General features: G+C 63.3%; 43 protein-coding genes, 2 tRNA genes and 2 pseudogenes (1 of these 47 cut by a window edge). 18 read left to right on the top strand and 29 right to left on the bottom strand.

Annotated features, from left to right (window positions below):
- Positions 1-178 precede the first annotated feature (178 nt).
- A pseudogene (locus tag GXP39_11745) lies at positions 179-382 on the bottom strand (hypothetical protein).
- A gap of 1724 nt (positions 383-2106) precedes the next feature.
- Between GXP39_11745 and GXP39_11740 the strand changes: the two are divergent.
- Positions 2107-5334, top strand: a complete 3228-nt coding sequence (locus tag GXP39_11740) for an AAA family ATPase (GenBank protein ID NOZ28707.1) — start codon at positions 2107-2109, stop codon at positions 5332-5334.
- Between the two features lie 379 nt (positions 5335-5713).
- Positions 5714-6487: a sugar phosphate isomerase/epimerase gene (locus GXP39_11735; GenBank protein NOZ28706.1), complete on the top strand. Its 774-nt coding sequence runs from the start codon at positions 5714-5716 to the stop codon at positions 6485-6487.
- Between the two features lie 238 nt (positions 6488-6725).
- Here the strand turns inward: GXP39_11735 and rhaS are convergent, their stop codons facing one another.
- The 4 genes from rhaS to GXP39_11715 form a co-directional block, all read right to left on the bottom strand.
- Positions 6726-7775 carry a rhamnose ABC transporter substrate-binding protein gene (gene rhaS, locus GXP39_11730; GenBank protein NOZ28705.1) on the bottom strand — a complete coding sequence of 350 codons (1050 nt, stop codon included), beginning with the start codon at positions 7773-7775 and terminating at the stop codon, positions 6726-6728.
- A gap of 145 nt (positions 7776-7920) precedes the next feature.
- A complete protein-coding gene (locus tag GXP39_11725; GenBank protein ID NOZ28704.1) occupies positions 7921-8901 on the bottom strand; it encodes an ABC transporter permease in 981 nt (326 codons plus the stop codon).
- A gap of 11 nt (positions 8902-8912) precedes the next feature.
- A complete protein-coding gene (locus tag GXP39_11720; protein ID NOZ28703.1) occupies positions 8913-9923 on the bottom strand; it encodes an ABC transporter permease in 1011 nt (336 codons plus the stop codon).
- Complete coding sequence (locus GXP39_11715) at positions 9920-11443, bottom strand: sugar ABC transporter ATP-binding protein (protein NOZ28702.1); 1524 nt, start codon at positions 11441-11443, stop codon at positions 9920-9922. The genes GXP39_11720 and GXP39_11715 overlap by 4 nt, the downstream gene beginning before the upstream one ends.
- Positions 11444-12140: 697 nt before the next feature.
- Here GXP39_11715 and GXP39_11710 point away from each other — a divergent pair.
- Both GXP39_11710 and GXP39_11705 read left to right on the top strand, forming a co-directional pair.
- Positions 12141-13337: a HAMP domain-containing histidine kinase gene (locus tag GXP39_11710; protein NOZ28701.1), complete on the top strand. Its 1197-nt coding sequence runs from the start codon at positions 12141-12143 to the stop codon at positions 13335-13337.
- A 371-nt stretch (positions 13338-13708) separates the two neighbouring features.
- Complete coding sequence (locus tag GXP39_11705) at positions 13709-14176, top strand: methylglyoxal synthase (protein NOZ28700.1); 468 nt, start codon at positions 13709-13711, stop codon at positions 14174-14176.
- Positions 14177-14197: 21 nt separating this feature from the next.
- On the opposite strand, the gene GXP39_11700 is transcribed toward GXP39_11705, so the two are convergent.
- The 3 genes from GXP39_11700 to GXP39_11690 all read right to left on the bottom strand — a co-directional run bounded on the left by GXP39_11700 (position 14198) and on the right by GXP39_11690 (position 15162).
- Positions 14198-14644: a PEP-CTERM sorting domain-containing protein gene (locus tag GXP39_11700; GenBank protein ID NOZ28699.1), complete on the bottom strand. Its 447-nt coding sequence runs from the start codon at positions 14642-14644 to the stop codon at positions 14198-14200.
- A gap of 260 nt (positions 14645-14904) precedes the next feature.
- Positions 14905-14987, bottom strand: a tRNA-Leu gene (locus GXP39_11695).
- Between the two features lie 100 nt (positions 14988-15087).
- Positions 15088-15162, bottom strand: a tRNA-Cys gene (locus GXP39_11690).
- A 117-nt stretch (positions 15163-15279) separates the two neighbouring features.
- Between GXP39_11690 and GXP39_11685 the strand changes: the two genes are divergently transcribed.
- A complete protein-coding gene (locus tag GXP39_11685) occupies positions 15280-15720 on the top strand; it encodes a cold shock domain-containing protein (GenBank protein NOZ28698.1) in 441 nt (146 codons plus the stop codon).
- Positions 15721-15731: 11 nt separating this feature from the next.
- Here the strand turns inward: GXP39_11685 and GXP39_11680 are convergent, their stop codons facing one another.
- Entirely contained in the window at positions 15732-16868 is a 1137-nt protein-coding gene (locus GXP39_11680) for a DUF3524 domain-containing protein (protein ID NOZ28697.1), read from the bottom strand.
- A gap of 16 nt (positions 16869-16884) precedes the next feature.
- On the bottom strand, positions 16885-18060 hold the full coding sequence (locus GXP39_11675; protein ID NOZ28696.1) for a Gfo/Idh/MocA family oxidoreductase: 1176 nt from the start codon (positions 18058-18060) through the stop codon (positions 16885-16887).
- A gap of 854 nt (positions 18061-18914) precedes the next feature.
- Here GXP39_11675 and GXP39_11670 point away from each other — a divergent pair.
- The 4 genes from GXP39_11670 (at position 18915) to GXP39_11655 (ending at position 23728) form a co-directional block, all read left to right on the top strand.
- On the top strand, positions 18915-20447 hold the full coding sequence (locus tag GXP39_11670) for an extracellular solute-binding protein (protein ID NOZ28695.1): 1533 nt from the start codon (positions 18915-18917) through the stop codon (positions 20445-20447).
- A gap of 286 nt (positions 20448-20733) precedes the next feature.
- A complete protein-coding gene (locus tag GXP39_11665) occupies positions 20734-21615 on the top strand; it encodes a sugar ABC transporter permease (protein ID NOZ28694.1) in 882 nt (293 codons plus the stop codon).
- Between the two features lie 13 nt (positions 21616-21628).
- A complete protein-coding gene (locus tag GXP39_11660; GenBank protein ID NOZ28693.1) occupies positions 21629-22477 on the top strand; it encodes a carbohydrate ABC transporter permease in 849 nt (282 codons plus the stop codon).
- Between the two features lie 294 nt (positions 22478-22771).
- Positions 22772-23728, top strand: coding sequence for a hydroxyacid dehydrogenase (locus GXP39_11655; protein ID NOZ28692.1), 957 nt, complete (start codon positions 22772-22774; stop codon positions 23726-23728).
- Positions 23729-23834: 106 nt separating this feature from the next.
- Here GXP39_11655 and GXP39_11650 read toward each other — a convergent pair whose 3' ends face one another.
- Genes GXP39_11650 through GXP39_11635 form a run of 4 tightly spaced genes read right to left on the bottom strand, consistent with a single transcriptional unit; the run spans position 23835 to position 27286 of the window.
- A complete protein-coding gene (locus GXP39_11650; GenBank protein ID NOZ28691.1) occupies positions 23835-24602 on the bottom strand; it encodes a 1-acyl-sn-glycerol-3-phosphate acyltransferase in 768 nt (255 codons plus the stop codon).
- A complete protein-coding gene (locus tag GXP39_11645) occupies positions 24583-25281 on the bottom strand; it encodes a (d)CMP kinase (GenBank protein NOZ28690.1) in 699 nt (232 codons plus the stop codon). Before GXP39_11645 ends, GXP39_11650 begins: the two co-directional genes overlap by 20 nt.
- Complete coding sequence (locus GXP39_11640) at positions 25278-26129, bottom strand: rRNA pseudouridine synthase (GenBank protein NOZ28689.1); 852 nt, start codon at positions 26127-26129, stop codon at positions 25278-25280. The genes GXP39_11645 and GXP39_11640 overlap by 4 nt, the downstream gene beginning before the upstream one ends.
- A 2-nt stretch (positions 26130-26131) precedes the next feature.
- On the bottom strand, positions 26132-27286 hold the full coding sequence (locus GXP39_11635; GenBank protein ID NOZ28688.1) for a D-alanyl-D-alanine carboxypeptidase: 1155 nt from the start codon (positions 27284-27286) through the stop codon (positions 26132-26134).
- Here GXP39_11635 and GXP39_11630 point away from each other — a divergent pair.
- Positions 27285-27527 carry a zinc ribbon domain-containing protein gene (locus GXP39_11630; protein NOZ28687.1) on the top strand — a complete coding sequence of 81 codons (243 nt, stop codon included), beginning with the start codon at positions 27285-27287 and terminating at the stop codon, positions 27525-27527. The two genes, GXP39_11635 and GXP39_11630, sit on opposite strands and share 2 nt — an antisense overlap.
- 310 nt (positions 27528-27837) lie before the next feature.
- On the opposite strand, the gene GXP39_11625 is transcribed toward GXP39_11630, so the two are convergent.
- The 9 genes from GXP39_11625 to sucC form a co-directional block, all read right to left on the bottom strand.
- Positions 27838-28401 carry a hypothetical protein gene (locus tag GXP39_11625; protein ID NOZ28686.1) on the bottom strand — a complete coding sequence of 188 codons (564 nt, stop codon included), beginning with the start codon at positions 28399-28401 and terminating at the stop codon, positions 27838-27840.
- A 153-nt stretch (positions 28402-28554) separates the two neighbouring features.
- Positions 28555-29508, bottom strand: a complete 954-nt coding sequence (locus GXP39_11620; protein NOZ28685.1) for an alcohol dehydrogenase catalytic domain-containing protein — start codon at positions 29506-29508, stop codon at positions 28555-28557.
- Between the two features lie 75 nt (positions 29509-29583).
- Positions 29584-30525: a protein translocase subunit SecF gene (gene secF, locus GXP39_11615; protein NOZ28684.1), complete on the bottom strand. Its 942-nt coding sequence runs from the start codon at positions 30523-30525 to the stop codon at positions 29584-29586.
- 39 nt (positions 30526-30564) lie between these two features.
- Entirely contained in the window at positions 30565-32028 is a 1464-nt protein-coding gene (secD, locus tag GXP39_11610; GenBank protein NOZ28683.1) for a protein translocase subunit SecD, read from the bottom strand.
- A gap of 88 nt (positions 32029-32116) precedes the next feature.
- Positions 32117-32491: a hypothetical protein gene (locus GXP39_11605; GenBank protein ID NOZ28682.1), complete on the bottom strand. Its 375-nt coding sequence runs from the start codon at positions 32489-32491 to the stop codon at positions 32117-32119.
- Positions 32492-32511: 20 nt separating this feature from the next.
- Positions 32512-33231 (bottom strand): SpoIIE family protein phosphatase, encoded by a 720-nt coding sequence (locus GXP39_11600; GenBank protein ID NOZ28681.1) that lies wholly within the window; start codon positions 33229-33231, stop codon positions 32512-32514.
- Positions 33197-34768 (bottom strand): HD domain-containing protein, encoded by a 1572-nt coding sequence (locus GXP39_11595; protein NOZ28680.1) that lies wholly within the window; start codon positions 34766-34768, stop codon positions 33197-33199. The genes GXP39_11600 and GXP39_11595 overlap by 35 nt, the downstream gene beginning before the upstream one ends.
- 51 nt (positions 34769-34819) lie before the next feature.
- Positions 34820-35686 (bottom strand): succinate--CoA ligase subunit alpha, encoded by an 867-nt coding sequence (sucD, locus tag GXP39_11590; GenBank protein ID NOZ28679.1) that lies wholly within the window; start codon positions 35684-35686, stop codon positions 34820-34822.
- Positions 35683-36831, bottom strand: a complete 1149-nt coding sequence (sucC, locus tag GXP39_11585) for an ADP-forming succinate--CoA ligase subunit beta (GenBank protein NOZ28678.1) — start codon at positions 36829-36831, stop codon at positions 35683-35685. Before sucC ends, sucD begins: the two co-directional genes overlap by 4 nt.
- 310 nt (positions 36832-37141) lie before the next feature.
- Here sucC and GXP39_11580 point away from each other — a divergent pair, with 310 nt between their 5' ends.
- The 8 genes from GXP39_11580 to GXP39_11545 all read left to right on the top strand — a co-directional run bounded on the left by GXP39_11580 (position 37142) and on the right by GXP39_11545 (position 45169).
- The gene (locus GXP39_11580) at positions 37142-38539 is read left to right on the top strand and encodes an MFS transporter (GenBank protein ID NOZ28677.1); all 1398 of its coding nucleotides are present in this window, start codon (positions 37142-37144) and stop codon (positions 38537-38539) included.
- Between the two features lie 75 nt (positions 38540-38614).
- Complete coding sequence (locus tag GXP39_11575; protein ID NOZ28676.1) at positions 38615-39085, top strand: hypothetical protein; 471 nt, start codon at positions 38615-38617, stop codon at positions 39083-39085.
- 8 nt (positions 39086-39093) lie between these two features.
- The gene (locus GXP39_11570; GenBank protein NOZ28675.1) at positions 39094-39708 is read left to right on the top strand and encodes a TetR/AcrR family transcriptional regulator; all 615 of its coding nucleotides are present in this window, start codon (positions 39094-39096) and stop codon (positions 39706-39708) included.
- Between the two features lie 192 nt (positions 39709-39900).
- Complete coding sequence (locus tag GXP39_11565) at positions 39901-40806, top strand: TIGR01777 family protein (GenBank protein NOZ28674.1); 906 nt, start codon at positions 39901-39903, stop codon at positions 40804-40806.
- A gap of 266 nt (positions 40807-41072) precedes the next feature.
- Positions 41073-42722 carry a dihydroxy-acid dehydratase gene (ilvD, locus tag GXP39_11560; protein ID NOZ28673.1) on the top strand — a complete coding sequence of 550 codons (1650 nt, stop codon included), beginning with the start codon at positions 41073-41075 and terminating at the stop codon, positions 42720-42722.
- Between the two features lie 234 nt (positions 42723-42956).
- Positions 42957-44183, top strand: coding sequence for an MFS transporter (locus GXP39_11555; protein NOZ28672.1), 1227 nt, complete (start codon positions 42957-42959; stop codon positions 44181-44183).
- Positions 44184-44669: 486 nt separating this feature from the next.
- Positions 44670-44840 carry a hypothetical protein gene (locus tag GXP39_11550; protein NOZ28671.1) on the top strand — a complete coding sequence of 57 codons (171 nt, stop codon included), beginning with the start codon at positions 44670-44672 and terminating at the stop codon, positions 44838-44840.
- 62 nt (positions 44841-44902) lie between these two features.
- Complete coding sequence (locus GXP39_11545; GenBank protein NOZ28670.1) at positions 44903-45169, top strand: hypothetical protein; 267 nt, start codon at positions 44903-44905, stop codon at positions 45167-45169.
- A gap of 42 nt (positions 45170-45211) precedes the next feature.
- Here the strand turns inward: GXP39_11545 and GXP39_11540 are convergent, their stop codons facing one another.
- The 6 genes and pseudogenes from GXP39_11540 to aroF (GXP39_11515) all read right to left on the bottom strand — a co-directional run.
- Positions 45212-49135 carry a PAS domain S-box protein gene (locus GXP39_11540; GenBank protein NOZ28669.1) on the bottom strand — a complete coding sequence of 1308 codons (3924 nt, stop codon included), beginning with the start codon at positions 49133-49135 and terminating at the stop codon, positions 45212-45214.
- Positions 49136-49783: 648 nt separating this feature from the next.
- Complete coding sequence (locus tag GXP39_11535) at positions 49784-50632, bottom strand: NAD(P)-dependent oxidoreductase (GenBank protein ID NOZ28668.1); 849 nt, start codon at positions 50630-50632, stop codon at positions 49784-49786.
- Between the two features lie 128 nt (positions 50633-50760).
- A complete protein-coding gene (uxaC, locus tag GXP39_11530; GenBank protein ID NOZ28667.1) occupies positions 50761-52176 on the bottom strand; it encodes a glucuronate isomerase in 1416 nt (471 codons plus the stop codon).
- Positions 52177-52808: 632 nt separating this feature from the next.
- Positions 52809-53651: a prephenate dehydrogenase gene (locus GXP39_11525; GenBank protein NOZ28666.1), complete on the bottom strand. Its 843-nt coding sequence runs from the start codon at positions 53649-53651 to the stop codon at positions 52809-52811.
- Positions 53652-53728: 77 nt separating this feature from the next.
- Complete coding sequence (gene aroF, locus GXP39_11520; protein ID NOZ28665.1) at positions 53729-54742, bottom strand: 3-deoxy-7-phosphoheptulonate synthase; 1014 nt, start codon at positions 54740-54742, stop codon at positions 53729-53731.
- Between the two features lie 114 nt (positions 54743-54856).
- A pseudogene (gene aroF, locus GXP39_11515) lies at positions 54857-55255 on the bottom strand (3-deoxy-7-phosphoheptulonate synthase) (it continues 609 nt past the right edge of the window).

Genomic DNA, 55255 nt, shown 5'->3' with positions numbered 1-55255 from the left:
CCTGTACCTCCTGATAGACAATGGTGTACCGCCCCTGCTGATCCGTGCGCACCCTCTGCAACATCTTCCACGCCTCAGACTCCGTCGTCCGTCCCATCAGCTCCACCAGCACGTTCCAGAGGGGACGCTGACCATCCAGCACGCGCCCCTCAAAGCGATACTCGCGCACGGCGGCTAACGTCGGCGTTGGCGTCGGGGTGGACGTCGGCGTGGGCGTGTCGGTAACGATCACCGCGCCGCTTGTAGGTGTAGGTGTAGGTGTGGGTGTGGGTGTGGGTGTGGGTGTGGATGTCGGCGTGGGCGTGGGTGTGGATGTGGATGTGGATGTGGATGTCGGCGTGGGTGTGGGTGTACTAGTTCCCGTAGGCGTGGAGGTCGGCGTTATGGCGGAAGGCGCATATCTCAACACGGTTCCATTGTGCCCCACGGCATAAGCCGTTGTATCAAAGGCCCATACGCCTTCAAGAGTCTCTGTAGTACAACTATCCATCTGACGCCATTGAGTACCATCCCAATGGAAAATCGTTCCCCCCTCTCCAACGACGAAGATACTGTCCGCCGAGGTGCCATGCATATCATTCAATCGTGCCCACGTGGAGAGTTCTGTCACCTCCTCCCATGTGCTTCCATTCCAGTGATATACGGCACCATAGAAGGGTAAGATGTAAAAATCATTAGTGGATAACCCCCAGATGTTCTGGATAAAATTGACGGAAGGCGCGCTAAAGGGTCCCCACGAACCATTGCGACGCAGCATATAATTGGATTCCCCTCCGGCGAACACAGAGGTCGCATCACCCCATACGGCACTTAGGGGTTGGCCATTGGAGAAGGTCGAGCGATTCACTTCTGTGGTCCAAGATGAACCGTCCCAGTGGGCGACAAACGGACCATCTGTCCCCTCCCCTCCAAAGGGCCGAAAGTCGGTCCCCACGACGTAAACATCATTGGGGCTCCGTCCCCAAACAGCACTGGGGGCAGGATTTCCATCTGGGTATGAGAAGCCAATGTATGACCAAGAGGAACCATCATAGTGATACAAAGCACCGCTACCAGCGACCCAAATATCATTGCTCGCGAATCCCCATACGCTCGCGAGATTACTGCTTCCTCCAGTTCCCATATAGGACCAAGATGTGCCATCGTAATGAGCGACGGCTCCCCCTGTCCCCACGACATAGATGTCATCTGGGCCAGTACCCCAGACATCGTAAAAGTATATGTTTTTATAGAATGATGGAAGCGACATGGTCTCCCATTCGCACTGTGACGCACGTGCTGGCCGGGGAGCATCAGGAGCTCCCCAAACAGGCCCGGCGAGGGAAAATCCTATGCCCAAACACGCTAATATAGAAACGACGAAGAGAAGGAAAAGACGATTACCTTGACGATCTCGCCAGCGCATACAGCCCTCCTTACGATACAATTGGGCACAAGGCCTCATATCTGGTTCGTCGATCTCCCTTCTTGCCATTTCATCAGAACCTCTTCCACGAATTCCACCAAGTCCCCCACACTGCTGAACCCCCATCGCCTTCCCGTATGAGGCTCCTCCAACGCGATCCTCAACAGCGAGGGCCTGTCTTGCCCCTCCCGCTGTTCTGTCCAAACATACAAAAGATAGATGCGAGGATGGCTCATTTGAGCGATTAAAGGAATGAGGGTATAATCTTGCGTGACGGATATCACTCACTCCATCATATCCCAAGAGCGTTGAATAAACGTTGAAAGAGGCTGGATCCGCTCATTCTGATCTGGACCGTGAATCGGAAACTTCAACCCTGACACACGGCCATGGCACCCATCCTACACCTCCGCTTGTTAGGCGGGCCTGAGATCCGGTTAGGAAAGCATCCCATTCACCTCGAGACAGCGAAGACGCTCGCTCTGTTAGCCTACTTGGTGATGCGCCCCGGCGCACACCAGCGGGAAATGCTGGCCGATCTCCTCTGGGGCGATCAAGGACAAGCACGCGCGGCGCGCAGCCTACGCCGTGCCGTCTGGAATATCCGCCGCTCCCTCTGTTCAGACGACGAATCATGTCCCTACCTCCACGTCTCCCGACAAGATATCGCTTTCAATCATCAGGCACCTCACACCCTGGACGTGGAAACCTTCGAAAAACACATAAAGGCCATCAAACCCTCTATCTCCTCTACGACGCATTCCGCCTCCCCAGAGGCGATTAAGCATCTCATTGAATGTGTGCGCCTATATCGCGGGGACTTCATGGAAGGGGTGTACGTGGAGGGGGCTTCTGCCTTCGAAACGTGGCTCCTGGGTGAGCGCGCGTACTACCGCGAGCGCATCATCCAGGTTCTCTTCCAACTTTGCAAGATCCACATCGCGCGTGGCGAGTACGGGGATGCCATCCTCACGCTACAACGCCTCCTCACCCTGGCTCCCTGGTCGGAATGGGCTCACCGTCAACTTATGCTCTGCTATGCACTGGCAGGCCGTCGTGCGGACGCGTTGGCTCAGTATGAGCGTTGCCTGCATCTGCTGCGGGAGCACTTCCATGTCGATCCCCTGCCAGAGACCGTTCGCCTGTATGAGCGCATTCGTGACCCCCATCAATTCACCCGCATCCTCTTCCAGCCCGATCGTTCCCCTGGAGACCTTCTCCCCCCTATCCCCTTTTTCGGGCGGGAGGAGGAACATGCCTGGCTTATGGCACGCTGGGAGGAACGCCAGGGCACCCTCACCCTGGTGGAAGGAGAGGCGGGAATTGGCAAGACCCGTCTCATGGAAGAGTTCCTGAAGTATCTGCGCGGCCGCGGAGTCACCGCACTGCGCGGGTGTTGTTATCAGTTCAGCAGCAGCGCTTCCTTTCACCCTTTTGCCGACGCCCTGCGTAATCTGCTGCACCGGGCACCTGACGCATGGTCATCCTTAGCACCCGTGTGGTTGGTCGAGCTCTCCCGTCTGCTTCCCGAACTGCAAAGCGCCACGTCTGCCCTGCCGCCGCCTGTCCCGATCGAAAAGGACACGGCCGCACGCCAGCGTCTCTTTGAAGCCGTCGCCCAGGCCTTCCTCGCCCTGGCCCAAGGTGGCCTGGCCTTCTTCCTGGATGATGCGCACTGGGCCGACGCCGACACCGTGGACATGCTGCGCTACCTCCTGCATCGTTTGGCCGACGCGAACATCTGGTTCGTCGCCGCATATCGGGGCGAGGAGGTGGAACCCGGGCACCCCTTCAACCTCCTATGCCGCGACCTAGGGCGAACACGACGCCTGCAAATCCTGCACCTGAGTCCTCTCAGCCAGGAAAGCATTCGCCAAGCCCTTGCAGAATGGCTGGTCCTCCCCAAAGAACGGATCCCATCGCTGCTCACCTATCTCTACGACCGCTCCCAAGGCAACCCTTTCATCCTCATGGAACACCTGCGTGACTTGGTGGAACGAGGCATCCTCCAAGCCAGAGGAACAGGCTGGGACGTGGATGCAGACCAGCTACGGGAGGAGCAACTTTCCTCGTCCGGGCACGGTCTCGCCCGGCACGTTACCCCCCGCACCGTACCATCCGCTGTCCAGGACATGGTCCTGACTCGCGTGGGGCGTCTGCCTACAGACGCGCGACACCTGCTAGATATCGCGGCCGTTTTGGGCGAGCCCTTCACACGTGAGCTTCTTCTCGCCATAGCCCAGACTCCTGCCCAGCAGGTAGACGCAGCGTTGAGCACCTGGCTCCTGCGTGGGCTGATCCGCCCGATCTCCTCAGAGCAGGAACCTTGCTACGATTTCACTCACCCCCTGATCTGTCAGGTTGTGTACCACCATATCCCGGATCCCATTCGCCGCCACCTGCATGCTCATATCGGCGCTACGCTGGCGCATCTATACGCCGGCCGAGAAGACCAGATCATCGAGGCCCTCGCTTACCATTTCGCAGAGAGCGCGGACCGGGAGAAAGCCGTACACTACCTGTTGCAGGCAGGAGAAGCGGCCCAATCCCGACAGGCCCAGGAAGCCGCGGTGGGCTTCTACTCCCACGCCCTGGAGATGATCCCCGCCCATGACAGGGAGACGCGATATCGCGCGCTCAGCGGTCGGGAGCGGGCGTACAACCAACTGGCCCGACGCGAGGAGCAGGCCCGGGACCTAACCGAATTGGAAAACCTGGCTCATGCGCTCGCAGATCCCATCCGGCAAGCCGATGTGCTGCTCCGCCGCGCGGAATGGGCCATGCGCACGGCTCGTTTCCGCGAGGGAATAGACAGCGCGGAGGCCGCCCATTCCCTGGCTCGAAAGCATGGAGATATAGGCTTAGCCGTGGATGCACTGCGCATCAAGGCCATGTGTCATGTGCGCACAGGTGACTTTGGTAGCGGGCTCGTATGTTGCGAGGAGGGATTACACCTGAGCCAGCAGATAGGAGATCGGCGACGGGAGGTACTCTGTCTGGGGACACTGGGCATCATCGACCTGGACCAGAACCGCCTGCCAGAAGCGCTGCAGCATATGGAAGCAGCGCTGGCCTACTGGCGGGAATCCGGTGAGGCATGGCATCAGGCCATCGCCTGTAACAACCTCTCCATGCTCTATCATCGCCTGGGTAACTACGGCCGCGCCCTGGCCCTACAGGAGGAGGCCCGTAATCTCATTCCGCAGACCGGGGACCTGGGCCTGGACGCGTACAGCCTGACCAGCCAGGGCGTCCTCTATTACACCCTGGGGCGCTACGAGGACGCGCTGGCGTGCTACGAAGACGCCCGGCGTCTGGCCCACATCATCTCGGATCAAGGCCTCGAATCCTATATCCAGACCTGCGCCGGGGAAACGCATCTGGCCCAGGGAGACGTCGATGAGGCTGAGGCCGCGTACCGTCGCGCCCTGGCAATAGAAGAGGATCTGAACGCCTTCGTCTTCCGCTCCCAGATTTGGGAAGGGCTGGCCCGCTGCGCGCTGGCCCGCGGCGGCCTGGCCGAAGCGGCCGAGCGACTGGAAAAAGCGGATCACTACTATCGGAGCACTCGTGCGCCAGGCCACACGATGACGCTAGCCCTGTACGCGTACGTCCAGGTACAGCAAGGAGACGTGGAAGCGGCACGAGCGTTGGTGACCCAGTTTCGGGAGGCGGAGGAAGCCACGGGCGGGGAGGCGGAACCCGAAGCCTGGTGGTGGTTGGCCCAGACGCTCAACAGGCTGAACCAGCCCGCAGCCGCGCGGGAGGCTCTGGTACAGGCTGCTACAATCATACGACAGCGCGCTGCCTCCCTGGATGAAAGGGCCCGCACCCGATATCTCTCCCGTTCTTCCATCTACCAGGATATCCTCACCGCGGCACCTGAGGAGATGCCCGGTAGCTCCCTCATCGGAAGGGAGATTGTGTAGCGTCCTCCCGGCGGCCCGCCCCGCTCTTCCCCACGACACCTCGCAGCCGCCACGATGTCACTATATTGGCTCCCCCCAGGTTGTCCTTCGGCGCTCTGGTGGTGGCTCGATTGACATCCCCGGGAACGCACGTTATGATGCCCACGCGCCCTCAGAGCGTATCTGAGAAATGCCGTTGCCCCTGATATGGGGAGACCCGGGAGGCGGAGCCCCCCCGGAAAAAGCCCTTCTCCCGCCTTCGACCTGCCGACCTCAGCCTGGGTCCTTTGAAAAGGATCGAGAAAGGCGGGAGGGCAAGCATCTTACCGGTAAATCCTCAGATACGCCCTCAAGGACAGGCGGGGGCGCATTTGGACGAGCCAGAGAGGAGGAAGGCACCATGCGATTCGGATGTTGCACGCCAATGGAGAATGCGCCGCTCATCGCACAGGCCGGATACGACTTCATCGAGCTCACCGTGGTCCAACACCTGCAACCCGAGACGTCCGATGAGGAGTGGGCCCCCACCCGCTCCGCCCTGGAGGCGATGCCCCTGCCCCCGGCAGCGTTCAACGTCATGCTCCCTCGGGACCTGAAGGTGGTCGGCCCAGACGTAGATCCCGACCGTGTACAACGATATCTCCATACTGCTTTCCAGCGCGCCGCCCTCCTGGGGGGCGAGGTCATCGTCTTCGGGTCCGGCGGATCCCGCAACGTGCCCGACGGATTCCCACAGGCGAGGGCCTGGGATCAACTCATCCAATTCATCCGCTGGGCCGGCGACGCGGCCCAGGCGGTGGGCATGCAGGTCGCGATCGAGCCGCTCAACCGTGGGGAGTGCAACATCATCAACTCGGTGGCAGAGGCCCTGGACCTGGCCCAGGCGTCCAGCCACCCGGCCGTGAGGGTGCTGGCCGACCTTTACCACATCGTCGTGGAGAACGAGCCCATGAGCCACATCGCCACCGTTGGCGACATGCTGGCTCACGTGCACGTGGCGGACACGGGACGCCGCTATCCTGGCAGTGGCTCTTACCCCTACCCGGAATTCCTGAGCACGCTCAAGGCCATCGACTATGACCAGCGCATCTCGGTGGAATGCCGCTGGGAAGATCTCGCCTCGGAGAGCCGGATGGCGCTGCAATTCCTGCGGGAGGCATGGGCCCGGGCGTAACCCCTTAGCAGAAAACGAGGGCGTCCGGCACGGCATAATACCGGACACCCTCTCCGTTATACGCAGGTGCGATCAGGCGATCACGACCCTCCCCAGCCCTCCAAGAGGGCCAATAACGCAGGTCCTCCGCTCGCTTTGGCGAACGCGGCCCCACGCACTCCGCCCCCACACGAGCATCCCCTCAGGCGATGCAGCGCGGGGCCGCGCCGAGACATGAACATCTCCGGCCTTCACACGATCAGTACACCTTCGCCCACTCGTCGATGTTCTCCGCGTTGAAGCGGAACGGAGGCCCGAGCACGATGTACACGTCGTCGCCGTCGGCCTGGATGGTGTACTCGCCCAACCGGCCGGCCTCAAAGGTCTCTCCCGCCTTCCCGGTGATCTCGCCGGCGAGCATCCGATGGGCCACGTAGGCCGTCAGATACCCCAGATCCACCGGGTTCCACAGGGCGAACTCCTCGCAGCAGCCGTTCTTGACGTACTCGGCCATCTCGCTGGGGAGCCCCAGGCCGGTCAGCTTGATCTTGCCGCACAGGCCGGCATCCTGAAGCGCTCGAGCCGTCGCGGCGATGCCCACGGTCGTCGGCGAGATGATGCCCTTGAGGTCCGGATAGGACTTGAACAGCCCCTGGGCCTCGTTGTAGCTCTTCTCACGCAGGTCATCGCCGTAGACGATGGCCACCAGCTCCATCTTCGAGTACTTCGGATCCTTCAGCTCCTCCTTCATCCACTCGATCCAGGTGTTCTGGTTCGTCATGGTGGAGGCCGCGCTGAGGATCGCGATCTGGCCCTCATAGCCGATCTGCTCGGCGATCATCTGGACCTGCACCCGACCGATGGTCTCCATGTCCGCCTGGCTGATGTGGAGCTGGCGCCCGGCCGGGGCGATGCCCGAGTCAAAGCTGATCATCACGATGCCAGCGTCCATGGCCTTCTTGCCCACGGGGACCAGGGCATCGGGATCGTTCGCCGAGACGGCGATGGCGTCCACCTTCTGGGCGATCAGAGCGTCGATGATCTCGATCTGCCCCTCGGCCGTGGGGGTCGCCGGCCCCTGGAAGATGATCTCATCACCCAGCTCCTTCGCCGCCTCCTGGGCCCCACGGTTCACCGCCTCGAAGAAGGGGTTCCCCAGGTTCTTCACCACGATGGCGATCTTGTATCCCCCGGCCGCCTTCTCCGCAGGGGCCTGCTGAGGCACAGGCGTCGCAGGCGGGGCACAGGCGGCCAACAGAGCGACTACCGTCACCATCGCCAGCAGCGCAAAGACCATCCGATGTTTCATCGCAGCACCTCCTCCTTACAGGATTGCTTTATCCTCGCGAACAGGGATGATCACCGCCATTCGCTCTTGAGAATGCCGTATGGATCAATCGGCTCCTTCGCCTGATCCCACCCTTTGCATGAAAAGGGAGGGCCTGGTCTCTGAATCAAGCGCTCGGCCGTCTGGCGGCCAAGCGACGCAAAAGCTGAGGTAGGAGAATCGCCACGATGAGGAGCATACCGACTACGGTGGTCTGCACCTGACCTGGCACGTTCTTCAGGCTCATCCCGTAGCGAACGACGCCGATCAGGAACAGCGCCAGCACGACCCCGACCATATTCCCCTGGCCGCCGAAGATATCCACCCCGCCCAGGACCACCGCCGTGATGACGTCCAGCTCAAATCCCGTGGCGATGTTGGGCCGGGTGCTGCCGAAGCGGGCCGCCAGGATGATCCCCGCCAGCGCGGACATGAAGCCGGCCACCATGAAGAGGATGATCTTAATGCGGTCCACCGCCACGCCGGAGTAACGGCAGGCCAGCTCGTTGCTGCCGATGGCGAACACATAACGCCCGAACGTGGTTCGGTGCAACACCAAGCCAAAAAGCACGGCCAGCACGGAGAAGAGCACCAACGGCACGGGCACGGGCGTCCCCGGGATGTACCCCTGTCCCAGATAGGTGAACTCGGCGGGGTAGCCGGTCACCGCCTTGTCCCCCAGCACCACGTAAGCGACGCCCCGATAAAGCGCATACGTGCCCAGGGTCACCACCAGGGAGGGCAATCGGACCTTCGCCGTCAACACGCCGTTGACCCAGCCGGCCAATGTGCCAATCCCCAAGCCCAACAGGGAAGCCAGCCAGATGTTCACTCCCTTTTGAAAGATGACGGCCATAAGCACCGTGGACATCGCCAGGATGGATGCCACGGAGAGGTCGATGTTCGCGCTGATGATGATAAACGCCATGGGCAGGGCGATGATCGCCCGCTCCATGAAGTTGAACGTCATATCGAACAGGTTGCGGACGTCCAGGAAATACGGGGAAAGGGACGCGTTGATCACGCACACCAGGATCAGGAGGACCACCAACAGCCATTCCCAACGCAGCAGCATCCCGCTCCACGTCAGGCGTCGTCGGGTCACCATGGCATCAGACGTCACGAGACCTCCCCTCCAGCCTGGGCGCGCACCAGGCGCCGCGAGATCAACGCATCCGCCACCACAGCCAACAAGATCACCAGTCCCTGCACCGCCAGCTTCCAGAACGGCGAGATCCGCACCAGGTTCAACGCGTTGATGATGATGCCGAGCAGCAGCGATCCCAGTAAGACGCCCGGCACCGTCCCCGATCCACCGAAGATGTTCACCCCGCCCACCACGGCGGCGGCCACCGTCTGAAGCTCAAACCCCATCGCCGAATCGCTCTGCGCCGAGGCGTAGCGGGAGACCCACAGCACGCCGGCCATGCCGTACAGCGCGCCTGAGATGACGAACACCAACATCTGCACCCGTCTCACATGGATCCCCGCCACCTGGGCGGCCAACGGGTTGCTGCCCACGGCATAGATCTCCCTCCCCAGCCGTGTATGGTTCAGGAAGTAATAGGCGATCAAGGCCACCAGGAAGGCGATCAACACCAGGTTCGGGATCAACAGCGGCGTGGCCTGGGCAAAGGCCTTGAAACTCTCCGGCAGCTCGTGGGCGTCCACCCAGGCGCCACCGCTGATGGCGAACACGAGCCCACGGTAGACGCTCAGGGTGCCCAGGGTCGCGATGATCGGGGGCACATTCCCCTTGGTCACGACCAGCCCGTTGAAGGCCCCCAAAACGATCCCGACGCCGATCCCCATGGCCAACGCCACCAGCGGCGGGATACCCCAATGGGCGCTGATGGTCATGCCCACGATCATGCCCGACAGCGCCAGCCCCGAGCCCACGGAGAGGTCGATCCCCCGGGTGAGGATCACCATCGTCTGCCCGATGGCGACGATGACCAACACGCCGATGTCCAGCAGGATGTCCCGGAAATTGTCCAGGGTGAGGAAATACGGGCTGCGCAGGCTGACGACCACCACCAGCGCCACGATGAACAGCAGGATCCCCACCTCGCGAACGCCGGCGATCACGAGTAGAAGATCACGGCGGGTCCGTGTACGCGATACGCTCATCCCCTCACCCCTTGCACATGGCCGGTCGCCGCCATCATGATCTTCTCCTGAGTGGCCTCGGCCCGGCTGAACTCCCCGGTCACCCGCCCCTCATACATCACCAGGATTCGATCGCTCATCCCCAGGATCTCGGGCAGCTCCGAGGAGATCATCAGGATGGCCATCCCCTCCGCGGCCAGCGAGCTCATCAACTCGTGCACGGCGGCCTTCGTCCCCACATCGATCCCCCGCGTCGGCTCATCCAGGATCAGGATATGCGGGCGGGTGGCCAGCCACTTGGCCAGCACCACCTTCTGCTGATTCCCGCCGGAGAGCTCACGTACCCGCTGCCATAACCCGGCCGCCCGCACGTCCAGTCGCCGCGCGTACTCCCCGGCCAGGCTCTCCTCCCGATCCCGATCCACCCATCCCGCCCGGGCGAACGACTGCAGGATGGGCAACGTGATGTTCTGCGTGATCGTCATGGGGAGGATCAACCCCTGCTGCTGGCGGTCCTCCGGCACGTAGGCGATCCCCATGCTCAAAGCCTCTTGAGGGCTGCGGATCTGCACCTCACGGCCGTCCAGCCAGATCCGACCCCGATCCGCCGGCTCCACGCCGAAGATGGCCCGCGCCACCTCGCTCCGGCCAGCCCCCACCAGCCCGGCCAGCCCCAGGATCTCCCCGGAATGCAGCTCAAAGGAGACGTCGTAAAAGGCGCCCGCCTTGGTCAACCCCTCCACGCGCAGGGCCGGGTCACCGCGCGGCACCTCCTGCTTCGGGAAGAGGTCCTCCAGCGTACGTCCCACCATCATCCGGATGATCTCATCAGGCGTGGTCTCAGAAGTCAGCCGTGTGCCCACATAGCGGCCATCCCGCAGGACGGTGATCCGATCCGCCAGCTCGAAGGCTTCCTCCAAACGGTGGGAGATGAAGATGATGGCCGTGCCCGCATCACGCAATTGCCGGGTGATACGAAAGAGCTCGGCGACCTCCTGAGGGGTCAACGCCGAGGTCGGCTCGTCCATGATCAACACCCGGGCGTTAAAGGAGAGGGCCTTGGCGATCTCCACCATCTGCTGGTCCGCCACGCTCAACCCCCGCAGCTTCGTCCGGGGGTTCAGGTCGATCCCCAGGGCGTTCAGAAGCCGCTCGGACTCAGAGTACATCCTATGCCAGTCGATACGCCGGGTGACCGGCAATACGGGCTGATGGCCCATGAAGATGTTCTCGGCGATGTCCAGATCCGGGAACAGCGTGGGCTCCTGATAGATGGTGGCGATGCCATGCTGCAAGGCCGTCAGGGGGTTGGGGAACGAGACGCGCTCGCCTTGAAAGATGATCTCGCCGGCATCCGGCTGATGTACGCCAGCGATGACCTTGATCAACGTGGACTTGCCCGCCCCGTTCTCCCCCAGCAGCGCGTGGATCTCGCCGTGGCGAAGCTCGAACGACACATCAATCAACGCCTGCACGCCGGCAAACGATTTACTGATGTTGCGCAACTGGAGGATCGGTTCCGTACCCGCTTGGCCAGCCATGAATGGACTCACCCTATGGATGGATCGCGAAAATGCGATATCACACGCGCTCGAGCGTCAGAGCTTAAAGCCACAGCAGAGAGACAGAGGAACACGCGAGGACGGTTCCGCCGAATTCGCGTGTCAGGACTTACCGGGGAACGATCTGCATGATATGTATAGCACGAAACAGCCGGGCTGTCAACGATCACTTATATAAAAACCGGAATACCCTCCATTATTGCAGCGGTCATGAGGCCCAAGCCCGCCCAGAGGCGAAGGCCACCACCAGAATACGGTGTGATCCCCCTGCTAGGCTATTGAACGTTCCACGCCAATATGTTAACGTCATTAGTTGTAGAGCCCATTCCTGACAGTGTAGCACCGCACTTGAACGCAGCGATATGGAAAAGGGCATCCCGGTAGATAACGATCGCTCTCCTGAGGAGACCTGGAGGGCCGGCGCCCTCCAGGGCCCCCGTCTTTCAACCTCTGACCTACCCGGCCCGAACGGGATCATCTCCAGGGCCAAGGAAGTCAGGTCACGAGCGGAAAGCAGGGGACGATGCGACGTCGTCCCATTCGGCGGAGGAGTCCTCCGCCGCACCTTCCCGATTCCGGCGTAAGCACCCTTCCAGACTACTACAATCATGTCACGAAGTGCAGGGCTATGATCCGTTACGTTCCGGCATCCACGGACGGATATTGAGGACGTCAAATGCAGAATCACGCTGTAAAGCACCCCAATTCGCCCTCCCGCCGAACACGATCGTTGTTCGTTCTGGGCGTCTTGGCCATATATGCGCTGGCCCTCGTGCCCCTCTACCGGGTTCTGGGGTCCCAGGCGATCACCTTCTCCATACTCCCTGTGGCCGCGGCGGGCTGGCTCCTCGGCATGGGGCCTGCGATACTGATGAGCCTGTTGGCTTTCCTGGTGAACGTGTCGTTGCTGGCCTTGATCATCCACGACCCGGAAGAAGTGATCGGGGTGTTCCACCGAGGCGGCCTCCTCGGCTCCGTCATGGTGATGTTGGTCGGCACGATCATCGGGCAATTTCACGACCTACACGAGCGGCTCAAGCGGGAATACAACGAGCGCAAGCGAACAGAGGAACGGCTACGAGAGACCAATGAACAGCTACAGACGGCCCTGAAAGCCAGGGAGGAGATGCTCCAGAACGTCTCGCACGAGCTGCGCACCCCACTGACCCTGATCAAGGGATACGCGGAGCTGTGGAAGGAAGGGACCCTGGGTCCGTTAACCCCAGCACAGGAGAAGGCCGCCGCTATCCTGAACAGCCAATGCGATCGGCTCCGTTATATGATCGACCGGCTGATCCTCGTGCAAACCCTGAGCACGACATCCCTCCGGGAAACGCAAGTGGATCTCAACCGGCTCCTCCAGGAGGCGGTACAGGCCTGGCAGGCACATGCGGAGAAGGAGGGAATCCAACTCTCCCTTGAGCTTCCCTCCCATCTGCCTCCCATCACAGGAGATCGCAATCTCCTCTCCCATGTGATCTACAACCTCCTGGATAACGCCATCAAGTTCAGCCCAGACGGAGGAGCCGTGAGCGTCTGCGCCCGATTGGAAGGCGGAGAGCTCCTGATCACCGTCTCAGACCAGGGGATCGGTATCCCGCCGGATAAGCTGGAACGGGTCTTCGAGCGTTTCTATCAGGTGGACGGCGGCAGCACGCGACGATTCGGCGGGATGGGCATCGGGCTGGCATTATGCCGGGAGATCGTCCAGCTGCATGGGGGCCGCATCTGGGCCGAGAGCGAAGGGGATGGACGGGGAAGCACGTTCCACATCAGGCTACCACTAAGGACACCGCCCTCGGGCACGGCATCGCAATGTGCCGCGTCGACGCAACAACCGCCTTCCGAACAACCGGGGCCCGTAAGGGGATAGGCAGCCCTACGTGCGCCCCTCTCCGGCATCATGACGTGAGAGTCATCGAAAAGTTTGACACGCTCGATCACATACCGCTATAATGGCCGGTGAGAGATCAGCCCTGTCCCCGAGTTGTACGGTCTTCCTCGTATCCCTCACCGGCGACAGCCCCCTGACACCAAGGTAGCGATCCTGCGTGGAACTGCGGCCGCTTTTCGCCCTTCCCAGCCCCACAAGGCTGACTACCACAGATCGAGGCCCCAATCAGGCGGATAAAGACGAGAAGAAGCGATTCTTATGCGAAGGGGCTTTCCATCGCATCTCCCCTCGGACGTCTCTGTGCTCGGGAGATCGGAAAGCCCCTCTTACGGAAAAACAAAGGAGATGAAATGGCTCACAAGAAGATCGCCATGGAACACGACAAGAAAATCGCCCTCGTGGCACACGACAACAAGAAACGGGATCTGATCCAGTGGGCAAAATACAATCGGGACCTCCTGGCACACCACGAGGTATACGCCACGGGCACCACCGGCGAGATCTTAGAGCATGAGCTCGGCTTCAAGATCACGAAGTTACAAAGCGGACCCCTGGGCGGAGATCAACAGATCGGCGCCAAGATCGTCGACGGCGAGATCAACTTTCTGATCTTCTTCTGGGACCCACTTGAGCCCATGCCCCACGATCCCGACGTCAAGGCGCTCCTGCGGATGGCGGTGGTGTGGAACATCCCGATCGCCTGCAATCGAGCCTCCGCCGACTTCATGATCTCATCCCCCCTCATGGATGGGGAATACGATCGTCTGGTGGCCGACTACGAGGAGTACCGGGCACGAAACATCACCGTGGATGGATAGATCGCGCCGTGACAACGGCAACTACCGCCTGCGAAGCGCCCGCACCCCCAGCGCTACCAGTCCACTGCCCACCAGCAGGAGGGTGGCAGGTTCGGGAATGATGGGAGGGGCTGGCCACCGGAACAGCTCCCGAACACACTTGCCAGGACAATCCGCGTAGATCAGAATTATCTCGTCATAGCGAATGGGGCGTGAGAGGGGTATGGTAAACGTCCCGTCCGATTCCACGGTGCTATAGCCGAGCAGCTCACCGTCTGGCGTCTTCCCAGCAAAGACATATATGACTGAGCCCACACACTGGCCGCTGGTGATCCCCCGCACGACGGTGGCAGAAGGCCCCAGAGCCGAGTACTGGTTGGGGATATACCTCCCTTCCTCGGGAGTACACCAAGGTGGGCTGGGCTGAGCATAGACCACCGCAGGGAAGGCGACCATCAGGAATCCGATAACCATGCTGATCCAGCGCATAGGAGCCTCCTGAGACGCAGCGCCCGCATCCCCTGGTCGGAGTCTACGCAGCGAGCTCGGGGACGACGGGTGGAAGCTGTCCTACGGCAGAAGAGGTCGATCCTCTAGAGGGATGCCGGAGAATCAACGACAGAGCGGAAACCTTGCACAGTCGAAAAGCGCTCTCGTCACGGTGAACATTCTACATCGTGTCCCTCCTGGAAAGAGGAGAGACACAACTTGTAGTACCCTCACCGCATAAGAACACTACACCTCGTAGGTAGGGCGGGTGGGATTCGAACCCACACGGGCGCAAGCCCAGCGGATTTTAAGTCCGCGGCGTCTACCGTTCCGCCACCGCCCCACATTCCAATGATAGCACGATCCCCAGAGACAAGCAACTCTGAAAAATCATCCCACATAAAAAGGGCCGACCTTGACGTTGGTCGGCCCATGTCGTATGATGGAGGCGACGGCCGGATTCGAACCGGCGATCGGGGTTTTGCAGACCCCTGCCTTAACCACTTGGCTACGTCGCCCTGCACGATGATATTCTAGCTGATCATTCTGTGGTTGTCAAGCCGGACTGGCCACGTCAGGACCTAGCCAGAACTTTCACAACGCATCCCAACACTCTCATGGAAAGGACATGGCCCATGCAAGATCAGCCCTATCCCACCTACCGAGACCAGCTACTGACTTGCAAGGAGTGCGGCATTCAATGGGTGTGGACGGTCACCGAGCAACGCCGGCTAGCCGAAGCCGGGAAACCCCTGGACCCACCCGAATACTGCCCCGCCTGCCAGCGCCTGACCCCCTCCCCCGGTCACCAGCGCGGCATCGTCAAATGGTACAGCACTCAGAAGGGCTACGGCTTCATCACCCTGCCCTCGGGCGACGAGATCTTCTTCCACCGCACGGGACTGGACCCGGAATCCCCCCCACCTAACGAGGGAGATCTGGTCGAATTCCGAATCGAGAAGACCCATCGCGGCCCACAGGCCACCTCCGTCACCGTGCTGGAGCGAGCCAAGGATCTCCCCCCCAAGCTGCTTCACCTGAAACACGCGCAACACGAGCCGGGCGACACACCCTGACCTACAACGGCTCACCGCAGGCCCGGCGTCCAGAGCGGCACAGGCTTGACCCGGGCCACATCCTCCAAAAGGGCATCATAGATAGGCGCCATACGCCGCCAGTCAAAGCGCCCCACCGCCCGACATAAGTCCGGCGGCGCCGCCTCACGCGCCCGCAGGACACGCCGCAGACGCCCGACCAGATCATCCAGATCGTCATAGAGACAAAGCCCATGCCACGCCTCTGGGACCAGTTCCGGATAGCTGAGACGATGGGGCAACAGCGGCAGACAGCCGCAATAGATCGCCTCGATGACCGCCACGCCGAAAAACTCATGCCGGGCCGTGCTCACCACCACATCCGAGTGCCACAACAGGCGCGCATAATCCGCCCGCCGCTCGGCAAAGCCCCAATGCACCACGCGCTCCCCCAGCCACCCCCGCGCCGCCTCGAACTCCTCCGGCTTCCGACGGAAGTTCTCGCCCGCCACGGCCACGCGGAAGGGCACATCCTCGGCAGCCAGGCGCTCCAGCGCGGCGAAGAACTCGCCCGGGTTTTTGTCATACTCCCAACGCTGGTTCCACAGGATAATGGGCGGGCCCGGCGCCAACCCATCCCCCGGCCGAAGATCATCCAGCCCCCGCAGATCACATCCGACGGGCAGCACCTCCGCTCGCGCCCGCACCTCATCGATCAGGGTGAGATGATTGTAATCCGGGAAATGCTTCAACAGCCGCGGCAACTCGTCGAAGAACTGCTCCAGATGAAAGCGTGAATTGAAGCATATCCGGTCGGCCGTGAGGGCGCTCAACCAATTGATCACGCCATAGGTCAGATCCCGTTTCTCACCCGGCGGCAGAGGATAGGTCAACTGATTCTCATGAAAGTAGAGCACGATCGGAATGTCCGCCATCCACGGGCGGACGAGGGCCAGGAAGGCGGGCAGGTTCACCATGTCGGAGGCCAGGATCACGTCCGGACGATCCCCCCGTCGCCAGAGATCGGCCGCCTGCCGGGCCAGCTCCATAGCCCCGCCCTGCATGCGCCACTTCCAAAAGCGCCCGGCCATGGCGAGCACGTTCGCCTGATGCCGAGTATGCCGGGCATACCCCTCCGCCCAGGCTCGATGGGATCCCGTACAATAAGGCTCAATGATCCAGATGCGCATGAGCCACTCCATTCTCCTAGGATGGCATGCTCTCCGGCATCTTCACCTCGCATACCTGGCGCCTATCAGCCGACTCCCTCGCCCACAGGCAGGTCAGCGCGCTGAGGATCCCCGCGGAAAGCGGGCTGCGCGAGGGACGATGGTCCCGCATCGCCACGAGGAAATCATAGCACAGCTCGCGATCCCCGCCGAAGTGCGGCATATCCCCCGTGAAATCGATGGTCTCCACCACGGGCGACGTGTGCCGATACACCCGGATCTGATTCTGATACCAATCGAACTCGATGGTCCCCTTATACCCATACAGCCGGGCGCCCCGCCGCGCCGCCCTATAGCGGGCGAAGAAGTTCTGCGTATAGCTGACCTGCACACCGTTCTCATACTCGAGCAGGCAACTCCCCATGTCCTGCAATTCAATGCCCTCAGAGAAGACGCAATGCTCCCCCCTTCGATCATACTGTACCTGGTCGCCCTCGTAGCCAAAGCGGAAACGGGAGAAAGGGCTCTCCGGACACGTCTCCCGCTCATCACAATCCCGGCACTTGAGATCGAAGGGCTTATTCCCCCCAAAGACCCGACGCGCCTTCATCGCGCTGATCCACCTGGGACGCTGTCCCAGCAGATAGGTGATGTAGTCGAAATCGTGCGTGGCCTTCTGCAGGAACAGTCCCCCGTTCAACTCGTAATTCCGATGCCAGCGGCGGAAATAGACGGTACCGTAGGGGACGTCGTTGAACGCCACCACCTGCTCGACGGTTCCGATGCGATCCGATGCCACGATCTCCCGCACGGCCTGCAGGACCGGCGTCAGCCGCAGGGGGAAGGAGACCACGACCGGCGCCGTGTAATCCCGAAATGTCTCCTCCAACCGCTTGAGCTGCGCAAAGGTGATGGCGACAGGCTTCTCCAGGAAGATAGGGAGTCCGGTGGGGGCAACCTTACAGGCCATCTCCGTGTGCAGATGGCATCGCGTGCCGATCATCACCCCGTCCAGCTCGTCGGCGTGAGCCAGCATCTCGTCGGCCGACTCATAGAATCGCGTCTCGGCCAGGAAGGGATCCCGGCGCGCCCGAATCTCGTCCGCCCGAGGATCGGCGATGGCGGCCACCCGGTAAGGGATCCCAAACACCGCCATCGCCTTGGCCATATGCTCAATCCTACGTCCGTACCCGATGATCCCAACTTGCAGCATGGAATCCACTCCTCACTTATTCTATCGGCTTAGCCGCTCCTCACCGACGCCTCGGTTCCCCCGACGCGGATCCGCCGATTCGCCCCGTTCTCTCGACGCATCACCAAGAGCGCCACACGTAGAATGCCACATGAATGAGGCGCCGGCAAGCACAAAGGAGGCTCTACCCGCCTGAAGAAGACGCAATAGAGCCAATACGTCTGGTGATATTTACAATCGATTATCAAATACACAATATAGTTGACCCATGAGCAGGGATGCTATATAATAAAAACGAGTTGCGAGCCTCGCTGCTGCCATCATCACTTCCCTCGCTGCAAGTTGGATCGTGATATCGGATGGCCATCGCGTACGAGAACGGCGAAGGCCTGCCGTTTTTCCGATCCCCTCCTGTGTTCTCGGTTCACCACAGGGGGGCCACGTTTACAAAGGCGTTTATTCACTTCTCCACACCGTCGGCTTTCCTGGGCACGAGCTCGGATCCTGACGAATCTCAGACGCATCCACACAAATCCATAGCGAGGAAGCGTTGCCGCGCCTCACCTGAACCCGTGCAGAAATTACCCGATCAGGCACGGGTATGAATGCGGTACCCTCTAGAGCCACCCTGCTCTCCCCCGGCAGGTGGTGTAGAAGCCATAACCGCGTGGGCTGCCGGCAGGCGCACCGTGAGCTGGCCTCGAACATGCCGCGCAACCACGCCCAATCAGACAGGGAAGGGAGGGATGCGATCAGGATGAGCTGAGAACCTCCGGGACTGCCGCTGATGGATGAGATCCGGCAGCCCGGCGGGGGATGGATTCTTCTCTCAGAGAGCCCAAACGATCTTCAGCAGGGAGGAGGGAGGATAAAACATGAGCCGACGAGATAGGCTAACCCGGCGAGACTTCTTGCGCTTGAGCGGCACGGCGGCCATTGCCTCGCTGGTCGCAGCCTGTGCTCCCACTCCTCAGGCGGTTGGAAGGGAGGCGGCCGCCCCGGAGGCGGTGGAGGAGGCCCCCGAGGCCAAGAAGGCATGGGAGCTGATCGACTGGAACAAGCCCGTCCCCATGACCGATCGGTTGCTGGCCGATGAGTACATCCTGCCCGAGGGGTGGGATAAGGCCACCGAGGGGGTCAAGGAGCTGGTCTTCTTCAACAGCGGCGCCCTGAAGGACGACATCGCCACGGCCATCGGCATGAGGCTGTTCGAGCAGAAGACCGGCATCAAGATGAAGGCCCTCGAGGTCGGCGGCGCCTACACGTTCCCGAAATTCCTCTCCGTGGTGACCTCCAAGGACCCGAGCGTCCACTTCGGGTTCATCCGGGCGGAGGTCGAATACGCCCACGTCGCCTCCGCTGGTTGGGCCCATCAGATCGATGAGATGTGGCCGTCTGACGTGCAGGCCCTGTATTCCCCCGGCCTAGTCGATGCCCTGAGGTGGGACGACCACTTCTACGGCTCCGTCAACATCGTCCAGTATTACGTCTTCTTCTACAGGCCCTCCTGGCTGGAAGCCGCGGGCGTCGAAAAGGTCCCGGAGACCTGGGAGGAGGTCTACGAGGCGGCGAAGAAGACCCGGGCATGGGCGAAGGAGAACCTGGGCGAGGACTACTACGGCATCGTGTTCGGCGCGAGCAAATCGGGCCACATCCACATCGCCTATTTGAGCGCTCTGACGTACTCCCAGGGGCAGACGCTGCTGAAGGACGGAAAGTGGAACCTGGATACGCCAGAGTTCAGGAACGCCTGGAACTACCTGGTGGGCCTGATGAAGGATGACGTAGCGGATGTGGCCTGCCTCGGATACGGTTGGAAGGACTATCACACGGTCTTCGGCATGGGCAAAGCGGCCATGGCCCTCGCCTACTCCGTCTACGCCGTGAAGTTCGACGAGGACTTCCCCGAGCTAAAGGGGGACTGGGCCGCCGTCCCGCCGCCCAAGTGGGATGCCTCCCAGCCCGACTCCAATCGCATCGGGTACATCAACTTCGACGTGTACATGATCAACAACTTCGCCGACGAGCAGCACAAGGCGGCCGCCATGCTCTTCCTCGACTTCTACAGGAGCAAAGAAGCCGGCATGTATGAGCTCCTGGTGGAGGGGAACGACTCCTTCCTGCCCGCCGTGTACGAGGACCCCGATATCGTGGAGAAGGTGAATTGGGATTTCGCCAAGGAGGTGGCCAAGGAGATCGGGGCCGCTGAGCCCGTGAAGCGGGGGATCACCATCCCCGAGGTACGAGCCGCCTCCGCCCGAACGGCCCGCATCGAGGCCCTTCCGCCCGGAGCGGCCTACGTATCGGACATCCTCTCCGAGTACCTGGGCAAGGCCGTGCTGGAGGGGATGGACTCCAACGCCGCGTTCGATGAGGCGCTGGCCAAGATCCGGGAGTACACGCTCTGACCCGTCCCATCCGCCCAGGGGGCAGGATGAAGCTGCCCCCTGGGCCCCGCATATCATGCCGATCGAGCTCTTCACCGGCCTGAGGCTCATCCGCCAACGGCATCCATGCATGATTGGTCACGCGTAGATCCCCGCAGGTCACACGCGCCGGAAGGATGAGCCAGGAGATGGCCGCCATCGGCCTTCTCGAAAGCCCAACGCAGACCTGCGAGGTCAGGGATATGTCATCGTCGATCGCTTTCGGGAAGGTCTTTTGTTCATCAGCCCGCATTAGGAGCCGATTTCCATGAGAAGGACGAGGCAAATCTCCAACGCAAGCTACGGGATGCTCCTCTCCATCCCAGGGCTGGTCCTCCTGCTCGCCTGGGTGCTACTCCCGCTCATCTACGTCATCGGGTTGAGCTTCTACCGATACGACAACATGTCGCCCGTGGTGTTCGCCGGATTCGACAACTACAAGAGAGTCCTGAGCAATCCGGATTTCCCGAGGATCCTACAACGCACCTTTGTGTTCTCCTTTGGCTCCACAGGGCTCACCCTGGTCACCAGCGTGCTTTTAGCAGCGTGCCTGGGTAGGATTGGGAAGGGCTCCGCCCTGTTCCGGTCATTAGTGGTCATGCCATGGGCGGTCCCCCTCATCCTGTCCGGGTTTCTGTGGGCCTGGATGTTCCATCCGTCGTTCGGTCCCATCAGCGATCTGCTGATGCGGTCGGGGATCAGGAAGACGGCGCTGAACATCTACGAGGACCCCATCTCCTCGATGTTGGGGGTCATCATCGCCGACGCGTGGAGGCGTATCCCCTTCTTGACGATCATCACCCTGGCCGCGTTTCAAGCCATCCTCGAGGAGCTATACGACGCGGCCCGGGTCGATGGGGCGGACTCCATCGACAGCTTCATACACATCACCCTTCCGCTCAGCAGCAGGCCGATCATGATCGGGACGCTCATCACGCTGATGTTCACGTTCCGGAGCATCGACGTCATCTACTCCATGACGCCAGGAGGCGGCTACACCAAGAGCACCTACGTGATCGGGACGTATCTGTTCGACAGCCTATACGAGTTCCTCAATTTCGGGGTGGCGGCCGCCATCAGCGTCATCCTGGTGCTCCTGACATTCATCATAGGCTCCGTATTCATCTACTACACGCTTCAGAAACGATAGGGGGAGCAACCGCATGAAAGTCAGAGACCTCCTGCTGAAGGTGATCGATCACCCAGCGACCCCTTATGTCGTGCTCGGTGTGATCTCCCTCTTTATGGTATCCCCGTTCATATGGATGGTCCTGTCCGCGTTCAAGACGCTTCCCGAGACCTTCATGAGCCCACCCACCTACTTTCCGAAGGATTTCACCCTCGAGACCATGAGATTCACGTGGTTTGAAGCCCCTATCCCGACGTACCTGAAGAACTCCCTGATCGCCTGTTTGACGGCGACGGTGATCATCGTGGTCGCGAGCGTCTTCACGGCTTATGCGCTCAGCCAGTATCCCTACCAGGGCAGCAACCTGATCTTGGGGCTCTTCCTGTTCACGCGCACGATCCCCCCTCTGGCGATGCTGCTCCCATACTATCTGATCATGCGAAAGCTAGGGCTGCTGAACACCCGGCTCGCCGTGATCCTGTACCTGATCTACTTGAGCTACCCCCTGGTGGTGTGGCTCCTGAAGGGGTTCTTCGATGCCTTTCCCCGTGATCTGATCGACGCCGCCATCGTGGATGGCTGCACGAGGACGGGCACGATCTTCCGAGTGGTGCTGCCGATCACCGCGGGCAGCGTGGGCGCCATCTCCGTGGTCGCATTCCTGTGGGCATGGAACGAGTTCTTCGCGCCCTACCTGTTCATCCATTACGACGAGCTGAAGCCGATCACCGTCGGCCTGTATTACTTCGTGGGAGACGAGGTGACGTACTGGAATCGCATGTGCGCCGCAGGCATCTATGCCGTCGTCCCCAGCCTGACGTTCTTCCTGCTGGCGCAGAAGTACATTATCAAGGGACTGACGGAAGGGGCTTTGAAGTACTAAGAGTGTGTCTGAGAAATGCCATTGCTTCTGCTGTGGAGAGGCCCGGAGGGGCTCCGCCCCTCCGGAAAAAGACATTCTCCCGCCTTCGACCCGCCCGGCCTCGGCCCGGGCCCTTCGGAAAGGGCCGAGAAAGGCAGGTGCAGGCCGGAAAAGTGGGGTTTTCCGTGGAGGGGAGGCCCCCTCCACACCTCCCCCTGTGGAGCTGGTCGTTGAGGGAGGCCCTCAGACACCTTGCCGGTAAATTTTCAGACACGCTCTAGGGGATCGAGAGTTGGAGATCGGGAGGAGGTATCCGTGAGCAAGCCGGTTGTACTGTTGTATGAGCCGATCCATCCGAAGGCGCTGGCTTACCTGAGCGAGCGAGCCGAGGTGAGGATGGCGGATAGCCTGGACGAGGACGATCTGATCCGGGCCGTGGCGGATGTGGATGGGATCATCGTCCGTGCCCGAGGCCGGGTGAGTCGTCGCCTCATGGAGGCCGCGCCCCGCCTCAAGGTGATCGGCCGGCACGGCGTGGGCCTCGATCATATCGACTGCCGGGCGGCCGCCGAGCTCGGCATCGTGGTGGTGAACACCCCCGACGCGAACACCGAGTCGGTGGCCGAGCACTGCCTGGGGATGATGATCATCCTGGCCAAGCGCATCCTGCAGGCCGATCAGGCGCTGCGGGCGGGGGACTGGGAGGCGCGCTACCGGCTGACCGGCCACGAGCTGCACGGCAAGACGTTGGGGATCGTCGGCTTTGGACGCATCGGGCAGCGCGTGGCGACCCTATGCCACGCCGCGCTGGCCATGCCGGTGCTGTACTACGACGTCGTGGAGCACTCGGAGGCGGCCGCCCGGCTAAATGCACAGCGAGTGCCCCTGGACGAGCTCCTGGAGGCGGCGGACTTCGTGTCGGTGCACGTGCCGTTGCTCCCCGAGACACACGGCCTGATCGATGAGAGCGCCCTCCGGAGGATGAAGCCCACAGCGTTCCTGACCAACGCCTCCCGCGGCCCCGTAGTCGACCAGGCGGCGCTGATCCGGGCTCTGCAAGAGGGCTGGATCGCCGGCGCCGGCCTGGACGTGTTCGATCCAGAGCCGTTACCACCCGACAGCCCGCTTCTCCAGCTCGACAACGTCGTCGTGACCCCGCACATGGCGGCTCACACGGACGAGGCGCTCCTCCGCATGGCGATGGGCGCCGTCACCGACGTGTTGGCGGTCATCCAGGGCCGGACGCCTCAACATCCGGTGCCATTGGGCTGAAAATGAGCACGCGAACAACGGATAAGCATCACCTGCGGTGATCTTTCTGCCACCGCATCCGGGGATAACGCACATCAACGAACCGCGTGAGTGAGCCCCCCGCCTGCTATCTTCTCTCCTCAAGAGCGGGCGCCCACGTCGGCTCGATGGGGATGATGTACTCGGTGGTCGCCTGAGAGAGATCCGCATACACGCCACGCATCTCCGGGGGCAACAGCTCGGCGATCCGATACATCGCCTCGTCCGTCATCTGCCGCATCGTCTCCCGGTCCACCCGCCTGGAAGCCGGCCAGCGGAACTTGAACGGCCGGCCGATTTTGACGTGAATGGGCGTGCGACGCAGCCGGCGGATGTTCTCGGAGAAGTCGGTCGCCCCGGTTACCCCCACCGGCACGATGATCGGGTCATGACGACGGGCGAAGAAGACGGCTCCGGACTTCCCCTGCTGAAGCTTCCCCGTCCGGCTGCGCGTCCCCTCCGGGGCGATGATCAACGCCTGCCCGGCCGCCAACAGTCGATCCGCCCAACGCATGGCCGTCATGTCCAGCTCCCCACGACGGATCGGGATCACCCGATACCACTTCATGAGCTTCCCCACCACCGGCCATTCGAACGCCTCCGCCTTGCCGATGGGCACCGCGTACCGCGGCACGTGCGCCACCAGCACCACCGGGTCCAAAAAGTGCACGTGATTGAGGATCAGGATCAGCGGACCGGTCGGGGGGATGTTCTCCACCCCCTCCACGGTGACACGCGTGAAGAGCCAGAGCAGAAAGTGCAACACAGGATCCCAGATCCGACGCCCCAGCGGTACCCGAAACGAGGGCTGCGCCCGTTTCCGGCCGGCATCCCGCTCATTTACCGTCGTGGTCATCCCACGCCTCCACCAACTTCATCACGTGCTCCAACGTCTCCTCCACATCCATATCCGTGGAATCCACAATGATCGCATCGGGCGCAGGGCGCAACGGAGCCGTGGCCCGATGCGAATCGATCTCGTCTCGACGACGCATGGACGCCAACACATCCTCGTAGTCAGCAGGCTGACCGCGAGCCCGCAACTCCTCACAGCGTCGCCGTGCCCGCTCCTCCAGCGAGGCGTCCAGGTAGATCTTGAGATCGGCGTGAGGCAGCACCACAGTGCCGATGTCCCGCCCCACCATCACCACGCGGCCACTGGCGGCGATACGGCGCTGCTGCGCCGTCAACGCGGCTCGCACGCCCGGGTAGGCCGAGACCGGGGACACCCAGGTGTCCACCTCCGGCCGACGCAAGTCCCAGGTCACGTCCTGGCCGTCCAACAACACGGTATACTGCCGGCCGTCCGCCACCGTGGGAGGCACCACGTCGATATGCACCTCCTCCGCCAGCCGGGTCACGGCGGCCTCATCCTCGGGATCGATGCCACGACACAGGGCCGCCCACGTCACCGCCCGATACATCACGCCCGTATCGAAATAGAGATACCCCAACGCCCGAGCTAACCGCTGGCCCAAAGTGCTCTTACCCGAGGCCGCCGGGCCGTCGATCGCGATCACGGAGGGCCGCGTCATCGCCTCTTCCTCCCCCGTCTCCGTCGCGCCGCCGGCGACGCATGCCCCTTCCGATCCTCCTGACGCGGGGCGACGCGCGCCCCTCGACGGGCCTGAAGCAACCGCAGCTCGTGAGCGGTCAAAGGGCGGGACTCCCCGGGCGGCAACTTCCCCAGCCGCAACGGGCCCAGGCCGACGCGAATCAATCGCACAACCGGATGGCCGATCGCGCTCAACATGCGCCGAATCTCCCGTTTCCTCCCCTCGCGCAGTGTGATGCGCAACCACGTCGTCGGTCCAGCCTCCCGGGGCATCGTGTCATGCCACCAATTCCCCACCAGCTCACGAGGCCAACCCCGCACTACCTCCACCCGAGCCGGCCTCGTCCACCCATCCTCTAGCTCCACCCCGCGCCGCAGCTTCCACAACGCACGGGCCGACGGCTGTCCACGCACCAACACGAGATACGTCTTGGCGTGCTCATAACGCGGGTGCATCAGCCGGTTGGCCAGATCGCCGTCATTGGTCAGCAACATCAACCCCTCGCTGGCCATATCCAGGCGGCCGACGGGGAACAACCGCTCCGAGCTATCCACCAGATCGCCCAGGTCGGGGCGGCCGCGCGGGTCCTCCATCACGCTCAGGTAGCCCGCCGGCTTATGTAGCAGAAGATAGCGAGGCGTCTCACGAGGGCGTATCGGCTCCCCATCCACCAGGATGCGATCACGCGATGGGTCCACCTTGGTGCCCAGCTCGGTCACCACGGTGCCATTCACGGCCACCCGGCCCTGTCGGATCAGGTCCTCGCACGCCCTCCGGGAGGCCACACCCGCGTGTGCCAGGACCTTCTGCAAACGCTCAAGCGGCATATTCAAGGCTCCTGCCAGCGTAATGGGACCTCTGCGATAACGCGCGGCCCCACGCGAAAGATAGCTCGACCGGCCCGCTCGCCCGGCGCACCGGCGTCGAGCACACGCACAACGCGCACCAACGGCCATTGCCAGCGGGGAAGAAACACCTCCGGCGTCGTATCGGCGCGCAGCTCCCGCACCCGGCCATCGGGCCAGTGCACCCGGTTCAGGCCGCTCTGCGACAAGGCCAGCCGCCGCCACCCATAATAGGTGAAGTAGTGATCCAGGAGCGCCCGGCTATCCGCATACCGATCCTGGCTGCCCAGGACGATGGAGATCGCCCGGCCTCCCTCCCGGGTTGCGGATGCGACCAGGCACTGCCCGGCGGCGTCCGTCGTCCCCGTCTTCACGCCATCCGCTCCGGGATAGGTGGTTAGCAACTCGTTCCGATTGATCAACAATCGGCCCGCCACCTGCTTCTGCGGCGTGGCCACGATCTGGGCGAACAGCTCGTTCTCCAATCCCGCCCGGGCGATGGCCAGCAGATCCGCGGCGCTGGCCAGATGATCGGGGGCATCCAGGCCATGTGGGTTGACGAAATGGGTATGGGAGAGCCCCATCTCGGCCGCCTTCTGATTCATCAACGCCACAAAGGCCTCCGGGGAGCCCCCCACGTGATAGGCCAGGGCCATCGCCGCATCGTTGCCGGACACCATCAACAGCCCGTACAGCAGATCCTCAACGGTCAACTGCTCCCCCGCCCGCAACCCCATGCTGGCGTTTCCGATCAGCGCCTCGGCGGGGACGGTCACGACCTCGTCCGGCCGGGCGCGCTCCAACGTCACCAGCGCCGTCATCATCTTCGTCGTGCTGGCCGGGGGCAACGGCTGGTCGGCGTTGTAGCTCAGCAGGATCTCGCCCGTCCGGGCGTCAGCCAACAGCGCCGCCCTCGCCGTGATCGGGGGCATACGCTGAGAGGCCACCAGGTCCCGCACCTGGTCGGGGTACAGCCGCCAGCTCGGTGGCGTCCCCCCGCTGGTCAGCACCGGCGGGCCGAAGCCGACCAGCGCCCACATCACGCAGAGCGCCAGCCAGAGCAGCGGGCGAGCGCCTTGACGCCGACCACCGGCGGCGGTAAAATACGTCCGAACGCGTGGAGGGGAGGAATCGCTCATGCCAATGTACGAGTATTACTGTGAAGGTTGTCAGAAAACGTTCGAGGTGTTACGATCCTTCAGCCAGGCCGATGAACCGGTCGCGTGCCCGTCCTGCCATGAGATGACGGTCCGGCGGGTGATCTCCCGCTTCGCCGCGATCAGCCAGGACGGCTCCGGCGGGAGCCGCGTGATCGCCGGCTCCGGGAACGGGTGCAGCGCATGCACCTCCCATGCTTGCAGCACCTGCGGCGTGCGCTGATCCACGCCGCTTACACGATCTGAAAGGCCCTCGCGAGGAAGCCGGGGGTCCCGGTCATCAGCAAGAGAGACGGTCACGGGAGCCTTCCCGTGACCGTCTTCGTTGTCCGCTGCTCACACCTCATCACGAAGGATCTCTCACCCGATGAATTCGCCCTGTAGACCGCCCGGATCGCCCCACACGATCGGGTACACCTGAGCAACCCGATCTCCCATGCCTATCCGGGCGCTACCATCCCAGGGCGCGCAAAAGAATCAATCCCCAAATGAAAGCGGGATCGCCCCCTCCGTTAGCCTCGCATCCCGCCGGATCACTCCGACGGAACGGCCTCTACGGCAGACGGCGTGGGCACGATCGTGATCTCGAACACCTGACCACGCCCCGGTCCCCCCATAGCGCCCCCGACTTCCACACGCAGATAGTAGCGAGTGCGCAGCGGGAGCGCGGTCAACCGATCGAACCGCACGATGGCGATCTCATCCGGCTCGACCTGATCCAGAAACGCGGTGGACTCCAACAACAGGACCGGGTGATCCTCCGGAGCGTCCCCGTCAAACAGGCGGGCCGTAACCGGGATATGTCGAGCGACACGAGATCCGAGATTCTGAACGGCCACCATCAGGGTCACCCCCCGGCCGGCGACCAGCTCAAGATGGTCCAATGGTGGATCGAAGTCGACGGCCAGGAGCGCCACACCCTGAGATGGCGCCACAGGCGTCGCCATGGCCTGGGATACGGAATCGGGCAGCGGGTGCTGGTTCACCTGAACGTTCGATTGGCACCCGATCATCAACAGGGCCACGACGATCAGCACACCTACGTCACGACGCGCCCACATCTTCTTGTTCTTATAAAGTGTCATGGTGCGCGGCATGATACTGTACCCACCCGGGTTTGTCAAATGTGGCGACGCGGCGACGATTTCCCTCAGACCGCATGAATGGCCCCTATTCCGGCAACGCCCACAAGGGAGACCGCCGGAGCGAGAGAATGGCCTTCTCCGGCGGGACGAAGCGCCACCGTGCCCCTATCCCTGCACGAGCACCTTCAGAACGCCCGGCCGGGCGGCGTGCTCAAAGGCAGCCTCCCCCTCCTCCAAGGGATAGCACGCTTCCACCAGATCGGCCACAGGCACCAAACCGCTGGCCAGGAGCCGCAACGCCGGGGGAAAGGGCCCGCATCGGGACCCCACCAGCGTGATCTCGTCGACGACCAATCCGGTGAAGTCCGCCTCCAGGCTGCCGCGATACGTGCTCTTGAGCACCAGGGTGCCTCGCGGCCGCACCATGCGCCGGGCGGCCGCGAACCCCGTCGGGCTACCCGTCACCTCCACCACCACATCCGCCCAGGCCTCCGGATACACGCTATCCCCCCGAGCCTCGATCCCCAGCGCACGGAGGCGGTCCAGCTTGCCCTCATGCCGTCCCCAGACCACCAGCTCGCACCCCGTCAATCGCAGCACCCGGGCGATCAGCTGGCCCAACCGCCCCGCCCCCAGGACCGCCACCCGATCGGTGGGGCGCACGTGTACCTGCTCCAGGATCTGCAGCGCGGCTGCCAGCGGCTCGGTGAAGACGGCCGCCTCGTCCGGGACGTGATCCGGCACAGGGTGCAGATTCGTCAGCGGCAGGCACAGGAACTCGGCGAAGGCCCCATCCCGCCGGTCGATGCCCAGGGTCGTGCGGTTGGGACAATGGGTCGGCCGGCCGGCCCGACAGGTCGGGCACTCGCCACAGGCCGCGTTGATCTCGCCCACCACGCGCCGCCCCACCCATGCGGCATCCGGCGCCTCCTCCACCACGCCCACGAACTCGTGTCCGGGGACGCCCCGAAAGCCCATGTATCCCCGCGTGATCTCCAGATCGGTGCCGCAGATGCCCGCCATCCGCACCCGCACCAGCGCCTCGCCCGGCGGCAGCTCGGGCCGTGGATAGTCCGTCCGGTATCGCAACCGTTCGCCGTCGAACACCAACGCCCGCATGAGGCCACCTCCTCTCCGCCAAAATGAAACGAGCGCGGGCACCCCGCGCTCGCTCGATGATAGCTGCCCCGCCGATCACACCGTCGCCGGCTGCCCCCCTCGCAGCCGCGCAAACAGCCGGCGGATATCCCCCTTCTCCCACACGACCAACAGGGGCACCGCGTTGAAGATGGAGGAATAGGTACCGCTGATCAATCCCACCAGCATGGTGGCGATGAACTGCTTGATCGTCGAGCCGCCGAACAGGAGAAGGGCGATCATGATGAAGATCGCGTTCAGCTGCGTGGCCAGGGAGCGATGGATCGTCTCCAACAGGCTCCGATTCACCACCGTCTCGAACGGCTCACCTCGCCGCTTGGGCACGTTCTCCCGGATGCGATCGAACACGACGATGGTATCCTGCACCGAGAAGCCGATGACCGTCAGCAACGCCGTGAGAAAGAGCGCGTCCACCTCCCACCCCAGGAAGATGCCCGCGATGGAGAACAGGCCGGTGGTCACCAGGATGTCATGGATCATGGCGATGATCGCGCACACCCCAAAGCGGAAGGGATGAGGCACCTTACGGAAGGCGAAGATGATGAACCCCAGGATTGCGATCGCAGCGGCGAACACGGCCACCGTCGCAGCCCGGGTGACCTCTCGACCGATCGCCGGGCCGACGGAGCGGAACTGACGCTCCTCGGCCGGGCCGAACCGCTCCTCCAGCGCCTGGCGCAACGCCACCTTGGTCTCGTTATCGATCGGCTTCAGCCGAATGACCACGGTACGCCCATCCCCAACCGTCTGCACCACCGTATCGGTGAGCCCGTGATCGACGAACACATCCCGAACGGCGGACGGCTGCACCGGCTCCTGGAACTGCAGCTCCCAGAAGGAGCCCCCCGTGAAGTCGATGCTCAGCCGCAATGGCGTGCCATAGGTGACCGTGGAGTAAATCATGGCCACCAAACCCGGAAAGATGATGAAAGCCGAGAACAGGAAATACCAGCCTCGCTTCTCGACGATGTTAAACAACGGAGTGCCTCCTCATATCCCAGCGGTCCAAATCGCCGATTAAATGCCCAACAGCCAGTGCCGCTTCCGGATCTCCTCGCCGCCCCGGCTCAGGGTGGCCCGCATGAAGGTCCGGGTGGCCACCACTGCGGTGAACATGCTGATCAGCACACCAAGGCCCAGGTTCACGGCGAACCCTTTGACGGTGCTGGCCCCGAAGTTCGATCCAAACCAGGCCAGGATGATACACGTGATGATGGTGGACAGGTTGGAATCCCAGATCGATGTCCACGCCCGGCTGAACCCCGCCTCCACGGCCATATGCAACGGGCGACCGGCCCGCAGCTCCTCCTTCATACGCTCGAAGATCAGGATGTTCGCATCCACCGCCATACCCGTGGAGAGGAGGAACCCCGCGATGCCCGGAAGCGTCAACGTGATGGGCACCAGCTTGTAGATCGCCAGGTTCAGCACCGCATAGGTGAGCAGGGCGAAATCCGCCAGCAGCCCCGGCAGTCGATAATAGATCAACATGAAGAGCAGGACCACGGAGACGCCCACCAGGCCGGCCGTGATGCTCTTCTGGATGGAATCCTGCCCCAGCGTGGGCCCCACGGTGCGCACATCGACGACCTTCAACGGCACCGGCAGCGCACCATAGCGCATCTGAATGGCCAGATTACGGGCCTCCGCCAGCTCGAACCCCTGCTGTCCGCCCTCGATGATCCCCCGCTTGCCGATCTTGGCCCGGATCTCCGGACAGGAGATCACCACCTTATCCATGGTGATGCACAGGAACCGCCCGATGTTCTGCGCCGTGTACTCCTCGAACTTCTTGGCGCCCGTATCGGTCAACTCGAAGGCGATGTAGGGCCGCCCCAGATTATCCAACTGCACCCGGGCATCCTGCAGATCCGCCCCGGTCATGACTGTGTGGTAGATCTGATCGGAGAACGGGGCGGTCGCCGTCGTCGTCTCCGTGGCGGTGATCTCACCGGTAGCCGTCACCGTGCCCGTGGTGGTGATCTCGCCGGTGGCCGTCACCGCCCCCTCCTCAGCCGACGGCTCACTGCTGGCGAAGTCGGTTCGGATCGTGGCGCCCCGAGGCAGCGGCTTGGCGCCCGCGTCCACGAACTCCAGCAGGCCGGTCCCCTTGATGGTGGCGATGGCCTGCTCCGGTTTCTGGATCCCCGGCAGCTGAACGATGATACGGCGGTCCCCCTGGAGCTGGACCAACGGCTCCGTCACCCCCAGGCCGTTGACACGCTGCTCCACGATCACGCGGGCCGCATCAATGGCATCCTTGCTGATCTCCTGATCGGGCGGCAGGTCCGCCTCCAGCAGCACCTCCAACCCGCCCTGCAGATCCAAACCCAGCTTCAGCTCCAGGCTACGCAGATCCTTGGGTTGCCAGAACAGGGCGTTCTTCAGCCAGTCGGGGTGAGGGATCGGGAGGGCGATGTACAGGGCCACCAGGGCCAAGAGGATGATGGCGACAAGTGCAGTCAGGTTGCGATCGCGCATGTGAGAATCCTTCGAGAATTTAGGATGCGAAGTAGCAGAGTGAGCCCGTCCTGAAGGGACGCTTGGACGGGCAAACACGGCGATTATATCAGGGGCCGATCGTTCCTGTCAAATGTCCGGCATGACGTTCCCGTAAAAAGGCGCGCGCCCGCTCGTACACCTGCTCCGGCGTCAGATCGTCGGTGGCGATGTAGAGGTCGCAGTGAGCCCGAGCGTGGGCCAATCGCCGCTGCTGCTCCGCCAACAGCCCCGGCGACCAGTCCGAGCGAGGCCGGCGCCGCATGGCGGTATCTAACCGGGCGTCCACAAAGATCAACACATCCGGCGGATTGATCCGACGCCACATATCGGGCACGTAAGAGTGTTCCTGCAGGCACTGGTGCGCGTCATACCCGGCCGCGCGCAGCCGCTCCACCAACGTCGACTTGCCCGAGGCGCATGGCCCAACGACTTTGACGCGCATGGCCTCCTCAAGCGATCCGACTATCCCAGAGCGCGCGGCAACGGGAAGCTCACATCCAGCCGGTGGGCGCCGTCAGCGGGCTCGCCATCGGCCACACAAACCACCAACACGCTGATATCATCATGAGGACGGCCCTGATCCAGCGACAGCGCCTCCGAGAGGATGGCATCCGCCATCGCCCGGGCGTCTCCCGGGCACTCCTCGTGAAGGCGGGAGACCATGGCGGGCACATCCATCCGCCGGTGAGAGCGGGCGCCCGCCGACCATACGCCATCCGTGGCCGCCACCACCGTCGTGGAGACCTGGATCGGCAGCTCGGCGATGACGGGCTTCATGTACGTGCGGACACCGATGGGCTCGCTGGGGTCATCCAGCAGGCGGGTCCCCTGCCCGTTGACGACCACCACGGGGCAATCGCTGTTGCGGGAAACGACCAGGGTCCGGCTGACCAGATCGACGGAGACGATGATCAAGGATGCCAACACCTGCGCCCGACGCAGCGTTCGCAGGTAATCGTGGGCGGCCCGGGCCGCCGCGCCGTCCCGGACCCCCTCGGCCAGAAGCGAGATCACCTTCCGTGCGACGAGATTGCTGATGGCCTTGGCGCTCCACCCACTGCGCTGGCCATCCACCAGCACAAAGGAGAGCCCCCCATGAGGCCGCTCGATCATTTCCAACGTATCACCGCTCGCGCTGGTGGCGTACTTAGCCACCTCCGCCGCCGCCGCCCGAATCTGCACCGTTGTCTACCCTCTTCTGCTTCTGAACGTTTTGCTCGTGCAGACGACGCACGAAAGCCAGCGCCTCCTCGCGATCACGCACCTCCCCCACCGCCTGCGCCTCCCGCACCGCCTCCAACAGCCGGCCGATTTCCGGCCCCGGCGGGACGCCTAACTCCTGGATCAAGGTATGCCCATCCACCAGCGGAGGAGGCGCCACCCGCTCGTCGCGCCGCTCGAACCAGTCCGCCATCAGGTCGACGATGCGCGCCACGTGGTCCCGCCAGTCCTCCAGGTGGAGATCCGGACCGTAGGTGGCCCGATGATCCGCCAAACCCAGCAGCAGCAGCTCCAACCCGGCGTCGTCCACGTCTCGGAAGAAGCGATAGATCGCCCGCGCGGTGGGAGGGCGATCCTTGCGGGTGAGGAACAGGGGCCGCATATGATGACGCACCATACGGCGGAGATGGCGCGCCTCCTCCCGGCTGAAGCGCAACGCGTTCAACCGCTCGTAGGCCAGGCGAGCTCCCTCACGATCATGTCCCAGGAAGCGGATCCGCCCATCGGGGCCCACCATGCGTGTGATCCCCTTCCCCCAATCGTGCGTCAAAGCCAGCCATCGCAGCCATCCAGCGCGCCTTCGCCTCCCACGGATCGTCTGGAGGAGGTGATCGCGCAGCGGGGACGCGTAGCGCGAGAGCCGCTCCCACATCAGGGTTTCCACCACGTCCCGTGGCCGATCGCGCCCCAGGATCAGCGCCAGTATCCGATCCGTCATCAGCATCGTCTGGATCGTGTGCTCAAACACGCCCCAGTGGTGGGGCGGCCCCTGGGTGATCCCCGTCAGCGCCTCCGCCTCCGGCAGAACGACCGCCAGCAGCCGCAAGCGGTGCAGGACGTGCACGGCACGGGCGCATCCGGGATGCCCCAACATGCGCCACAACTCGTCCCGGATACGCTCAGCGGAGGCATCCGCCAGCCTCTCCGCCGAATCCCGGATCGCCTGGATCGTCTCCGGGGTGATGCGCAGCTCCAGCTCGCCCGCCAGACGAGGCGCCCGCAGGAGGCGGATGGGGTCCGCCTCCAGAGCATGTTCCGACGCCAGCCGAAGCACGCCGGTCCGCAGATCCTGCAGGCCACCCAGCGGATCGATCAGATCCCCCGAGGCGTCCACGCGCAGGAGGACGGCCATGGCGTTGATGGTGAAGTCCCGCCCACGCAGGTCCTCCTCCAGGTCCCGCCCCTGCAAGGGGGTCACATCCACGATCAGCGACCGCTTCCCGGCCGCCTCCGAGAGCAGGGCACGCCCGTAGTCCCGCTCCTGGTCCAGCAGATAGAACGCGCCGCCGAAGCGATCCGCGATCGCCTGGGCCAGGTCGGCCGCCCCGTCCTTCACCACCAGATCCAGATCGTGTATCCGGCGCAACAGCAGGCGATCGCGTACGGCGCCCCCCACCAGCCAGACGCGACGTCTCTGCCTGACGGCAAAGGACATCACCTCATACGCAAGCGTCCCTGGCTCGGCCCAATGGGCCGGTAACACCACTCGCTTGGCCATCCCAACCCCATGGAACCGCCATGCCTCGCGGCCCTCATCCCGCCGAAGCGCTCACACCCGCTCAGCCACGATCTCCGCGATCTCGATCGGATGTCGAGCGACGCGCACGCCGGCCGCCTCCAGAGCCTTGATCTTCTCGGCCGCGGTCCCGGTCCCGCCGGAGATGATGGCGCCGGCATGCCCCATCCGCTTCCCCGGCGGCGCCGTCTGCCCGGCGATGAAGGCCGTCACCGGCTTGCTCATATACTCGGCGATGAACTTGGCCGCCCGCTCCTCATCGGTCCCACCGATCTCGCCGATGAGCACGACCTGCTCCGTGCCCGGGTCCTCCTCGAACAGCCGCAGCACCTCGACGAAGTCGGTGCCGATGATGGGGTCGCCGCCGATGCCGATTGCTGTCGACTGCCCCAGCCCACGCTCCGTCAAGGCGTACACCACCTCATAGGTCAACGTGCCCGAACGGGACACAACGCCGATCGCCCCGGGGATATGGATATGTCCGGGCATGATCCCCACCTTCGCCTCACCCGGCGTGATGAGCCCCGGGCAATTGGGGCCGATCAGGCGCACCCCCTGCTGATCCAGGTACGCCTTCACCTGCACCATATCCATGACCGGGATCCCCTCGGTGATGCAGACGATCAGCTCGATCCCGGCATCGGCCGCCTCCAGGATGGCATCGGTGGCGAAACGGGCGGGCACGTAGATGATCGAGGTATTGGCATCCGTCGCCTCCACCGCATCCCGCACGGTATCGAAGACGGGGACGCCGTCCACCCACTCGCCGCCCTTTCCCGGGGTGACACCGGCGACCACCTTGGTGCCATACTCGACCATCTGTTGCGTGTGGAATCTCCCCTCTCGCCCGGTGATCCCCTGCACCAACAACCGTGTCTCCGTGCTGACCAGGATGCTCATGCCACCACCTCCCCGCGCGCCGCTGCCACCGCCTTCTGAGCGGCCTCGGGGAGAGAGGCCGCCGTGATCAGGCTTGCATCGGCCAGGATGCGCCGTCCTTCCTCCTCATTGGTGCCGACCAGCCGCACGACCATGGGCACATGGATCCCCCCGATCTCCTCCAGCGCATCCAAGATCCCCCGCGCCACCTCGTCGCACCGGGTGATCCCGCCGAAGATGTTCACCAGCACGGTCTTGACGTTCTCATCGGACAGGATGATCCGCAGGGCAGCGGCGACCTTCTCCGCCTGCGCGCCGCCGCCGATGTCCAGGAAATTGGCCGGCGATCCGCCATACAGCTTGGTGATGTCCATCGTCGCCATGGCCAGCCCGGCCCCATTCACCATACAGCCGATCTCGCCCTCCAGCTTCACATAGCTCAACCCGTACAGCCGCGCCTCACGCTCCTCGGGGGTCTCATCATCGGGATCCCGCAGTTCCGCCAGATCCGGATGGCGGAAGAGGGCGTTATCATCGATGACCATCTTCCCATCCACCGCCATCAATTTCCCATCGTCGGTGACGACCAACGGGTTGATCTCCGCCAGCGAGGCATCGCATCCTATAAACGCCTGGTAAAGCGCCATCGCTATACTCACAAAGTCACGAATCAGATATCGCCGCAGGCCGATGCTGAAGGCAAGAGAGCGGGCCTGATATTCCCGCAACCCCAGGAAGGGATCCACCACCACCCGCACGATCTTCTCCGGCGTCTCCCGGGCGACCTCTTCGATGTCCACGCCCCCGGCAGCCGAGGCCATCACGGTCACCCGCCTGCGAGCCCGATCCAACGTGACCCCCAGGTAGACCTCCTCTTGCACATCCACGGCCTCATCGACCAGGACCCTACGGACGAGCAATCCCTTGAGGTCTGTACACAGGATTCGGGCCGCCGCCAGCTCCGCGTCATCGGGTGTGTCGGCCAGGATCACGCCGCCGGCCTTCCCTCGCCCTCCCACCAGCACCTGCGCCTTGACGACGACCCGGGTGCCCAGGCGTGCGGCGATGTCACGCGCCTCAGCTGGGGTGACCGCTATCTCGCCGCGAGGGATCGGGATCCCATACTGGGCGAAGATGCGTTTCGACTGATACTCCTGCAGCTTCAACATTCACCTCCTTTTCACGATATTCACGCCAGCACGTTCGACCGGGCGTCCCCCAGACACCAAGACGAGCGAAACGCACCCCGAATCAGCAATCCGAGCCATTGTAGCACGGTTGTTTGAGAGCGCCAAAGATGGCGTCCCGACACGAGGCTGCAATCCTCCGATGTGGTCCCGCCGCTCCGAGGGGAAATGGCACGTCGCCCGCTCTGGAAGATGCCCTACGCAAAAAGTATATAAGTGACATTAAAATACGCCTAACTGACCGACCGGTCGGTAGCCAACACTCCAAAGAGAAGGGATCCGCATGCACATTGGAAACGATCGTGATCGCAATCGCATCCTCCTCATCCTGTTCGTCGGGGTGCTCATGGGCGCCTTGGATATCGCGATCGTCGGACCGGCTCTGCCCGCCATCCAGTCCTCCTTCCGCGTGGATGATCGGGCCCTGGCCTGGATCTTCACCATCTACGTGCTGTTCAACCTGGTCAGCACCCCTCTCATGGCCAAGCTGTCGGATGTCTTCGGACGCCGCCTGATCTACGTCATCGATGTGACGGCCTTCGCCCTGGGGTCGCTGCTGGTCGCCATCTCCCCCACCTTCGCCGTGCTCCTGGTGGGCCGGGCGGCGCAGGGGCTGGGGGCCGGCGGCATCTTCCCCGTGGCCAGCGCCGTGATCGGAGACACGTTCCCCCCGGAGAGGCGTGGCCGGGCGCTGGGCCTGATCGGCGCCGTGTTCGGCATCGCTTTCCTGGTGGGCCCCGTCCTGGCGGGGGCGTTCCTGGCCATCCTGAGCTGGCACTGGCTCTTCCTCGTCAACCTGCCCATCGCAATGGCACTGGTCCTGGCGAGCTGGCGTCATCTCCCCGCTACCCGACCAGGACAGCCACGCCCCCTGGACTGGCCGGGGATGATCACCCTGGGGATCCTTCTGGCTGCCCTCGCCTATGGGATCAACCGAGTCGACACGGCCCACTTCGCGGCCAGCCTCGCGTCGGCGGAGGTCTGGCCCTTCCTGGCCATCGGGATCGCCTTGCTCCCGGTGCTGATCCGCCTGGAACGCGCCGCCATCGACCCCGTCGTGCGTCTGAGCCTGTTCCGCTCGCGGCAGGTGGTCCTGGCCAGTATCCTCGCCATCGGCGCGGGGCTCAGCGAGGCGGCGGTGGTCTTCGTCCCATCCCTGCTGGTCGCCGCCTTCCACGTGACCAGCGCCACGGCCAGCTTCATGCTGATGCCCGCCGTCCTGGCCATGGCTATCGGCTCCCCGCTGTTTGGACGCATGCTGGACCACTTCGGATCCAAGGTCGTGGTGCGGATCGGCACCGGCCTGCTGGCGCTGGGCATGATCGCCATCGGGGCCCTTCCCACCACCCGGGCGCTTTATTACACGATCGCCATCCTGGTCGGCCTGGGCCTCTCCAGCCTGCTGGGAGCCCCGCTGCGTTATGTCATGCTCAACGAGGCGCCCAGGGAGGACCGGGCGGCCGCTCAGGGGCTGCTCACCATCGCCATCAGCATCGGACAGCTGACCGGAGGCGCCCTGGTCGGCGCCGTTGCGGCCTCCCAGGGCGGCGGCATATCCGGCTATCGAGCGGCGTTCCTGGCCGTCGGGCTGGCCATGATCATCCTGGCGCTGATGGCGTCGGGGTTAAAGGGACGCACGGAGGAGCTGGCCACCGTACAACAGCACGAGGCCATCGGCATGAGATGATGTACGGCATCCCCCTGATCCCGCCCACTCCCCCACATGGCACATATCAGACTTCAGGAGGTCCCTGTAAATCCGATGTATCTCACCTTTCTCTCGTTACATTCTATTCTCCGCTGGATCGTAGTCCTTTTGGCCGTGCTGGCGACGGCGCGGGCTGCCTCAGGTTGGCTGAGCGGGAAAAGCTGGACCCACCTTGACGATCGCCTGGGGCTGGCCTTCACCATCGTGCTGGACACGCAGGTCCTGATCGGGCTGATCCTGTACCTCTTCCTGAGTCCCGTCACCGCGAGCGCGTTCAACGATCTCGGGTCGGTGATATCCAACGACACGGCGAGGTTCTGGATCATAGAGCACATATTCGCCATGGTCGTCAGCCTGATCCTGGTCCACATCGGCCGCAGCATGTCCGGCCGTCCCGGGCCCGCGCGCCAACGATACCAGAAGGCCGCCCTCCTGTTCGGGTTGGCGACGCTGATCCTGATCATCTCCATCCCCTGGCCCTTCATGCCTGCCGGGGCCGGGCGCCCCTGGATTCGCATCGGATGAGGCACAGGATGAAAGGATCAGGTCCCGGCGATCTGCGCGCCGCCATCATCGAGGAGGCCGCCCGGCTGTTCGTGTCCCACGGGTACCGCGGCATCTCCATGCGAGAGATCGCCGAAGCCGTGGGCGTGTCCAAAGCCAGCCTCTACTACCATTTCAAGGACAAAGAGGCGCTGTTCTTGGCCATCCTCATCACCAACCTGGAGCGCATCGAGCGAATGATCCAGGCGGCCTGGAAGGCGGAAATGACGACCCGCGGGCGGATCCAGCGGATCGTGCGCGATATCTTCGCCCAGGCACCATCGCAACGGGCGATCATCCGGCTGGCCAGCCAGGAGATGGCCCAGCTCAGCCCCCGGGCGCGCGCCACGTTCGATCGCCTGTACCAGGAGAAGTTCATCGGGCAGATTGAGGCCATCCTGAGGGACGGCGTGGAGCGAGGGGAATTGCGGGACATGGATGTGCGCCTGGCGACATGGATGCTCCTGGGAATGCTGTACCCGTTCCTCTACCCGGCCCACGCCTCCGAGCTGGGGCCGCCGGAGCGGGCCATCGACCTGATGCTGACGATCTTCTTCGACGGCGCTCAGGATCCCGCAAAAGCGCGTCACAGGGGTAACGGCTAGCCCCTCGGAAGCCCCCCGTTCGTCGTTCCTTCCTCAAAAGCGCTCGCCTCCGAGCGGCACGGACGACCATTCTCACCAGCCGCCTTCTCCCTCCAGGGGCGATCGCACCTGCGGCTCCGCCCGGCGCTACCCTCGAAGCGGATCATCGAGTACAATACGAGAAAATGAAGAACCACGGCGGGGAGGTGCCCTGTGCGCGTGATCATCACCGGCGGAAGCGGATTGATCGGACGGGCTCTGGCAGCCCAATTGGCCCACGACGGCCACGAGGTGATCGTGCTCAGCCGCGCCCCCGAGCGAATCACGCCCCTTCCCCTCGCCGTCCGGGCAACACAATGGGACGCCCGCACCGCCAACGGATGGGAGGACCTGGCCGATGGGGCGGATGCCATCGTGAACCTGGCCGGGGAGAACCTGGCGGCGGGGCGCTGGACGGCTGAGCGCAAACGGCGCATCCGGGAGAGCCGCATCAACGCCGGGCACGCGGTGGTGCAGGCAGTAGAGGCAGCCAGGCAGAAGCCCCGGGTCGTCGTGCAGGCCTCGGCGGTCGGGTACTACGGCCCGCGAGGGGACGAGGAGGTCACAGAGGAGGCGTCCGCCGGGGATGATTTCCTGGCCCAGGTCTGCATGGCCTGGGAGGAATCCACCCGGCCCGTCGAAGCTATGGGCGTCCGGCGGGTCATCATCCGGACCGGAGTCGTGCTCAGCGCGGCGGGCGGGGCGCTGCCGCGCATGGTTCTGCCGTTCAAACTGTTCGTGGGAGGCCCCCTGGGCAACGGTCGGCAGTGGTTCCCCTGGATTCACATCACCGACCAGGTATCCGCCATCCGCTTCCTCATAGAACAGGAGGGGGCGAGAGGCCCCTTTAACCTCACGGCTCCTCACCCGTTGACCAACGGCGAGTTCTGTCGGATCCTGGGGCGCGTTCTGAGGCGCCCGGCGATCATGCCCACCCCGGCATTCGCCCTGCGCCTGCTCTTTGGGGAGATGGCCACCGTGCTGTTAGACGGACAGCGAGCCGTCCCCAAGCGGCTGTTGGACATGGGCTTCTCCTTCCGCTTCCCGGAGGCGGAAGCCGCCCTCCGGGATCTGCTGTGAATGGCTACATCTCAGAGCGTGTCTGGGAAATGCCGCCGCTTCCGCTATGGGGAGGTCCGGAGGGGCAGAGCCTCTCCGGAAAAAGTCCCTCTCCCGCCTTCGACCTGCCTGGCCCAGATTCCTGTGGAAGGGACCGAGGAAGGCAGGTGCAGGCCGGAAAACCGGTAAATTTTCAGACGCGCTCCCACGGTATGTGTGTCGGGTTGTCAAGCGATTTCCCATTTCAATCTTTTATCGCCACTTGCCCTTGAAGGAGGGGGGCCTACATGAAGTCGGCGGGTCTGTTTGAAGGCGTGGAAGGCGCTTATCCACGAGCGCTGTATCGTGCCATGGGGGCGACCGATGAAGACTTCCGCAAGCCGCTGATCGGCATCGCCAACTCATGGAGCGAGGTGTGTCCAGGACATGTGCATTTGCGCCAGCTGGCCGCGTGGGTCAAGGCCGGCGTGCGGGCGGCGGGCGGATTCCCCGTGGAGTTCAACACGATCGCCCCATGCGACGGCATCGCCCAGGGGCCGGGCATGCATTACATCCTCCCCATGCGAGACCTCATCGCGGCCACGGTAGAGCTGATGGCACGGGCCAACCGCTTCGACGGGCTGGTCATGCTCTGCTCATGCGATAAGATCGTGCCGGGCATGCTGATGGCGGCCGCCCGGCTGGATCTCCCCACCCTCTTCGTAACCGGCGGGCCCATGATGCCGGCGGAGCACAACGGCCGCCCGCTGGTCCTCAGCGACGTCAAGGAGGCGATGGGGCGTTATCGGGCGGGCGAGATCGATGCCGCCGAGTTCCACGAGATCGAATGCTCCGCCTGCAGCGGCCCCGGCGCCTGCGCTTTCATGGGAACGGCCAACACCATGAGCGTGGTCGTGGAGGCGATGGGGCTCTCGCTGCCCGGCTGCGCCACGCTTCCGGCCACGGCCCCGGAGCGAGAGGATCTATGCCGGGAGAGCGGGAAGCGCATCGTCTCCCTGGTGCGGGAAGGGCTGACAAGCCGCCGCCTCATGACGCAGGAGGCGCTGGAGGACGCCGTGCGCGTCTGCCTGGCCGTAGGAGGGTCCACCAACGCCACGCTGCACCTGCCCGCCCTCGCACACGTCCTGGGGTTGGGGATCACCCCGGACACCTTCGACCGGCTGAGCCGGGAGACGCCGCTGGTGGCCAGATTCAAGCCGGCGTCGGAGCTCACCGTCGTCGATCTCCATCAGGCGGGTGGGGTGCCCGCCGTGCTGAAGGAGCTGGCTCCTCTGCTCCATCTGGATCGCCCCACGGTCAGCGGCCATCCCGTGAGCGAGGTGATCGCACGGGCGACGGTGCGACGGAGGGATGTGATCCACCCGCTGGATGCGCCGCTGGCGCCGGAGGGCGGGCTGGCCGTGCTGCGGGGGAGCCTGGCGCCAGGCGGAGCCGTGGTCAAACAGAGCGCGGTGGCGCCTTCCATGATGCGACATGTGGGACCGGCCCGCGTCTTTGAGTGCGAGGAAGAGGTGCGAGAGGCGTTGATGGGAGGCCGTGTACGACCAGGGGACGTCCTGGTCATTCGCAATGAGGGACCACGCGGCGGCCCGGGGATGCGAGAGCTTTCGATCCCGGCGGCGACGCTGGTAGGGCTGGGGCTGAGCGATTCCGTGGCGATGGTGACGGATGGCCGGTTCTCGGGCGCCAGCCGCGGCCCATGTGTGGGCCACGTCGTCCCGGAGTCCTACGATGGCGGCCCCATTGCGGCCGTCCGGAACGGAGACCTGATCGAGATCGACATCCCCAACCGCAAGCTCAACCTGTTGGTGCCCGAGGAGGAGATCGCCCGCCGGCTGGCGACGTGGCGCCCCTGGCCCACCGCCGTACAGGATGGATTCCTCCGCCTGTACAGCCAGAGGGCCAGTTCCGCCGACCGAGGAGCCGTACTGGAGTAGCGTGAAGGGGCAAGAATAGTTGCCATGCCGCTCATTCCGCTGTATGATACCGATGGATCGCCGGCAGCCTCCTTATGACGAGGAAACGCCCATCGTCTTCCTAATCCTCGCCGTAGAGACGTGAGAGGCGCAGAGATTCGTTCCTAACTCCCTCGCGCTCCCTGCGTCCCCGCGGTGAGATGCGGGGCATTGCCGCAAGACCAAAAGGTTGCTCTGAATGACGCGGAGGGTCCCATGCATCATGCAGCGTCGGACATGCGGCAGGCGCTCAGGCGTGGACGCGAATTCCTGGCCCTGGAGCGCAACATCGTCGTCCTGTTGGCGGCCCTGCTGGTCCTGGGCATGGGGGAGGAGCTCTGGGCACGCTTCGTCCCCCGATACCTGGAGGTGCTCGGGGCCAGCGCGTGGATCATCGGGGCCTACGGGTCACTCCAGCGCATCGTGGACGCCTTCTACCAATACCCGGGCGGCGCCGTATCGGATTGGTTAGGCCGTAAGCGAGCGCTGGTGCTCTTCAACATCATCGCGGCGACAGGCTACCTGATCTATCTGCTCAGCCCGAGCTGGCCGGTCTTCCTGGCAGGCACCCTGCTGGTCATGGTCTGGTCCAGCATGTCGCAGCCGGCCATCTTCGCCCTGATCGGCGACACGCTGAAGCGCTCCCAACGTGCGATGGGCTTCAGCGTGCAGTCGATCTGGAAGCGAGTTCCCATCGTCCTCGCCCCGCCCATCGGCGGGTGGTTGATGACCCGCATGGGGATCGTCTCGGGCATGAAGATCGGCTTCGCCTGCTCGCTGGTCCTGGCCCTGGCGGCCATCTACCTCCAGGAGCACTTCTACATCGCGAAGCCCCCGGCCGAGAAGCGGATGTCATGGAACCTGATCTCGCTGTGGCGGGAGATGGTGCCGGGGCTCAAGCGGCTCCTCCTGGCCGATTGCCTGGCGCGCATCGGCAGCAACATCGCCGCCGTGTATGTGGTGCTCTACGTCCTGAACATCCTGGGCGGAACGCCGCTTCAGTTCGGGCTGTTGACCTCCATCCAGATGACCATCTCGATCCTGGGGTATATTCCGGCCGCCCGGCTGGCCGATCGCTTCGGCCGCCGCCCGTTCATCATCGCCACCTTCGCCTTCTTCGCCCTGTTCCCGCTTACGCTGGCCCTGGTGCCCAGCGCATCCTGGCTGCCGCTGGCCTTCGCCATCAACGGCCTGCGGGAGATCGGCGAGCCGGCGCGCAAGGCGCTGATCGTCGACCTGGCGGCGGACGCGCACCGCGGGCGGGCGGTGGGACTTTACTACCTGATCCGTGGCCTGGTGACCATCCCCGCCCCTCTGGTGGGAAGCTGGCTCTGGCAGCAGACCCCTCGACTGGTCTTCCTCACGGCCTTCGCCGTCGGGGTGCTGGGGCTGATCGCCTTCATCTGGGCCAACCCATCCGAGGAGCCCATGCCCGCATCGTGAGGCGGAAAGCGGTAAAAGCCCCCGCTAGAGCGTGTCTGAAAATCCAGCAGCAAGATGTCTGAGGGGCCCCCGCAACTACCAGCGCCACAGGGGGAGGTGTGGAGGGGGTCTCCCCTCCACGGAAATCCCACTTTTCCGGCCTGTACCTGCTTTTCTCGGCCCTTCCCGAAGGATCCAGGCCGAGGTCGCGCAGATCGAAGGCGGAAGAAGGACCTTTTTCGGAGGGGTTCCCCACAGCAGAAGCAACGGCGCTCCTCAGGCACGCTCTTAGAGGGATACAGCTCCACTGCGAAGGCCGGGGTTCCTGGAGAGCCCCGGCCTTCGCTTGCAATTCACCCGCACACGCCTCGCCCACGAGCCATCGCGAGGCCCCTTCACAAAACCTCTACCTCCCTTCCACGGGATCTCCACAACTCTCCGGCATACTAGAACCAGAGAGTTACATGACGGACGAACAGCGACCGACAGATAGATCAGGAGGCGGATATGCGTGGTCGACGAGGTGGATTCGGCATCGGTGGACGTCGACGCCCACCGATCTTCCGTGGACGTAGACCCTTCTTCCGCCCGCTGTGGGGCGTAGGATGCCTCCTCTGGCCGATGATCGGCCTGGGCAGTTTTCTCCTCCTGGCCCTGCTATTGGGCGGGTTCCGATAGAGCGAATCAACAGGGGATGAGCATTCCCCAAACGTATGGATGACATGAACGGAGGTGACACCATGTTGCGCACGATAGGACGTTTCTTACTGGCATTGACGATCGGCCTGCTGGTGGCCGTGGCGTTACAGGCGCTCCTGGCGCCGCTGGGCTGGGGGCTGATGATGGGCGGCCCAGGGATGCGAGCCGTCTACCCCAATCTGTTGGGATGGCTGCTGGGTATCTTCCTGTACACGCTGATCTGGTTCTCGCCGATCCTGCTCACCATCACGTTGATCCACTGGCTGTTCGAGCCCAGAGTGAGCGAGACGGAGTCATCCGGCAGCTAGCCAACGGCTCGCCTGTGAGGATGACACATGAGCGGTGCCGATTCACGAGGGGATGGGCAGAGTGAAGTAGATGGTGCTCCCCATCCCCTCGCCTGCGCTTTCCGCCCAGATCCGGCCGCCCTGTCCCTCTATGATCTCCCGGCACAGCGTCAGGCCGATCCCCATCCCCCCAAATCGGCGCGTTGAGCTGCCGTCCACCTGATAGAATCGTTCAAATATCTTCTCCAGCTTATCCGACGGGATCCCTATCCCCTGATCGGACACGGCCACGATGAGCTCCGACCCCTCCCGCCAGGCGCTCACCCGCACCTCGCCCCCCGAGGGGCTGAACTTGATGGCATTGTCCAGCAGATTATCCATCACCTGATTCAACAGATCCGGAGCCCCCCGAATGGTGGGCAGATCCGGGGGGATATCCAGAACGATCTGAATTCCCGCCTCCCTCGCCCGCGGCTGCCAGCTCTTCGCCGTCCGCTCCAACCATTCGGTCGGCGATATATCGATCTGTTCAAAGGCATTCGGGTCCAGCGTCTGGAGCGTGAGCAGCCGATGGACCATGAAATGCAGCCGCTCAGCGTTCCGAAAGAGCGCTTCGACCGCCTCCTCCTGTTGAGGGGTCAACGGCCCCAAACGCTTCTCCCGCATCAGCTCGGTGTACCCCCGGATCATGGTAAGCGGGGTGCGCAACTCATGGGAGACGTTCTGGATCATCTCATCCTTGGCCCGAACCGCCTCCTGCAACTGTTGATTGGAGGCCTGCAACTTAGAGAGCAGACGTAACCTCTCCGCCGCCGAGCCAATCTGCCGTCCCACCGCCTCCACCAAGGCGATCTCCTTATCCGTCCAGGCACGTGGTTCTGATGAAGCAAGGTGCAGCCCGCCGACAAGCTGATTCTCGGCCAGGAGGGGAACGCTAAGGGAAGAACGAATCCCATACCGAGACATGATCGGCACCAAGGGCAACCGTTGATCATCTACGGTCTCCCAATCGGCCACAGCCTGGGGCTGGAAGAGATCCAATCCGATAGAACGAGCCACCCTGGCGGTCTCCAAGCCAAGTTCCGGAGGCAGACCCCGTTCAACGGCCAGATCCGCAGGAGTGCCGGGCTTCTCACGGATCCAGATCCCTCCCTTCTCCAGCCCCAAAGTTTGCAGCGTGCGGTCCAGGACACGCTCCAATAAGTCCCGCAAATCAGATGTCGTGGTGGCGGTTGCGATGATCTCGTTCAGCGCCTCCATATAAGCGGCCCGCTGTTGGGTCTCCTCCAACAGGCGGGCGTTCTCGATAGCGATCGCCGCCTGGCCGGCCAGCGTGCGGAAGAAGGCCACGTCCTCATCGGCGAAGCGCCTGGGCCGGGTGGTCAACAGATGCAGGATGCCGATGGTCTGATCCTGGATCACCATGGGCACGCCCAGATACGATGCCAGGTTATCATTGCGGATGCGGTGGTGATGCATCTGCACCCGCTGATCCTGCGCCAGATCATAGATGGCAACGGGCTCCTTGCGATCCACCAGCCAGTCAAGCAGGCTCTCGGCCAGCGTGAAGGCCTCCTCTTCAATCAGCGTGCCATTGGGCAGGCGCATGATGAACACACGGGAACGAAGCCGCCCCTTATCGAGAAGGCTGACGGCCACGGCGTCAGCGTCCAGCTCCCTGGGAACATGCTCCAGGACGATCTGGAGAATATCGTGGATAGAGCGCTGCCGGATGATGGCACGATCGATCTCGTGCAACGCCCTGAGTCGCGTCAGGCGCTCCTCGGCCGTGCGATAACGCCAGGCGTGATCGATGGCCAGCGCCAGTTGTTCGCTCAACGCCTCCAGAGAGCGAGCATCATCCTGGGTCAGCGCATCACGGCGACGGCTGGCCAACACCAGCGTGCCCAGCCATTGGCTCTCCCCCTGTCCGGTGAGGACCAGCGGCACGCACGCCCAGGCCCGAATCCCCTCGCGCTCGACGAAATCGGAGGGTGGGTTTGCCTCGTCCAATCGGCTATGAATTACATGAGAGACGCGCATCCAATCCGGCGGATCGTCTCGCGGGAAGCTCATCACCCGAGAGCGAAACTCCTCAGAGAGGCCACGCCAGGCACGCAGCAGAATGCGATCCCCCTCCACCAGGTAGATCCCGCCCAACTCCACATCCAGCAACGTCATGATCTCCTCGAGGATGCGGTTGAGGCGCTTATCCAGATCGAAGGTGCGCAGGATGGCAGCGATGATGCGAGCGCGAGCGGCCAGCTCGTCTCGCTGCCTGCGTAACATCTCCTCCGCCTGCACACGTTGCGTGACATCATTCCCGGTCGAGATAAAGTGCGTGATGTTCCCCTGAGAATCCTTCAACGGTGTGACGGTCTGATCATAGTAGAAGAACTCGCCGTTCTTCCTCCGGTCCTTCACCACGGCGCGAAAGACCTTTCCCGCCAGGATGGTGCTCCAGAGCTTCTCATAATACTCGGGCGCGGTATCCCCTGACCGAAGGAGCCGCGGCGTCCGGCCAATCGCTTCCTCTTTGCTGTACCCGGTGATCCGCTCAAAGGCGGGGTTCACATACTCGATCACCCCGTTGCGATCCGTGATGAAGACGATGTCCGCCGTCTGCTGGACCACACTTGCGAGCTTGGCAAGCTCCTCCTCCGCCCGCTTCAGCTCGGTGATGTCAGTGAAGAAGCCCGCCACTTGCACGATACGGCCCTGCTCATCCCTATGAACCGTGACATTGTGCAAAGTATGAATCTGCGTCCCGTCTTTCCTCACCAACACCAGCTCATAGTTCTCCAGGTAGCCCTTCTCCGTCAGCTCCTCGATCAACTTGGCTCGCAGCCCCGGATCTGCATACAGGTCGCTCATAAACCTCCCGGTCAGCTCCTCCGGGCTATCATATCCCAGCATGGCCGCCGCCGCCGGGTTTACCGAGAGGATCTTGCCATCGGGGGCCACGATCAGGATCCCCTCTCGTGCGGACTCGAACAGGCTTCTGAGCTTCTCCTCACTCTCCCGCAGCGCCTCTTCCGCCCGCTTGCGCTCGGTGATATCCACCATCACGCCGCGCAGTCCGACAAGCCGATCCCCCTCCAGGGCGACGGTGACAAGATCCCGCAGCCATACCGTGCGCCCATCGGCGGCGATCATCCGGTACTCAATCTCATGCCCCCGCTTCTCCCGGATGACGATCGCGTAGAACTCGACGACCCAACCCCGATCCTCCGGATGGATATGGTCCTGCCAGAAGGTCGGCTCCGCAAGCCAGCGCTCCACGGGATAGCCCAACAGGCGTTCTGCCTGCTGGCTGACGAAGGTGAACCGGAGGGGCGACGTGTCGGCCTCCCACACGATGCCGTCCACGGAATGGATCAACGCCTCGTATCTCTGCTGCGATCGCCTCAGCGTCTCCTCAACCCGCCGACGCTCGGCGTACTCGTCGGCCATCTCCAGGGCCGACGAGATGTGCTGAGCCAGATTCCTCACCGAAGGAACGAAATACTCGGCCAACTCGGTGGCCGAGACGGCGAAGAGACCGATGATCTCGTCCTGGCACCTCAACGGCGTCAGGATACCGGGCTTTTCCTCATAGCCCAGGGCCTTCGATATCCGGGTGGCCAGCGGAGGCGGGAACAGCTCCCTGATGACGTCACCGCCGGCGACCTGGAGGGTCTTCCCCTCCCGGACCACCTGGTGACAGAGCGTGGACTTCTCCAGGTCGATCTCAAAACCACGCATGGGGAAACCGGCGATCCCCTCACCTGCCCTCTGCGCCTGTGATGTCAGCGACGTCTCCACGATCTCGAGCTTCGATCCGTCGTCCGTCAACAACGCGATGGTCGCGATGTATCGTTCCGAACGGGCGAACTCCTCCCGCACGATCCGGAAGATCTCCGCCTCATCCAATACACCATGTATTTTGGTCGACACGCTCTCAGTGAAATGGATGAGGTCCATCAACTCACGCAATGGTTCGTCCATGTCACTTCATCTCCATTCCACACACTTTAGCAATCCGGCTTTGGAGCTAAAGCGGCTCTACATGCAACAGGATCTCGATCACAAGGGGATGTCCCGAAAAGGATGTGCGGGGCAGCCTTACAACCTGCGTGGGCGTTCGGCAGAGGGTGAACCCTAACTCCTCGGAACAAACCATTTCCAAAGTGTCTCGACAATCTTACCATAACCACACGTGATAGGGCAACCTCCTTACCACGATTCTCAGGGCTTTTTCTTGGTCTTCGCTTAGATAAAGCAACAGCGGTCGCACCTGAAAGGGGAGATGCGGAGGGGCTTCCCCTCCGCAGAAAAACTCTTCATTCTCGCCTTTTCCCTGCCTGGTTGGGACTTTGGCCGGTGGTCTCCGGCCCCACGGGACCAGTGAGGGGCTGAACATAGGTTTCTTCGGAGGGACTTCCGCCCCTCCGAGCCACCCCAGAGATGCGGGGCCACGCTTCCGCATCGCTTAACTTGATACCAATGGGGCGACCCGGTGGGTCGCCTCTACGCCTTCAGCGTCCCTGAACAAACCGAAAGCGGCAGATGGAGTGACATCCCATCTGCCGCCCGGCTGCCGTTGGTACATCCCATCCGCTCAACCACATCGCCTTTGATCAATCCAGGGCGGCGCTATCCCGACTGCGCGGCGCGAATGTGCTCGGCGATCAAGTCGGCGAAGCGGATCTCGCTGTTGTCCTGCGGCTCGTAGCCGATCACCTTGCGGGCGTTCACGATGCTCCAGAAGGCATGAGGATTGTCGCTGATGCCGTAGAAGATCTGGAACGGCACGCCATGCTCATCCCGAATGTCCTCAGCCTCAATACTCTTGATGAAGAGCTGCTGCATGTCCCGCTGGCTGATATACACGGCCAGGGCACGGCGCATGCACCGGAGATCGCCCTTGGGGCAGTTGGCCACATCGGTCTCCCGGGGTCCGCCGATGCGGATCTGCACGTTCTCCAGAGGCCGGCCGTTCACCTTCCCCACGGCGAACACGAACCCCAAATGCTCGTACACCTCCTTGGCCCAACCGTAGTAGTTATCAGACAGGGCACGCATATCCGGCGACACGAAGTCCCACTTGCCGTCCAGGATAAGGGGTTCGTAGTAGTCGGCGGCGTGGTTGGAGCTGGCCACCACCACCCGGCGTACGTTCTCCTCCCACGCCGTCTGATACACGTTATAGGCCATCTCCACATTGGCCATCTCCGCCCAAAAGCGCTGGTCGGGATCGTTTGGATCCTCCGCGTGCACGAACCCGCAATGAACGACGGCGTCGGCTCCCCGGAAGTAATGCCGATACGTATCCCGATCCCGGTTGAGCAGATCGGCGATCTGGATCCCCTCGACCTCGTTACCGTCCCGGTCCGTGGTCCGAATGTCCAGCAAGGTCAGATCATATCGCTCTCGAAAGGCGGGCAGCAACAACCCGGCCATCAACCCAGCCGCCCCGGTCACCACCACCTTGCGCTTTCCCATGAATCTCCTCCATCCACTTGTCTCCGCATCGGGAAGTCGGGCTCCTCGCCAAGCACTGTTGAAAAGCAGGGGGCCAGTATGGCCCCCAGGGGAGGTGCGAAGGGGTTTCTCCTCCGCAGATCAGGACGCTACAACCGGTAGGCCCGCTTGGCCAGCCCATAGGCCAGCTCGTAGACCATCTCCCGGGCATCCTCCTCGTCCACGATCCCCCGCACCACCAGCCCGGCCACCCAATCGCAGGCGGACCGTCGCCACAGATCGTGGCGAGCGGGAATGGACGGATACGCCCGGGTGTCGTCGTTGAAGCCCACCGTGTTGTAGATGCCTGCCGTCTCCATCACCAAGTCGAAATACCGGCGGATGCCGTTCAGGCTATCATAGAACCACCAGGGCGGGCCCAGGAACACGCTGGGGTAATGCCCGGCCAACGGCGCCAGCTCCCGAGCATAAGTGGACTCGTCCAGGTTGAACAGGATCAGCGTCAGCCGGCGGTCGTTGCCGTACTTGCTCAACAGCGGGCGCAGATTACGGGTGAACTCGGCCGCCACGGGGATATCCGCGCCCATGTCCGGGCCAAAGCGCTCGTAGATGAGCGGGTTGTGGTTGCGATATGCGCCCACGTGCAACTGCATGACCAGTCCATCCTCGATGCTCATCCGGGCCATCTCCATCAGCATGTGGGCGGAGAAGCGGGCGGCGTCTTCCTCCGTGGCCTCGCCCTTCAACGCCCGCTGGAAGATGCGGTCGGCCTCGGCCTCGCTCAGCTCCTCCGTATATGCGGTCAGAGCGGCATGGTCCGTCGCCCGGGCGCCCATCTCCTTGAAGAAGGCCCGACGGCTCTCCAACGCCCGGATGTAAGATCGGTAGTCCTTCACGTCGATGCCGGAGACGGCGCTGAGTGTCTCGATGTTCTCTCGCCAGCCGGGCGCGTCCAGGTTCACCACCGCATCCGGGCGGAAGGTGGGCAGGATGCGGCCGCTCCAGCCCGACTCCCGGATGGCTCGGTGATGCGCCAGGGTGTCCGTTGCCGCATCCGTGGTGCAGAGCACCTCGATGTTGAACTGCTCATACAATCGGCGGGGCTTGAACTCCGGCGACTTCAGCTTGGCGTCGATCTGATCATAGATGGCCTGTGCGGTCTCACCGGTGAGCTTCTCCCGCACACCGAACACCGAGTAGAGCTCGTCCCGCAGCCAGACGCCGGTGGGCGTCCCCCGAAACAGATGGAAGTTCTCGGCGAAGATCTGCCAGATCTTGCGATGATCCGTCTCCGTGGGGCCGCCGTCCCGGCGGGGGATGCCCAGGTCCTCCAGCGGGATCCCCTGCGAGTAAAGCATACGGAAGACGTAGTGATCTGGGATCAACAGGAGCTCCGTCGGGGACCCGAAGGTGTAGTCCGGATCGGCGAAGAGCCGGGGGTCCACATGGCCGTGCGGACACACCAACGGCAGATGCGCCACCGTCTCATACAGCTCTCGGGCCACCCGACGCCGGGATGGTTCGGAGGAAAAGTAGCGATCTTCAGGCAATTCGATGGCGGTCATCGTCACACTCCTTGGACATCGCTTGTGATCCTGGGGCAGGAGGTCTCCCTATATAAGTGTTGGAAGAGTCGCCACGGCAGAGGCGATTCCTGGGTAGCGGCGAGACGATGGGTAGAGGCGATTCATGAATCGCCTCTACCCATCTCTCTCTATGAATCTCACCAGGCAGGAAGGCCACCCCTCGGGCAGTGTAGACGAAAATGGGGATCATTACAAATCAGAAGCCGGGCTCCTCGGATAGAGCTTTTCAAAGCTCAAACACTTGCCCCTGCCATCCCACCGTAGAGGCGCCCCTTGTGGGCGCCTGGAATAGCCACAAGGGCTTGCCCCTACGAGATCTGCTAGAGCGTGTCTGAAAATTACCAGCAAGGTGTCTAAGGGATCTCCCTTAACCACCAGCTCCACAGGGGGTGGTGTGGAGGGAGATCCCCTCCACAGAAACCTCTTTTTTCCTGCTGCACCTGCCTTTCTCGGCCCTTTCCGAAGGGCCCAGGCCGAGGCCAGGCAGGTCGAAGGCAGAAGAAGGGCTTTTTCCGGAGGGGCTCCCCACGGCAGAAGCAACGGCATCTCTCAGACACACTCTTAGAATGCCGAAGAGCCGGGGTTCTCCAAGGACCCCGGCTCTTCAGCGGTTAGAAGCGGCGGGCGATTCGAACAGCCCGGATCCGCTCCAGCTCCGCCATCAGTCCTGCCTCATCTCCACGGCGCAGTCGCTCGGCCAGGGCGCCGAGGTCGGCCTGGAGGCGCTCCACCATGGCCAGCACCGGCTCCCGGTTGGTGAGGAGGATGTCCAGCATCATGCGCACGTCCGACGCGGCCAGCCGGGAGGTGTCCCGAAAGCCGGACGCGGCCAACGTCCACACGTCTGGATCGTGCTGGGCCAGCGCGTCAGCCGAGGCCACCAGCGCGCAGGAGAGCAGATAGGGGAGGTGCGAGATGGCGGCGACCAGTTGATCGTGCCGGGGGGGGTCCAGCCGGATCACCTTCGAGCCCACGACCTGCCCCAACGCCTCCACCATCCGGACGGCCTCCGGGGAGGATCGGGGCAACGGGGAGACCACCCAGATCCGGTCACGGAACAGATCCGGATCGGCCGCCATGATGCCCGCCCGCTCCTTACCGCACATGGGATGGGCGCCCACCGGCTGAACTCCGTCGGGAAGTGATTCCATGGCCTGACAGATGGCGCGCTTGGTGCTGCCCATGTCCGTGAGGACCGTGCCCGGCCGCAGATGAGGCCCCAGCTCGCCGATCTGGCGGATGATGGTGCGCACCGGCGTGCACAGGATCACGACATCGGCCTCGGCCACGGCGGCCGGGCCATCCAGCGTCGCCCGGTCCACCGCGCCCAGCTCCACCGCCTCCGGCGCCGCCTCCGGCCGGCGCACCACGCCGATCACCTCCCGGACCGCGCCCGCCCGTCGGAGCGCCATCCCGAAGGAGCCGCCCATCAACCCCAGGCCGACGATGCACACCCTCTTATCTCTGAGAACCCCCGCCATATCGGTGTCTACCCCTCTTCGCTCCACGCTCTCCGCTCCACGCTCCACGCTTATAGCTCTCGTCCCAACGGCCCCGCCAGCGCCTTTAGTTCCTCCATCAACTTGGCGAACACCTCGGGCCGGATCTGTTGCGCCTGATCGGATAGCGCCTCCTCCGGGTTCGGGTGCACCTCGATGATGAGCCCATCCGCTCCGGCGGCGATGCAGGCCCTGGACACGGGCGCCACCAGATCCCACTTGCCCGTGCCCTGGCTGGGATCGGCGATGATCGGCAGGTGGGTGAGCTGCTTGATGGCCGGGATGGCGTTGATGTCCAACGTGTTCCGGGTGTACTTCTCAAAGGTGCGGATCCCTCGCTCGCACAGGATCACACGGGAGTTGCCGTTCGTCAGGATGTACTCGGCCGCCATGAGCAGCTCCTCGATGGTGGACATCATGCCGCGCTTGAGCAGCACCGGCTTGTTCACCTGGCCCACCGCCTGGAGCAGGGAGAAGTTCTGCATGTTGCGCGTGCCGATCTGCAAAATGTCCGCATAGTGGGCCACCATGGGGACTGCCTCGGGCGCCATGACCTCGGTGACGACGGGCAGTCCCGTCTCCTCCCGGGCCTCCGCCAGGAGCTCGAGGCCGCGCAGGCCCAGCCCCTGAAAGGAGTAGGGGGACGTACGCGGCTTGAAGGCGCCGCCGCGCAGCACGTGTGCGCCCGCCTCCTTCACCGCATGGGCGATCTCCAGGATCTGTTGGCGGCTCTCCACAGCGCAGGGCCCCGCCATGATGCAGAGCCCCTTCCCCCCGATCTTCACGCCATTGATGGAGAAGACGGAGTCCTGGGGATGGAAATCGCGGCTGGCCAGCTTGAACGGGCGCAGGATGGGAACGGTCCGCTCCACGCCATCGAGGAGCTCGAACAGGCCCGGATCCACCGGGCGCTCGTCGCCGATCACGCCGATGATGGTGCGCTCCTCCCCTTCGGACAGGTGCGCCCGGAACCCCATGCTCTCCACCCGCTGAACGACGGCGGCGATCTGCTGGGCCGTCGCCCCGGACCGCATAATGATGATCATATCCTCCCTCCTATAGGAAGAACCACTGAGGCGCTAAGCCCCCAAGATCAATAGTAGAAACGCTAGCGCCTTGGTGACTTCGTGGCATGTTCTCAGGCACACTCGGAGGCCCATCTACAAGATGCGATCGACCGCTTCCGCCACCCGGCGAACATCCTTCACCAGCTGGGCAAACCGCTCCGGCTTGAGCGCCTGGGGACCATCGGAAAGCGCCTCCTCCGGCCGTGGGTGCACTTCGATGATGAGCCCGTCCGCGCCGGCCGCCACGGCCGCCCGAGCCATCGGGTTCACCAGCTCCCACCGGCCCGTCCCATGGCTGGGATCAGCGATCACCGGCAGGTGCGAGAGCTGCTTGATCACCGGGATGGCGTTCAAGTCGAAGGTAAAGCGCGTGGCCCGCTCGAAGGTGCGGATCCCCCGCTCGCACAGGATGACGCGATAATTGCCATGGCTCATGATGTACTCGGCCGACATCAGCAGCTCCTCGATGGTGGACATCATGCCGCGCTTGAG

The organism is Chloroflexota bacterium (assembly GCA_013152435.1).
Taxonomy (GTDB): domain Bacteria; phylum Chloroflexota; class Anaerolineae; order DUEN01; family DUEN01; genus DUEN01.
The sequence above is the reverse complement of the archived record's forward strand: the minus strand, read 5'-3'. Positions and strand labels throughout refer to the sequence as shown.

Bases quoted from the DNA above. Each gene is read 5' to 3' on its own strand.
- GXP39_11620 (NOZ28685.1), bottom strand. From the start codon at position 29,508: ATGCGGGCGTTGGTGTTCGACGGCGAACGGTTGCGATACCGGACGGAC.
- secD (NOZ28683.1), bottom strand. From the start codon at position 32,028: ATGCGCGATCGCAACCTGACTGCACTTGTCGCCATCATCCTCTTGGCC.
- GXP39_11645 (NOZ28690.1), bottom strand. From the start codon at position 25,281: ATGACGCGGCCCTCCGTGATCGCGATCGACGGCCCGGCGGCCTCGGGT.
- GXP39_11550 (NOZ28671.1), top strand. From the start codon at position 44,670: ATGCGTGGTCGACGAGGTGGATTCGGCATCGGTGGACGTCGACGCCCA.
- GXP39_11720 (NOZ28703.1), bottom strand. From the start codon at position 9,923: ATGAGCGTATCGCGTACACGGACCCGCCGTGATCTTCTACTCGTGATC.
- rhaS (NOZ28705.1), bottom strand. From the start codon at position 7,775: ATGAAACATCGGATGGTCTTTGCGCTGCTGGCGATGGTGACGGTAGTC.
- GXP39_11725 (NOZ28704.1), bottom strand. From the start codon at position 8,901: ATGGTGACCCGACGACGCCTGACGTGGAGCGGGATGCTGCTGCGTTGG.
- GXP39_11545 (NOZ28670.1), top strand. From the start codon at position 44,903: ATGTTGCGCACGATAGGACGTTTCTTACTGGCATTGACGATCGGCCTG.
- GXP39_11625 (NOZ28686.1), bottom strand. From the start codon at position 28,401: ATGCCGCGCACCATGACACTTTATAAGAACAAGAAGATGTGGGCGCGT.
- uxaC (NOZ28667.1), bottom strand. From the start codon at position 52,176: ATGACCGCCATCGAATTGCCTGAAGATCGCTACTTTTCCTCCGAACCA.
- GXP39_11680 (NOZ28697.1), bottom strand. From the start codon at position 16,868: ATGCGCATCTGGATCATTGAGCCTTATTGTACGGGATCCCATCGAGCC.
- GXP39_11660 (NOZ28693.1), top strand. From the start codon at position 21,629: ATGAAAGTCAGAGACCTCCTGCTGAAGGTGATCGATCACCCAGCGACC.
- GXP39_11710 (NOZ28701.1), top strand. From the start codon at position 12,141: ATGCAGAATCACGCTGTAAAGCACCCCAATTCGCCCTCCCGCCGAACA.
- GXP39_11595 (NOZ28680.1), bottom strand. From the start codon at position 34,768: ATGGCCAAGCGAGTGGTGTTACCGGCCCATTGGGCCGAGCCAGGGACG.
- GXP39_11630 (NOZ28687.1), top strand. From the start codon at position 27,285: ATGCCAATGTACGAGTATTACTGTGAAGGTTGTCAGAAAACGTTCGAG.
- GXP39_11575 (NOZ28676.1), top strand. From the start codon at position 38,615: ATGTATCTCACCTTTCTCTCGTTACATTCTATTCTCCGCTGGATCGTA.
- GXP39_11535 (NOZ28668.1), bottom strand. From the start codon at position 50,632: ATGGGAAAGCGCAAGGTGGTGGTGACCGGGGCGGCTGGGTTGATGGCC.
- GXP39_11540 (NOZ28669.1), bottom strand. From the start codon at position 49,135: ATGGACGAACCATTGCGTGAGTTGATGGACCTCATCCATTTCACTGAG.
- GXP39_11685 (NOZ28698.1), top strand. From the start codon at position 15,280: ATGCAAGATCAGCCCTATCCCACCTACCGAGACCAGCTACTGACTTGC.
- GXP39_11555 (NOZ28672.1), top strand. From the start codon at position 42,957: ATGCATCATGCAGCGTCGGACATGCGGCAGGCGCTCAGGCGTGGACGC.
- GXP39_11715 (NOZ28702.1), bottom strand. From the start codon at position 11,443: ATGGCTGGCCAAGCGGGTACGGAACCGATCCTCCAGTTGCGCAACATC.
- GXP39_11675 (NOZ28696.1), bottom strand. From the start codon at position 18,060: ATGCTGCAAGTTGGGATCATCGGGTACGGACGTAGGATTGAGCATATG.
- GXP39_11735 (NOZ28706.1), top strand. From the start codon at position 5,714: ATGCGATTCGGATGTTGCACGCCAATGGAGAATGCGCCGCTCATCGCA.
- GXP39_11700 (NOZ28699.1), bottom strand. From the start codon at position 14,644: ATGCGCTGGATCAGCATGGTTATCGGATTCCTGATGGTCGCCTTCCCT.
- GXP39_11640 (NOZ28689.1), bottom strand. From the start codon at position 26,129: ATGCCGCTTGAGCGTTTGCAGAAGGTCCTGGCACACGCGGGTGTGGCC.
- GXP39_11650 (NOZ28691.1), bottom strand. From the start codon at position 24,602: ATGACCACGACGGTAAATGAGCGGGATGCCGGCCGGAAACGGGCGCAG.
- GXP39_11670 (NOZ28695.1), top strand. From the start codon at position 18,915: ATGAGCCGACGAGATAGGCTAACCCGGCGAGACTTCTTGCGCTTGAGC.
- GXP39_11665 (NOZ28694.1), top strand. From the start codon at position 20,734: ATGAGAAGGACGAGGCAAATCTCCAACGCAAGCTACGGGATGCTCCTC.
- GXP39_11605 (NOZ28682.1), bottom strand. From the start codon at position 32,491: ATGCGCGTCAAAGTCGTTGGGCCATGCGCCTCGGGCAAGTCGACGTTG.
- GXP39_11570 (NOZ28675.1), top strand. From the start codon at position 39,094: ATGAAAGGATCAGGTCCCGGCGATCTGCGCGCCGCCATCATCGAGGAG.
- ilvD (NOZ28673.1), top strand. From the start codon at position 41,073: ATGAAGTCGGCGGGTCTGTTTGAAGGCGTGGAAGGCGCTTATCCACGA.
- GXP39_11635 (NOZ28688.1), bottom strand. From the start codon at position 27,286: ATGAGCGATTCCTCCCCTCCACGCGTTCGGACGTATTTTACCGCCGCC.
- sucD (NOZ28679.1), bottom strand. From the start codon at position 35,686: ATGAGCATCCTGGTCAGCACGGAGACACGGTTGTTGGTGCAGGGGATC.
- aroF (NOZ28665.1), bottom strand. From the start codon at position 54,742: ATGATCATCATTATGCGGTCCGGGGCGACGGCCCAGCAGATCGCCGCC.
- GXP39_11705 (NOZ28700.1), top strand. From the start codon at position 13,709: ATGGCTCACAAGAAGATCGCCATGGAACACGACAAGAAAATCGCCCTC.